Source organism: Phycisphaerae bacterium, from assembly GCA_017999985.1.
Classification (GTDB): Bacteria; Planctomycetota; Phycisphaerae; order UBA1845; family Fen-1342; genus JAGNKU01.
The window spans coordinates 1-57,671 of sequence record JAGNKU010000014.1; the positions used below are offsets into that span (position 1 = coordinate 1).

General features: G+C 66.4%; 39 protein-coding genes (1 of these 39 running past the window's edge). 14 read left to right on the top strand and 25 right to left on the bottom strand.

From position 1 onward, the window contains the following. Positions 1-218: 218 nt before the first annotated feature. The gene (locus KA383_16375; protein ID MBP7747693.1) at positions 219-851 is read left to right on the top strand and encodes a HEAT repeat domain-containing protein; all 633 of its coding nucleotides are present in this window, start codon (positions 219-221) and stop codon (positions 849-851) included. Between the two features lie 180 nt (positions 852-1,031). Here KA383_16375 and KA383_16380 read toward each other — a convergent pair whose 3' ends face one another. Continuing rightward, positions 1,032-1,562 (bottom strand): DUF4136 domain-containing protein, encoded by a 531-nt coding sequence (locus KA383_16380; GenBank protein ID MBP7747694.1) that lies wholly within the window; start codon positions 1,560-1,562, stop codon positions 1,032-1,034. A gap of 184 nt (positions 1,563-1,746) precedes the next feature. Here KA383_16380 and KA383_16385 point away from each other — a divergent pair, with 184 nt between their 5' ends. The 3 genes from KA383_16385 (at position 1,747) to KA383_16395 (ending at position 5,840) form a co-directional block, all read left to right on the top strand. After that, positions 1,747-2,961: an MltA domain-containing protein gene (locus KA383_16385; GenBank protein ID MBP7747695.1), complete on the top strand. Its 1,215-nt coding sequence runs from the start codon at positions 1,747-1,749 to the stop codon at positions 2,959-2,961. A gap of 259 nt (positions 2,962-3,220) precedes the next feature. Continuing rightward, positions 3,221-4,909: a sigma-70 family RNA polymerase sigma factor gene (locus tag KA383_16390; protein MBP7747696.1), complete on the top strand. Its 1,689-nt coding sequence runs from the start codon at positions 3,221-3,223 to the stop codon at positions 4,907-4,909. A gap of 355 nt (positions 4,910-5,264) precedes the next feature. After that, on the top strand, positions 5,265-5,840 hold the full coding sequence (locus tag KA383_16395; GenBank protein MBP7747697.1) for a hypothetical protein: 576 nt from the start codon (positions 5,265-5,267) through the stop codon (positions 5,838-5,840). Between the two features lie 75 nt (positions 5,841-5,915). Here the strand turns inward: KA383_16395 and KA383_16400 are convergent, their stop codons facing one another. Continuing rightward, positions 5,916-6,455 (bottom strand): O-acetyl-ADP-ribose deacetylase, encoded by a 540-nt coding sequence (locus KA383_16400; protein ID MBP7747698.1) that lies wholly within the window; start codon positions 6,453-6,455, stop codon positions 5,916-5,918. A 111-nt stretch (positions 6,456-6,566) separates the two neighbouring features. On the opposite strand from KA383_16400, the gene polA reads away from it, so the two are divergent. After that, positions 6,567-9,335 carry a DNA polymerase I gene (polA, locus tag KA383_16405; protein ID MBP7747699.1) on the top strand — a complete coding sequence of 923 codons (2,769 nt, stop codon included), beginning with the start codon at positions 6,567-6,569 and terminating at the stop codon, positions 9,333-9,335. Between the two features lie 245 nt (positions 9,336-9,580). Here polA and KA383_16410 read toward each other — a convergent pair whose 3' ends face one another. The 9 genes from KA383_16410 to KA383_16450 all read right to left on the bottom strand — a co-directional run bounded on the left by KA383_16410 (position 9,581) and on the right by KA383_16450 (position 21,176). Next, positions 9,581-10,051, bottom strand: coding sequence for a RidA family protein (locus tag KA383_16410; GenBank protein ID MBP7747700.1), 471 nt, complete (start codon positions 10,049-10,051; stop codon positions 9,581-9,583). Further along, positions 10,035-10,910 (bottom strand): segregation/condensation protein A, encoded by an 876-nt coding sequence (locus KA383_16415; GenBank protein ID MBP7747701.1) that lies wholly within the window; start codon positions 10,908-10,910, stop codon positions 10,035-10,037. Before KA383_16415 ends, KA383_16410 begins: the two co-directional genes overlap by 17 nt. A 26-nt stretch (positions 10,911-10,936) precedes the next feature. Continuing rightward, positions 10,937-11,911: a tryptophan--tRNA ligase gene (gene trpS, locus KA383_16420; protein MBP7747702.1), complete on the bottom strand. Its 975-nt coding sequence runs from the start codon at positions 11,909-11,911 to the stop codon at positions 10,937-10,939. 271 nt (positions 11,912-12,182) lie between these two features. Further along, complete coding sequence (locus KA383_16425) at positions 12,183-15,335, bottom strand: hypothetical protein (protein ID MBP7747703.1); 3,153 nt, start codon at positions 15,333-15,335, stop codon at positions 12,183-12,185. A gap of 30 nt (positions 15,336-15,365) precedes the next feature. Beyond that, positions 15,366-16,274 (bottom strand): carbohydrate ABC transporter permease, encoded by a 909-nt coding sequence (locus KA383_16430; protein MBP7747704.1) that lies wholly within the window; start codon positions 16,272-16,274, stop codon positions 15,366-15,368. Next, positions 16,271-17,173: a sugar ABC transporter permease gene (locus KA383_16435; protein MBP7747705.1), complete on the bottom strand. Its 903-nt coding sequence runs from the start codon at positions 17,171-17,173 to the stop codon at positions 16,271-16,273. The genes KA383_16430 and KA383_16435 overlap by 4 nt, the downstream gene beginning before the upstream one ends. Beyond that, complete coding sequence (locus KA383_16440; protein ID MBP7747706.1) at positions 17,170-18,678, bottom strand: extracellular solute-binding protein; 1,509 nt, start codon at positions 18,676-18,678, stop codon at positions 17,170-17,172. The genes KA383_16435 and KA383_16440 overlap by 4 nt, the downstream gene beginning before the upstream one ends. Positions 18,679-18,694: 16 nt before the next feature. Further along, on the bottom strand, positions 18,695-20,173 hold the full coding sequence (locus KA383_16445; protein MBP7747707.1) for a hypothetical protein: 1,479 nt from the start codon (positions 20,171-20,173) through the stop codon (positions 18,695-18,697). Positions 20,174-20,207: 34 nt separating this feature from the next. Continuing rightward, a complete protein-coding gene (locus KA383_16450) occupies positions 20,208-21,176 on the bottom strand; it encodes a glycosyl hydrolase family 17 (protein ID MBP7747708.1) in 969 nt (322 codons plus the stop codon). A gap of 542 nt (positions 21,177-21,718) precedes the next feature. Between KA383_16450 and KA383_16455 the strand changes: the two genes are divergently transcribed. The 5 genes from KA383_16455 (at position 21,719) to KA383_16475 (ending at position 30,426) form a co-directional block, all read left to right on the top strand. Then, entirely contained in the window at positions 21,719-22,780 is a 1,062-nt protein-coding gene (locus KA383_16455; protein MBP7747709.1) for a LacI family DNA-binding transcriptional regulator, read from the top strand. A 23-nt stretch (positions 22,781-22,803) separates the two neighbouring features. Then, positions 22,804-23,895: a prepilin-type N-terminal cleavage/methylation domain-containing protein gene (locus tag KA383_16460; GenBank protein ID MBP7747710.1), complete on the top strand. Its 1,092-nt coding sequence runs from the start codon at positions 22,804-22,806 to the stop codon at positions 23,893-23,895. Positions 23,896-24,008: 113 nt separating this feature from the next. Beyond that, positions 24,009-24,638: a hypothetical protein gene (locus KA383_16465; protein MBP7747711.1), complete on the top strand. Its 630-nt coding sequence runs from the start codon at positions 24,009-24,011 to the stop codon at positions 24,636-24,638. Positions 24,639-24,765: 127 nt separating this feature from the next. Next, the gene (locus tag KA383_16470; GenBank protein MBP7747712.1) at positions 24,766-27,024 is read left to right on the top strand and encodes a family 16 glycosylhydrolase; all 2,259 of its coding nucleotides are present in this window, start codon (positions 24,766-24,768) and stop codon (positions 27,022-27,024) included. 96 nt (positions 27,025-27,120) lie between these two features. Then, the gene (locus tag KA383_16475) at positions 27,121-30,426 is read left to right on the top strand and encodes a hypothetical protein (protein ID MBP7747713.1); all 3,306 of its coding nucleotides are present in this window, start codon (positions 27,121-27,123) and stop codon (positions 30,424-30,426) included. Between the two features lie 96 nt (positions 30,427-30,522). Here the strand turns inward: KA383_16475 and KA383_16480 are convergent, their stop codons facing one another. The 4 genes from KA383_16480 to KA383_16495 all read right to left on the bottom strand — a co-directional run bounded on the left by KA383_16480 (position 30,523) and on the right by KA383_16495 (position 38,387). Beyond that, positions 30,523-33,813 carry a DEAD/DEAH box helicase gene (locus KA383_16480; GenBank protein ID MBP7747714.1) on the bottom strand — a complete coding sequence of 1,097 codons (3,291 nt, stop codon included), beginning with the start codon at positions 33,811-33,813 and terminating at the stop codon, positions 30,523-30,525. Positions 33,814-34,026: 213 nt separating this feature from the next. Beyond that, positions 34,027-35,421, bottom strand: a complete 1,395-nt coding sequence (locus KA383_16485; GenBank protein MBP7747715.1) for a hypothetical protein — start codon at positions 35,419-35,421, stop codon at positions 34,027-34,029. Between the two features lie 123 nt (positions 35,422-35,544). Beyond that, a complete protein-coding gene (locus KA383_16490; protein MBP7747716.1) occupies positions 35,545-36,207 on the bottom strand; it encodes a PEP-CTERM sorting domain-containing protein in 663 nt (220 codons plus the stop codon). A gap of 86 nt (positions 36,208-36,293) precedes the next feature. Continuing rightward, complete coding sequence (locus tag KA383_16495; GenBank protein MBP7747717.1) at positions 36,294-38,387, bottom strand: family 16 glycosylhydrolase; 2,094 nt, start codon at positions 38,385-38,387, stop codon at positions 36,294-36,296. A 407-nt stretch (positions 38,388-38,794) separates the two neighbouring features. Here KA383_16495 and KA383_16500 point away from each other — a divergent pair, with 407 nt between their 5' ends. Next, on the top strand, positions 38,795-39,343 hold the full coding sequence (locus tag KA383_16500) for a hypothetical protein (protein ID MBP7747718.1): 549 nt from the start codon (positions 38,795-38,797) through the stop codon (positions 39,341-39,343). A gap of 66 nt (positions 39,344-39,409) precedes the next feature. Here KA383_16500 and KA383_16505 read toward each other — a convergent pair whose 3' ends face one another. The 3 genes from KA383_16505 to KA383_16515 form a co-directional block, all read right to left on the bottom strand. Next, the gene (locus KA383_16505; protein ID MBP7747719.1) at positions 39,410-41,641 is read right to left on the bottom strand and encodes a hypothetical protein; all 2,232 of its coding nucleotides are present in this window, start codon (positions 41,639-41,641) and stop codon (positions 39,410-39,412) included. A 200-nt stretch (positions 41,642-41,841) separates the two neighbouring features. Next, positions 41,842-42,333, bottom strand: coding sequence for a hypothetical protein (locus KA383_16510; GenBank protein ID MBP7747720.1), 492 nt, complete (start codon positions 42,331-42,333; stop codon positions 41,842-41,844). A 648-nt stretch (positions 42,334-42,981) separates the two neighbouring features. Further along, a complete protein-coding gene (locus KA383_16515; protein ID MBP7747721.1) occupies positions 42,982-46,608 on the bottom strand; it encodes a PD40 domain-containing protein in 3,627 nt (1,208 codons plus the stop codon). A gap of 221 nt (positions 46,609-46,829) precedes the next feature. On the opposite strand from KA383_16515, the gene KA383_16520 reads away from it, so the two are divergent. After that, on the top strand, positions 46,830-48,779 hold the full coding sequence (locus KA383_16520; protein ID MBP7747722.1) for an ABC-F family ATP-binding cassette domain-containing protein: 1,950 nt from the start codon (positions 46,830-46,832) through the stop codon (positions 48,777-48,779). 6 nt (positions 48,780-48,785) lie between these two features. Here the strand turns inward: KA383_16520 and KA383_16525 are convergent, their stop codons facing one another. From KA383_16525 to KA383_16545, 5 genes are all read right to left on the bottom strand, one after another. After that, positions 48,786-49,481 carry a class I SAM-dependent methyltransferase gene (locus tag KA383_16525; GenBank protein ID MBP7747723.1) on the bottom strand — a complete coding sequence of 232 codons (696 nt, stop codon included), beginning with the start codon at positions 49,479-49,481 and terminating at the stop codon, positions 48,786-48,788. Between the two features lie 102 nt (positions 49,482-49,583). Continuing rightward, positions 49,584-50,594, bottom strand: a complete 1,011-nt coding sequence (locus KA383_16530; GenBank protein MBP7747724.1) for a TIGR00266 family protein — start codon at positions 50,592-50,594, stop codon at positions 49,584-49,586. A 64-nt stretch (positions 50,595-50,658) separates the two neighbouring features. Beyond that, positions 50,659-51,201 (bottom strand): hypothetical protein, encoded by a 543-nt coding sequence (locus KA383_16535; GenBank protein MBP7747725.1) that lies wholly within the window; start codon positions 51,199-51,201, stop codon positions 50,659-50,661. A 128-nt stretch (positions 51,202-51,329) separates the two neighbouring features. After that, positions 51,330-52,130: a hypothetical protein gene (locus KA383_16540; protein ID MBP7747726.1), complete on the bottom strand. Its 801-nt coding sequence runs from the start codon at positions 52,128-52,130 to the stop codon at positions 51,330-51,332. A 342-nt stretch (positions 52,131-52,472) separates the two neighbouring features. After that, a complete protein-coding gene (locus tag KA383_16545; GenBank protein MBP7747727.1) occupies positions 52,473-55,070 on the bottom strand; it encodes a hypothetical protein in 2,598 nt (865 codons plus the stop codon). Between the two features lie 183 nt (positions 55,071-55,253). Here KA383_16545 and KA383_16550 point away from each other — a divergent pair, with 183 nt between their 5' ends. Together KA383_16550 and KA383_16555 are read left to right on the top strand one after the other, a co-directional pair. Continuing rightward, positions 55,254-55,886: an HNH endonuclease gene (locus KA383_16550; protein ID MBP7747728.1), complete on the top strand. Its 633-nt coding sequence runs from the start codon at positions 55,254-55,256 to the stop codon at positions 55,884-55,886. Positions 55,887-55,976: 90 nt separating this feature from the next. After that, on the top strand, positions 55,977-56,315 hold the full coding sequence (locus tag KA383_16555; GenBank protein ID MBP7747729.1) for an STAS domain-containing protein: 339 nt from the start codon (positions 55,977-55,979) through the stop codon (positions 56,313-56,315). A 156-nt stretch (positions 56,316-56,471) separates the two neighbouring features. Here the strand turns inward: KA383_16555 and KA383_16560 are convergent, their stop codons facing one another. Continuing rightward, positions 56,472-57,419 carry a PHP domain-containing protein gene (locus tag KA383_16560; protein MBP7747730.1) on the bottom strand — a complete coding sequence of 316 codons (948 nt, stop codon included), beginning with the start codon at positions 57,417-57,419 and terminating at the stop codon, positions 56,472-56,474. A gap of 115 nt (positions 57,420-57,534) precedes the next feature. Continuing rightward, a protein-coding gene (locus KA383_16565) for an isoleucine--tRNA ligase (protein MBP7747731.1) crosses the window boundary here: on the bottom strand, positions 57,535-57,671 show its 3' portion. Its footprint extends 3,346 nt past the window's final position; 137 of the gene's 3,483 nt are visible here — the last part of the coding sequence; the start codon falls outside the window, past its right edge — the gene reads right to left on this strand; its stop codon occupies positions 57,535-57,537.

Sequence of the window (57,671 nt, forward strand, 5' to 3'; positions counted from 1 at the left end):
ACCCATGCGGGAGATAATGCGCAGGCCTGAGGCAAAGCGCAAATTAAGATCGTGTTAAACCCGCGTGTGTTTTTCGCATGCCCTAGCAAGTCGAGTGCCGAACAGAATTGATGGTGTCCCCAGATTCGGAGACCGATCACCCACAACATCCTGGTTCTCTTTGACGATGAGCTTTTCTACAGAGCAAGAATGTCCCCATTAATCGCGGACCCGGAATGATGATCGAGGCACGTGCGATGGACGCCAATGTGAAGTTGTTGTGCGAGGAATTTGAGTTCTGGGCCTCGGCATATCAGCGCCGAGGAAGTGAGTACTATGAGAACGGCTGGGAGACCGATTTCCCCGGATACCGCGAACTGATGCATCTCGGGCAGGAAGCGATGAACCCGTGGACCATGACGAGCGCGACGCTCGCGTGCCTGGAGACATGTTGGGCGATCTCCAATGAGTGCACCGAGATGCTGGACTACGCGCAAGAGCATCTTGACGAGTGTTGGAAGACTCTGGTCGCACTCTCACAATCGCAGTTGTCAGATGTGCGCTGGCAGGTGTACATGGCCATGGAACACGCTGGGCCACGTGCCGAACCGTATCTGCGGCGCGGGCTGGAGGACTTGAACGATCGCTGTCGGCAGTACGCCCTGCTTGCGCTGGCCAACTGTAATCCGGCTGACGCGCGGGCGATCGCGGAGCGTTTCTTGAAAGACGCGGATCCTTACATGCGACAAGCGACTATCCGAATGGTCCTGGCGACTGGGGATTCCGAGTTTGTGGCCCAGGTCCGGCAGGTGCTCCTGCAAGACCCCGTGGAGCACGTGCGTAATGACGCGCGGCGCCGCTTGCCGGAGTGATTGGAACTGGCAGCCTGTGATCGCAGGCTGAGAGGCACAGCCACCAAGTCACGGTAACGATGTGTCCGCCGGTGGAGGTCGGGCCGGGGCGGGTCGTCCTGGCGACGGTCACGCACTACAGCAGCTTCGTGCTGCGGCTGTGCGTGGCGGCTGGCCGCGCACTGGCGTGCGGGGTTGTGATTACCGGGGTGACTTGCCGGCGTCGGCGAAACGCTTCAGAATCAGGCGCACTGCCTGCGACAACCGCGCCTTCCGTACGGCGGGATCGAGCGATGGGTCGAGCTTGGCCTCCGCGTAGCCGCGCCAGATGTGTTTACCCGTCGCCGGGTCGAGCACGTCGATGACCAGGGCTCCCTCGGAGTGCACCGGCGCGAAGCTCGACTCGCGCATGCCGCCGCGGGTTCTTTCAGTCACGGCGTAATCCACTGCGATGTCCGGCTTCCCATCGGTCAGCTGCTTGTAGCCCTTGCGGCCGAGCTCTTCGCCGATCAGTTGCCGGACGAGCGCATCGTGCTCCGCCGATAGGACCTTTTCGTACCGCAGCCCCATCTTGGCTTCGGGCGCCCAGGTCCATGTCTCGCCCATGCCATCGAACCGAATGCCCGGGCCATACGCGGACTCGATCCGCATCGGAGCACAGCCCAGCAGCGACAGCGGCAGCAGCAACAGACCGGCGGTAGCACACAACCGGCAGGACGTTCGTGCGTTCATCCGACATCTCCCACATGACGCCGCCCGACTCCGCCGCCGGGCCCTTCGGCGACATTGTAACGCAGCGGGCGCGGTCCGCATCCGGCACCAGTATTCACAAGCCGTTGTAATTCCGTGGACCGCATGTCAGAATCCGCGCTTCGCGTGGTCTGCCCTGATCGCGGCTGTGTGGAAGGAGCCGAGCATGTTGCGCGTTGCCCTCATTGTCGGTCTGGTTGTCGTCACCGTGGGTCTGTGGGGTTGCCCGCCGCCAGAGCAACTGCCGCCGTACACGCCCCCGGAGGGCAAGGACTACGGCAAGCCGCTGCCGCCCGGGGCGCTCGCGCTGCGCAAGATTTCCCCCAAGGATTACCCGGATTTCGGCCTGGCCTTCGACAACCGCGCCGGGCTGGAAGAGGCCATCCGCCACAGCCTCAGCTACCTCGCCAAACCGTCGAGCCACAAGTATTTCCCCTACGGCGAGATAACGCACGCACGGGCGGTGGCTTCGCTCGAACGGTTTCTCGAAATCCTGCCACGCGTGAACTCGCCGGCGGAATTGAACAAAGCCGTGCGTGACAACTTCGAGGTCTACCAGTCAGTCGGTTGCGACGACCGGGGGACGGTGTACTTCACCGGCTACTACACCCCCATCTTCGAAGGGCGCCGGCAGCGGGAGGGGGCATTCCGCTATCCGCTCTACTCATTGCCGCCGGACTTGGTGAAGGACGAGGAGGGGCAGGCGCTCGGGCAGCGCCGGCCTGATGGCGGGATGAACCCGACCTATCCGACGCGGCGCCAGATCGAGGAAGGCCGGCTGCTGGACGGCCTGGAGATTGCGTACCTGAAGTCGCCCTTCGAGGCGTACGTCGTGACGGTGCAGGGTTCAGCGAAGCTGCGGCTGGGCGACGGCTCGATGTACGAGCTCGGCTACGCCGGCAACAACGGACATGCCTACACGCCGATTGCGCTGGCGATGGTCAACGACGGCGTTATCAGACGTAACGAAATCTCGCTGCAGACGATGCTGCGTTACTTCGAGCGACACCCTGAGCAGGCATACAAGTATTGCTGGCGGAATGACCGCTACGTGTTCTTCAAGGAAGCGCCTGGCGGCCCGTTCGGGAGCATCGGTGTGCCCGTTACGCCGTTCCGCAGCCTCGCGACCGACAAGCAGATCTTTCCGCGGGCGTGCCTGGCATTCGTAAAATCGAAGCTGCCCATGGTTTACAATGAGAAGGTCGTTCAGGCACCGTTCTCCGCGTTTGCCTGCGACCAAGACACCGGCGGGGCGATTCGGGCGGCGGGGCGGTCTGACATCTTCATGGGGGTGGGGCCGTCGGCGGAGGCGATCGCCGGGCGAACCGGGTCGGAGGGCGCTTTGTACTACATCTTCGTTCGTGAGGGCGCACGACCGTAACAGCGCACGATTCCGGAGGAAAAAAGTTGACGCGGCCAACTTTCCGATAGAGAATACAGTCGTACATAGCAGCGGTCCCGACCGGTATTCGGTGCGGGGCCGGTAGCTGAGAAGTAGCGAGAACAACAGAAAAAGCAACTACGGTCGGTCGAACGATCATTCGTTCGAAACAATCCTTATCCATCCGCCTCATCACGACCGAACGGAGCTGCGGGCTTCCAGTCTTTGCCCGCATTTGTGCCCCGGATGAGGTGTGCCGATGGATCGCTTCCGCCTCTCTTCTATTGCATCGCTCTGTGAGCAGCTCAAGCGCGGCCCGAATCGTCTCTGCCTGCGCCAACTGCTCGGGATCGAATTCCTGCTCTCGCTGATTGAGGCGCACAAGCAGTACCCCTTCGAATTCGTCTGCAACGCCATCACCGGCTTTCGGCCGACCCACGAAGGCGATGGTCACGGCCGCTTGCTGGATGGCGAACTCTTGATCACCGACCTGGTCCTGCTGGCGGAAGACCTGAGCGAGAACGCCCGGCTTCCGCTGAATGCCTGGATCGAGCCGGTATACACAGTGGCGGACTTGGCGGAGCGGTTCGACGTCAGCACGAAGACGATCTTCCGCTGGCGTCGTCGGGGACTGGCGGGCTGGAAACTGCGGGGGACGGACGAACGCATGCGACTCCTATTTGCCGATCGATGCGTGCGGCGATTCGTGGCGCAGAACGCGGACCTGGTGACGCGCGGGAGCAACTTCTCCCAGCTCACCCGGCCGGAGCGCGAAGGGATCGTCGCTCGGGCGGCGGAACTCGTGGCTGGCGGCGGCCGGACGGTCAACGCCGTAGCGCGGCAGATCGCCGCGGAGTCCGGTCGGGCGGTCGAGACCATCCGCCTGATTCTGAAACATTACGACGAAGCCCACCCCAACGCGGGCGTGTTCAACCGCTCGCCGCTGCAGGTGGAGGTGGACGATCAACGTCTGGCGGTCTGGGAAGCGTACGTCGATGGCGAGACCGTCGAAGCGCTGGCACGGCGTTTCGGCAAGACGGTCGCGTGGATCTACCGCACGATCACCCAGATGCGCGCCCGGGAAATGCGGGCCCGGAGAATCGAATACGTAGGGAGCCCGGAATTCGATGCGCCGGATGCCGACGAAGCGATTCTCAGTTCGGCGCTTTCCGGCCCGCTTCAACAGGAGCTCGCGGTGTCGCCGCGGCGTGTGCCCGCCGGGTTGCCCCCGTATCTGGCGCAGCTCTTCCGCATCCCGCTGCTGACGCGCGAGGGTGAGTTCGTGCTGTTCCGCCAGATGAACTACCTGCGGCACAAGGCGCAGATGGCGCTCGATGCGCTGGATCCTGACCATGTGCGGCCGGCGCAGCTCGACGAAATCGAAGCGCTGCTCGACGAGGCCGCCCGGATCAAGGGGCGCATCGTCCAAGCCAACCTGCGGCTGGTGGTCAGCATCGCCAAGCGCCACTTGGCGCCCGGCCAGGACCTCTTCGAGCTGATCAGCGACGGCAACGTCTCACTGATGCGCGCGGTGGACAAGTTCGACTACGCGCGCGGCTTCAAGTTCAGCACGTACGCGTCGTGGGCGGTCATGAAGAACTTCGCCCGCTCGATCCCGGAGCAGCGCCGGCACGGCGAGCGCTACCAGACCGGCTGGGACACGTACCTGGATGCGATCGGCACGGCGCCGCGCGAGGACAGCGACAACGAGGAAGTGCTCGCGCTGCGTGGGACCGTCGAGCGCATGCTGGCCACGCTCGACGCGCGCGAACGTAGCATCCTGCGGCAGCGCTATGGCCTGGACGACGCCGGTGAACCACAGACGCTGGAGCAGATCGGCCGGCGGTTCGGGGTTTCGAAGGAACGGATTCGCCAGCTCGAGGCGCGGGCCATGACGAAGTTGCGCGGCGGTTTCGAGGCGGATGTGCAGCGGCTGCTGGGCGCCTGACGAGCCAATCGGTCCTCTTCTCTCACGACAGACCCCGCCGGGAGCGGCAGCTCCGGCGGGGTGCTTTTTTGGGGGCATTCGGGCGTTGGTGGCGGGGCAAACCGGCGCGCCGACAACCGAGAGATGTTCTTGCACGGTCCGATAATATAAAGCTTTCGCACCCGTGGAATGGCGATGTACTTCTGGGGACCGCTAATTCTTTGCGAATTCGCCGGTTCTTGACGCTTTAGAGTGGAAATCCGGGGGTTATCCGGGCCTAGAAGTGAATGCGGAGGTCTGTTTCCAGTTCGCGTGCGTAGTTCGAGGTGCGCGGCTCGAACCCCGTCGGTTGACTGCGACCATGAGGAGGCGCGGAATGCAAGCGCGAAGAGTGTTGACGGGCGCCGGGCTGATTGCCTTGGCGTTCGTGGTGGGATCCGCAGCTGCGGACGATATTCGTCCGCCGTACTGGGCTGGCCAGGTCGCCACGTCGCTCGCATCGTGGGAGTCCCTGACAACGGATCCGACGCCGCTGCTCGAAAAGTTGCGCGATCCGGTCAACAGCGCGCTGGTTCTGGCTGGGGCGATCAGTTCGGATGTGGTCTGGCAGCATGAAGGCGCCGGCTATCGCGGCGCGTCGTCATTTGCGGCCGGATTCGACGTGCGCGCCGAGCAGCCGGGGCACCGCAACGTGTGGGTTCAGCTTGCGTGGATGGTCGATCAGACCGCCGCGCGTCCGATGGCGGGGAATGCTGGGCCAAGCGTGAAGACGACGGCAGCCTCGGAGAGCATCCTCGCACCGACGAACCCGGAGGCGCCGTTCGGAGACGCATGGTTCCATCAGCCGCGTGTTGAGCCGGCACCGGCGCAGGAGCTGGTGCGGGCTCACGGCAACATCATGGGCGGCGGGCTGGTAAACGCCGGGTCGGTGATGCTGGTACGGGGGCGGTAGCCCGGAACAGTCGATAGTTCACCCACGGGACGGCGGGTTGCGGCTCGCCGTCCCGTTTTCGTTGCGCGGCCGGCGTCATGTTGACCGGATGCGGGCGCGCAGTGCCGTGGCGGTCGCGTGGTCGGCCGAGCCGAAGAACACAAATACCACGCGCTCGATATTCGGGTGGCGCGCCAGGAACTCGGCGGTCGTGCGCAGGGCGATCTCCGTCGCCGCCTCGAACGGGTAGCCGTAGATGCCGGTGCTGATGGCTGGGAACGCGACGGTCCGCAGGCCGTTTTCGCACGCCACTTCGAGCGAGCGGCGATAGCAGGAGGCCAGCAACTCTGGCTCGCCGCGCCGGCCGCCGCCGTAGACGGGACCGACGGTGTGGATGATGTAGCGCGCGGGGAGGTTGAACCCGGGCGTGATCTTGGCATCGCCGGTGTCACAGCCACCAAGCTGGCGGCAGGCGGCCTGAAGCTGGGCCGCGCCGGCCGCGCGGTGGATGGCGCCGTCGACGCCGCCGCCGCCGGCCAGGGCGCGGTTGGCCGCGTTGACGATGGCGTCGACGGCCAGCCTGGTGATGTCACCCTGCTGCAGTTCGATGCGTGACCAGACGTCGGTGGTGGACATGAGTGGCTCCTCGCGGTATTCGCGCGTATTGTCGCATGGCGCTCGGTCGGCGGCAAAAGGAACCGCGAAGCGGCGATTTCGGCGCGGCGGGCGGGCCAGTACCATGGGGGCATGCCGAAGACGCTCTACATCATCGATGGCCACGCGCAGATCTACCGCGCGTATTTCGCACCGTTCCGCACGCTGAACGCGCCGAGCGGCGAGCCGACGCGCGCGACGCACGTCTTCTGCCAGATGCTGCTGAATATGCTGCGCGACCGCCGGCCGGATTATCTCGTGATGGTGCTCGACGCGGACGAGCGCAAGCTGCTGCGGCGGCAGATCTACCCGAACTACAAGGCCCACCGCGACCCGCCGCCCGAGGACCTCGCCCCGCAGGAAGACCGCATCATCAGCGTGCTGGCGGCCGCCGGCGTGCCCATGTTGCGGCGCGAGGGATTCGAGGCGGACGACATCATTGCCACGCTCGTCAAGCGACTCGCCAGCCAGGAACTCGACATCTTCGTGGTGTCGCGCGACAAGGATCTCGATCAACTCCTGCGTGACGGCGTGTCGCTGTATGACCCGATGAAGGACGAGGTCATCACCGCGGACGGGCTTTTCGAGCTGAAAGGCTGGCGGCCGGAGCAGGCCGTCGAGGCCCAGATTCTCACCGGTGACAGCGTGGACAACGTCCCCGGCGTGCCCGGCATCGGGCCCAAGACCGCGGCCAAGTTGCTACAGCAATACGCGACGGCGGCGGGCGTCGTCGCGCATGCGGATGAATTGACGCCCAAGCAGCGGGAGAACGTGCTGGCGTTCGCGCCGCACATGGACCTGACGCGCGAGCTCGTGACCCTTCGTACGGATGTGCCCATCGATTTTGACCTCGCCGCCGCGGAGTGCGCCCGTTTTGACTGGCGGCGTGTCCGACCGATTCTTGCCGAGCTGGGTCTGCGGCGCCTGCTGGAGCAACTGCCCGATGATGCGCTGGACGGCGAGCCGGCGCCGTCCCCGGATGCGTCCGTGCCGGCCGCGGCGCGGACGCCGGCCGTGGCTGGCGCGCCCCTCTCCGCCGCCGCGCTGCGCGAACCCGCGGGTGGCGACTACCGCCTGATTGAAACGCCGGAGAAGCTGGCGGAGTTCGCGGCCAAGCTGGCGCGGCAACCGGAATTCGCCCTGGACACCGAGACGACCAGCGTGAGCCCGATCGATGCCGAACTGGTGGGCCTGTCGTTCGCGTGGCAGGTGGGCGTCGGCTACTACATTCCTGTGCAGTGCGTCTATGGGCGGACACTGCCGCTCGACCTGGTGCGGGCGAAACTGGCGCCGATCCTCGCGGATGCGACGAAACGCAAGGTAGGCCAGAACCTGAAATACGATCTCAACGTCCTGCGCAACGCGGGGCTGCCCGTCGCCGGTCCGCTGTTCGATACGATGATTGCGGCATTCGTGATCGACCCTGCCCGCAACGCGTACAACCTCGACAGCCTCGCGCGCGGTTTGTTCGGCTACACGAAGATTCCGACGACCGACCTGATCGGCAAGGGCAAGCAGCAACTCCGCATGGACCAGGTCCCGGTCGAGCAGATCGCCGAATACGCGGCCGAGGACGCGGACTATACCTGGCGCCTGCGGCTGCTGTTCGAGCCGCAGATCGCCCCGTTGGGCATGGAGCGCCTGTTCTACGAGACGGAGATGCCGCTCGTCAGCGTGCTGACCGACATGGAGCACCATGGCATCCGCATCGATACCGACCTGCTGCGCGAACTCAGCCGCACGCTGGCGGCCCGTGCCGCCACCATTGTGAACGAGGTGCATCGCCTCGCCGGCACGCCGTTTAATCTCGATTCGCCGAAGCAGCTCGCCGAAGTCCTGTTCGACAAGCTCGGCTACCGCGTGGTGCGGAAGACCAAGACGACGCGTTCGACGGACGCCGAGACGCTCGAGATCCTGCACCAGGAGACGAACCAGCCGATCTTCGCGCTGCTGCTGGAGTACCGCGAGATCCAGAAGCTGCGCGGGACGTACGTGGACGCGCTGCCGGCGGAGCTGAGTCGGCGGACCGGCCGCGTCCACACGAGCTACCACCAGACCGGCACCGTGACCGGCCGGCTGTCGAGCAGTGAGCCGAACCTGCAGAACATCCCCGTCCGGACGGAGGCCGGCCGGCAGATTCGGCGGGCGTTCGTGCCGCGGAGCGCGGACGAGCTGCTGGTCGTGGCCGATTATTCACAGATCGAGCTGCGGGTGCTCGCGCATTTCTGCGAGGACGAAGCGCTCATGGGAGCGTTCGTGGCCGATCAGGACATTCACGCGTTCGTGGCGGCGGAGATTAACGGGGTGCCGCTGGCGGAGGTGACGAAGGAGATGCGCGGCCGGGCGAAGGCCGTGAACTTCGGTATCATCTACGGGCAGACGGCGTTCGGGCTTGCACAGGCGACGGGGATGAGCCGCACCGAAGCGCAGGCCTTCATCGACGCGTACTTCACGCGCTACCCACGTATTCGCGAGTTCATCGACCGCTGCATCGCCGACGCGAAGCGCGATGGGTACGTGCAGACGATCCTGGGCCGGCGGCGACCGATCGAGAATCTCACGTCGAGCAACGCGAGCGTCCGCGCCCAGGCCGAGCGCTTCGCGGTGAACACAGTCATTCAGGGCTCGGCCGCCGACCTGATCAAGATCGCGATGATCGAGCTGCACCGGCGGATCGCGTGCGAGTCGTTGCCGCTGCGCATGCTGCTGCAGGTGCACGATGAGCTGGTCTGCGAAGCCCCGCGCGCGGCCGCCCCGGCGATGACGGCGGTCATGCGCGCGGTGATGGGTGGGGCGATGAAGCTGCGCGTGCCGCTGAAGGTCGACGTGGCGACGGGGGAAAACTGGCTGGAGGCGAAGTGACGGAGGGGCGGGATCGAGGGATCAAGGGAATGAGGGTGCGGGGGAAAGGGAACAGGGGATGGGGAACAGGGAACGGCTGCCGCGGAGCGCGGTACGGCCGCTCTTGGCGCGTAGGGTGCGCCGTTTGTCGGTCCTGCGGGACAACTCAGGCCGAACGAGGCGTCTCTGTGAATCTCTGTGTCCTCGGCGCCTCTGAGGTGATCTGTTGCGGCGCCCCCTTATCAGCCTATCTCGTTATCACCTTATCACTCGCCGATGGCGAAGGTGATGTCCACCTCGACCGTCGAGTTGAGCGGCAGTTCCGCGACGCCGACCGCGGCGCGGGCGTGCCGGCCGGCGTCACCGAAAACCTCGACCAGGAAATCGCTCGCGCCGTTGGCGACCTTGTGCTGGTCCGTGAAGCCGGCATTCGACGCGACGTACACCGCCACCTTCAGCACGCGCGTGATCTGGTCCAGCCCGCCGGCCACTTCCGCCGCCGCGGCGAGCGCGTTCAGCGTGCACACGCGGGCCGCCGCCTGGGCGTCCTCGAGCGTGCGTCCGTCGGGGCCGCCGACCTTTCCGGCGTAGGCGAGCTGGCCGGCGCGCATGGGAATCTGGCCGCTCAGCGTGATGGTGTGGCCGTAACGCAGGGCGGGCACATAGGCGCCGACCGGCTTGGTGACGGGGGGCAGGGTCAGCCCCAGGGCTTGCAGGCGTTCACTCGGTTTGCTCATCAGTGATCTCCGGCTCGGGCTCGTCCACGAGCTGCAATCGGGGCGCGTTTGTGGGCTGCCGCGCGGAATCATCCGCGAGCGGCGGCGCGAGTTCGTCGCCGGAAAACGCGGGTTCGTCCGCGGCCTCCGGTTCGGGTTCATCCACGGGCTGGATCAGGAAGATGTAGATTGTGCCGAACACGGCTTCCTGCTCGGCACGGATGCGGTGCGAACGAATCAGCTCCAGCATGGCCAGGAAGCGGCCGACGACCTGCAGGCGGTCCGGCTGGCCGTCGAACAGTGTCTCGAACGTCGACGGGCCTTCGCGCTCCAGAATGCTGAGGACTTCGGCGATATGCAGCTCGATCGGGACTTCGTCGTAGCGCACTGAGTGCAGGCCGGGGCCGCGACCAATCGCCGCCATGACCTTGCCGAATGCGGAGAGCAGGTCCCAGACCTGCACTTCCTCGAGCTGCACGCCCTCGAGCTCCTTGGGCAGATCGCACGGCCGGCGCACGTAGCGCTGCGCGCGGTTGTCGGCGGAGGTGCCCAGCGCGCGGGCCGCGTCCTTGAAGCGCTTGTATTCCAGCAATTGCCGGACGAGCGGGGCGCGCGGGTCGGTGCTGTCGTCGAGATCCTCGATGGGCGGCGTCGGCAGCAGCGAACGCGACTTCAGCTCGACGAGCGTCGCCGCCATGACGAGGAATTCGCCGACGGCATCGGGGTCGAGCTGTTCGAGCAGGTGCACGTGCGCGAGGTACTGGTCAGTGAGACTGGCGATGGGGATGTCGAGAATGTCCACCTCGTCCCGGCGGATAAGAAACAGCAGCAGATCGAGCGGGCCGCTGAAGACGTCGAGCTGTACGCGGTAGTCGGACAAAACGCTCTCACTCGTCGCCGGTGGGGCTACAGGGTCGCCGCCCGGACGATGCCGCACGCGTCGCGGACTTCGGCCATGACCTCCTCGGCCACGGCCCGCGCCCGCCGGGCGCCGCCGCGCAGTATATCCTCGACGTCATCGGGGCGGGCGAGCCACTGCGCGCGGATTTCGCGGCGGCTGCCGAAGCGTTCCTCGTAGAGCTCGACGAGCCGCTTCTTGGCCTCGCCGTAACCCATGCCGCCGGCGCGGTAACGCTGCTCCCACTGGGCGAGTTCGGCAGGCTCGGCGAGGAGTTTCAGCAGGGCGAAGACGTTGCAGGTCTCGGGGTGCTTGGGCTGTTCGACCGGGGTGCTGTCGGTCTTGATGGCCATGATCTTCTTCTTCATGGCCTTGGCCTCGCCGAAGAGCTCGATGATGTTGCCGTAGCTCTTGCTCATCTTCTGGCCGTCGATGCCGGGGACGATGGCGGTCTCGTTGAGGCGCGGTTCGGGGCGCTTGAAGACGGGGCGGAACGTCTGGTTGAAGTAGCCGGCCATGTCCTGCGTGAACTCGATGTGCTGCAACTGGTCGCGGCCGACCGGGACGATGTCGCTGCGGTAGATGAGAATATCGGCGGCCATGAGCAGCGGGTAGCAGTACACGCCCATGTTGGGGACAATGCCCTTGGCGACGTGGTCCTTGTAGGTCGTGGCGCGGTCGAGCAGGCCCTTGCCCGTGACGGTGCCGAGAATCCAGGCGAGCTCGGTGACTTCGGGCACGTCGCTCTGGCGGAAGAGGTTGATGCGGTTGGGATCGAGCCCCATCGTCAGGTAGTCGATGGCGACGTTGCGGGTGAGCTGGCGCAGGTGCTCGGCGTCGTGGACCGTCGTGAGCGAGTGATAGTTGGCGATGAAGTAGAAGCCCTCGTGCTCCAGCTGAAGCTCGATGTGCTGCTTCATCGCCCCGAAGTAGTTGCCGAGGTGCAGCTCTCCGGTCGGCTTGATTCCCGACAGTGCGCGCATCCCAACCTCCAGTGCGTCGGCCCCGCCGCCGCCACGTGCAGGCACGGCCAAGTTACGGGGCAGTAGACCACGAGTGCGGCGGGGATACAAGGGTGGAACGGTGGCGGGGGGCGCAAACGGTGCGCCGCGACTAAGTTCAGCGCACGGGACGGCGCGGCTGCAGCTGGCCGGCGAGTCGGGCGGCCCGGGGCGCTTCCGCGTGGTGCGCGCGCTAACTATTGACGGATGCGCGGCTTGCAGCGGGGTGTGCCGGGCAAGAGGTAGCCAGGCCTCACGCAAGCCATACGTCGAGGCGCGTGTAGTCGCGGTTGCGGAGGCGCTGGGCGCGGTCGCCCGTGAGGCGCGGGGCCTCGATCGGATCGCTGTTGTCCAGTTGGTAGCGTACGGGGTGGACTGCGTTTGGTCCGTACGTGTCGCGGCGCGCGGGGTTGTGATACACGAGCAGGACGGACCCGAGCAGGGTACACGCGAAGTGTCCCTCGGGGAGCTCGGTGTTCTGGCCGCGCCAGGTGATCGTGCGGCGAGCGGGGGCGAACCAGGCGCCGGGGAGTGCCGGTCGCAGAGTGAACCACAATTCGTTGGCGTCGAGCGTGAACGGGCTGGGACCGATCGTGAGCAACCGCCAGATGTGTATGAACTCAGCCGAGGAGCCGCTGAGGCGCGCGATGAAGCCGCGGCCGCGCGTGGCGGGGTCGGGGTTGGCGGAGGAGGCGATGAAGGAGCTGTTTTCCAGCACGCTGCGGCCATAGCGCTGCGGGTCGAGGAACGGGACGAGCATCGTGCGGGCGTCCTCGAAGAACTCCGCGTAGAGGCCGCGGCGAAGCAGCTCCAACAGGTACTTGTACGACATGTGCAGCCAGATCGACTCGTTCTCGAACCAGCCGCGCGTGAAGGTCCGCGCGCGGCCGATATCGGGCGGGCAGGCGTCGAGACACTCGTTGAGCTTGTACATGCCAAGGTCGGCGTCAAAGAGCGCGCTCCGGCGGACGGCGTGCCACACCGCGCGGGCGCGGGCGGGGTCGTCGATGATCCGCAGCCAGTGGACCTGACCTTCGAGGAACAACGGCAGCGGCTGAGCCGCGAAGTTGGTCGGCATGGACTTCGAGTCGTCCGTTGTCGTCGGCTTGTTGGCGTAGTACGTGTGGATCAGGCCGGTCTGCGGGTCAACGGAGAGCGACAACGCGCGTCGGGCGCGGGCTTCGACGCCGGCGAGCAGCAGCTTGAGCTGCGCGCCAGAGACCATTCCGGCATCCGCCGTCGTACGGTGCGCGATGCGGGCGCGGAATTGCTCGCGGAGCTTCGCGGCGTGCGACCAATCGAAGTCCGCGGACAAATCCGGGACGATGGCGGCGATGAGATCGGAGACTTCGATGGGCAAAGCCGTGTCCGGCGGGTCCGGGAGGGCGGCGCGCAGCCAGGACGCGAGGCGTGCCAACTCGGCCAGCTCGCAGGTCGATGAGCCGAACAGCCCGGGCAGGCCGTTCAGCGAGTCGTTCCAACCCGGGCGGCCGGCCTCCATTTCCAGGCCACGGCCATTCGGTCCGAGCGAGATGGCCTTGATCGCGAGCAGCGCGCAGAGCTTGCCGAAGACGGTGACGGGCGCGAGCGGCGGCTGCGGCACGGGGCCGTCGGCAACGGCGCCAAGCTGCAGCGGACCATTCCGGCGGCGCACGAATTTGTCGGCGCGCGGGCGAACGAAAGCGCCGTCTTCGAACCAGCCGATGTCGGCCGTCTCCGTTAGCATGGATGGGACGCGGTCGGGATAGATGTCAGCGAACGCCTCGAGCAGATCGACGATGTAAGTCCAGTGGTCGATCCAGTAGCCGCCTTCGTGGCCGTGGGCGACGAGGCGGCAGTCGCACTGCGCGAGGATGCGTTCGAGCCAGGCCTGGCGGTCCGGCATCACGACGGCGTGGCGATCGGCCCACGCGAGCAATTGGCCGGGCTGAAACGGGTGCTGCACGAGCGACTTCAATTCGGCCTCAGCCGCGGCGTCGGTCGTAGGGCACTCCAGGTCCGCGGGGTCGCCATCCGGCGGCAGCTCCCAGCGGTAGCCCTCAATGGCGAGCGGGTTGTAGCCGTCGGGCTGGAGCAGGTTGACAAACGTGCGAATCTCGAGGTCGCCGATCTCGGGAAAGAACCAGACGTCGCAGCGGCGGTTCTGACAGATATCGCGGTAGTTGCCCGCGCCGCTGGAAAGCGGGTGCGGGGGGAGGATGAAGTAGTTGTAGTCGCGCTCCAGGTCGCCGTGCCGGCGGGCGTAGAGATGCAGCAACGCCGGTCCGTTGCGCGTCGGCAGTACCCGCGGGACGCCGCCGCGGAGGACGTTGTCGAGCCAGTTCTGGCGCGTGTAGGCGTCGAGCAGCGGCAGGCTCGAAAAAGTGGCGGTGGGTTCGACGACGGACGTGACGAGGTCGCGGCTGGCAGCGCGAGCGGCGTCGAAGTCCGCGGCTTGGGTGAACTGCGGCAGGAAGCGCGCCAGAGCGTCTTCGCTCGGTGCGAAGCCGATGAGGGCGATCCACTCGATGGACTCGCCCGGCGCGAGGCGCGCCTCAATCGGGGCAAGCGCGCAAGGCAATCGGTTTTCCCAGAGTTGGGCGGAGCGGTCGAGACGCTCCGTGGCGATGAAGCGGCGCGGCGTAATGAGATCCTGCCCGCCGCCGAAGATCACGTGCGGATCAACGAAGGCCTCGATGGGCTTGAGCGTGCTGTCCGTGACGAGCCACGCGGCGTAGAAATGGCCGTGCGTCACGGGGGTGACTTCGGCCTCATCGTGTGCGACGACCTTGGCCGCGTAGAAGGGCACGTGGTCGCAGGCGAGGCGGACGGCGGCGTAGGCTTCGTGGATGTGCCGCAACTGCTTCATACCCAGGTCGGTGAAGCCGGCGGGCAGAATCAATGGCAGGCCGTCGAGCAATTCAAGCTGGCGAGCCTGGCGCGCGCGGTTCGTGACGCGCACACGCCGGACGAGCGCTCCAAGCGGTTGATTCACTGGTGAGAAATAGGCGACCTCAAAGTCGAGGCCGCCGGGCGCGCCGGTCTCGGTGAGCGTGAGGGCATCGGGCTCGATGGCCATGGCACGTTGGCCCTGCGCACCGCCCACGGGGTCGAGCGCGAATGGTTCGTAGTATTGGCCGTCGATCTTGCAGAACGTGCGAAAGCCCTGGACGCCGACGAGCTGGTAAGCCCAGGTCGCGGGCAGGAACTCGACGATGGCCTGGTCCTTGTTGTGGACGCCAAAAGAGACGATGGCCTGGGCCCGGTTGACGTACATGCACCAGAGCGGGACGCCGGCGGGGCCGGCGACGCCGGGGAGGAAGCTGGAGAAGGCCGGTCCGCGGTCATAGCCGCGGATGAGGTAGCGGCCGTCGGCGTCGAGCACGTGGGACGGCGGGGCAGTTGGGGGGCAGTCCAGTCGCTTCACGGGTGTCTTGTCCTGATGCGCCACCGCCGCCTAGCCCTTCATTCCGGTGGTCGCGATGCCTTCGATGAACGTGCGCTGGCTGATGAGGAAGAGGATCAGCAGCGGCGCGGTGACGAGCGTACAGGCGGCCATGAGCAGGTTCCAGGGGGTGCCGCCGTGCTGGGCCTGGTAAAACTGCAGGCCGAGCGCGAGGGTGAACAGGTCCTGGTGGTTGAGGTAGATCAGCGGGCCGATGAAATCATTCCAGACGTACATGGAGTGGAACAGCGCGACGACGGCCAGCGCCGGTTTCGAAAGCGGCACGATGATCCGCCAGAAGATGCCCCAGTGGCCGAGGCCATCGAGGCGCGCCGCTTCGGAAAGGTCATTGGGAATCTGCGCGAAGAACTGCCGCAGCAGGAAGATGTTGAACGCGTTGCCGAAGATTGCGGGCACCCACAGCGGCTGCAAGGTGCCGATCCAGCCCAAGTACTTGAATACGAAATACGTCGGGATCATGATGGCCGGGAAGGGCACCATCATCGTTGCCAGCATGATCGCGAAAACCACGCCGCGGCCGCGCCACGAGATCTTGGCAAAGCCGTAGGCGCAGAGTGCGCTGGACAGCACCATGCCGCCGACGCTCAGCAGCGCGACGATCAGGGTGTTCCGCAGGTAGAGGATGAAGTGCACGTTCTCGCTGGTGAGTACGCCCTCGTAGCCCGTCCGTTCGACACCGGACGGCTCGACGATCTTCTCCCGGCCGGCGTAGTAGTTCTCGTACAAGTACTGCGGGATCCGGGACGGCTCTTTCGGCAACAGCGAGAAATCCGCCGTTGTCACTTCCTCCTGCGGCTTGAGGCTCGACGCGACCATCCATGCAATCGGGGCGACGAACACCGTCGAAACAAGCGCGAGCACGAGCAGGGCCGACATGCGTCCGAGGCGGGATTCCCTCATCGCAACCCTCCGCGGTAATGGACCAGGTTGCGGCTGAGGCGGAACGCCAGGGCCGTCAGCAGCAGGATGATGCCGAGCTGTATCCAGCTCAACAGGCACGCGTAGCCGAAACGTTGATGCAGAAACGCCACGTCGTAGAGATACATCGTGTAGAAATACGCGTTCTGCCCCGGGCCGCCGTTGGGAATCATGATGTAGGGCACGGCGAACACCTGCCAGACAAAAATGATGCCGAGCACCACGTTGAAGAAGATCGCCGGCGAGATCATCGGCAAGGTCACGTGACACAGTCGCTGCACGGGGCCCGCCCCGTCAACGTGCGCGGCTTCGTAGAGCGAGCGCGGCACGTCCTGCAGGCCCGCGAGGTAGATGACCACCGCGTTGCCGACGCTCCAGAAACTCAGCAGGATCATGCTGGGCATCGTCCAACGCGCGTCGCTCAGCCAGTTCGGTCCCGTGATCCCAATCCAGCCCAACGCGGTGTTGACCAGTCCGAAGCGGGAGTTGTACATCCACATCCAGACGATCGCGACCGCCACCAGCGGAACGACCGTCGGTACGAAGATCAAGGCGCGCCACAGCGTACGGCCGGGCACGCGCACATTGAGCAGTACCGCCAACAAGAGCGCGATGAGCGTTCCCGCCGGGAGGGCGACGGCGGCGTAAAGCGCGGTGTTCTTCAGTGCCTGCCAGAACAACTGATCGCTCAGCAAGGCCCGCACGTTTTCCCAGCCCGTGAAGACCGGCCGGCGCAAGCCGTTGAACTCGCAGAAGCTCAGATAGCCGGAAAGTACGATCGGCAGCAGCAGGAACAGCGCGAAGCCGATCAGCCACGGGCTGATCCAGGCCAGCCCGGTCAGCTCGGCGCGAAATGTGCAGCCGCGCGACCGGAGGCTCATGGATAGCTCTCCCCATAGCGCGCCAGGCCCTTGCGTGCCAGTTCGCTGAGTTGCGCGAGCCGTTTCTGACATTGCTCCAGCCGGGCGCGCGGCTCGACGCGCCCGCTCCAGATGTCGGCGTAGGCAGCTTCGAAATTGCCGCGCAGCGCGGTCCAGTTTGGCAGTGCGGGATCGGTATAGGCTCGCGGGCCGCGCGCCGCCTGGTCGTGGACCTCGACTGCTGGATTGGGATGCGTCGCGCTGAATTCCCGCGATGGCTCGACCAGCGGGCAATTCTTATAGTGGTTCCAGCAGATCCACTCGATCGGCCGCAACGGTGGCATCGGGTGTCGGACCGGGCCGGTCTCGGTTTCTTCCACGTAATATTCATATCCACGCTGCGGCTCGGATTTCCCGGACGGCACTTGCACCGGCGGGCTGGTGTAGAGCCAGGCGACGAAGGCCCAGGCCTCGTCCGCGTGCCGCGCGCCCGCCGGAATGACGAGCACGTCCTGCCCGCAATAGCCGACCGGCTCGCCGTCGATGGTCGGGAACGGAGCGGCGCCTAGATCAATGTCGGGGCCGTACTGGCGGACCATGTTCGCAAACCATGGACCTTGCTGCATCATCGCCAGCTTGCCGATCATGAACGGATTGTCGGGCGAGTTGAAGTTCGCGAAGCTGGATTCGAAGCTTTGGAGCTGCTCGAAGCCATACTCGCGGGCGAAATCCTGCACCCACTGGTACGCCCGAATGAAATGCGGGCCATCCACCTGGAACGAACCGCCCGGACCGTCGTGAAACGTACCGCCGAACCACAACGTCCACGTATTCCAGTACCAGCCCAGCGGCCAAGGCGCCCCAGGGACAAAACCCATCAGCTCGATGTTGCCCTTGGCGTCGCGGCGATGGAGGACGCGGCAATAGCCCTCGAGCTCCGCGATCGTCCGCGGGGCGCGTTCGGCGCTGTAACCCGCGGCCGCCAGCGGCTCGGCAAACTCGGCGAAGAGATCCTTGTTGTAATACAGCGCGAGTGACCAGGGCGTCAGCGGAATCGCGTAGAGGTGCTCATGATAGCGGCAGGCATTGTAATACACTGGCAGGATCGTCTGGGCGTTAATGCCGGCTTCCGCGGCGCGCTCGTCCAACGCTTGCAGTGCGCCCCCGACGGCGAAGCCGGGCACGCGGTCGGGCCAGAGGCCGGCGAGATCGGGCGGATCACCTCCCCCGGCCGCGACCAGCGTCTTGATTTCGATCTGGGTTGTGGCGATGTAGTCGACGTAGATGCCTTTCTCGACTCCGACGGTGTCGTTGAAGACGCCGCAGAGCCGGCGCATCGCTTCGCCTTCGAAGTCGGTCCACTTCTCCCAGTAGGTGACGACGGTGCGGTTCGGCGGGATCGGCCGGCTGGTGCGGGGGCCGAAGGCGACGAGGCCGAGGGCGGGAATGACGAGCACGGCGCCGATGACCAGCTTCACGAGTCGCGTGTGCCAGGGTGTGCGGGTCGGGTCCATCGTTCTCGTCAAGATCGATCGTTGTGGGTCATTCAAAACGGATGTCGTCGAGGTAGACGACCGCGCCGTGCGGGTTCAGGTCCCAGTTTGCATCCCAGCCGAAGCCGCCGATGATGTGTCGGAGGTCGGCGCCGCGCACGTCGAGCTCGTAGGCACGCCACGTTTCGTCGAGCCGACAGAGCTTGCTGCGCGGGTAGGCGAGTGAATCGCCATACGGGCCGTCGATGCCGCCGACGGTGAATTTCACGCGGCAGGGACTGTCGGCGCGGGCCCAGAAGACCAGGCGGCGATAGCCGGTGAGGTTGTAGCCGCCGTCGGCGTAGCGCGCTTCACGGCCCCAGTTCTGATCCGGGTGCAACCAGCGGAGCGACGCCCAGCGGCAGGGTGGGCCGTAGTTGCACGTGTGCGGGCCGCGGCCCTTGTTCTCATAGACGATGCGGATGCAGGTGCGGCCGGTGTGCGGGTTGGTGGTCCACTGTTCGTCGATCTGTACGTCGCCGCAGTCGCCGTCGAGGCCGCTTGGTGAGTAGTGGTTCTCGGCGTCGGCGCAATCGCGATAGATGTGGAAGGGTGCGCTGCGCGTGGAGGTCGGGGCGCGCGACGTGGGCGAGTCCGCCGCAGGCGCTGTGTCCGGCGCGGCGGGTGGAAATGGCTGGCGGGCCAGCACCTTGGGTTGGCGGTCGGCGTCGAATAGCCCCCAGTGCGGCTCGAATGGACGCCAGGTTTTCCAGGGTTGATCGAAGCCTTCGAAATACGCGAAGAACACGGGCGCGCGGGCGAGTTGGGTGTAGTACTCGGCCTGGTGTTCCGCGCTGAGCTGGCCGGCTGGATCACGCGCGGTTGGCAGGCCGACTTCCTTGAACCAGATGAAGCGGCCGCTGCGGGCGAGGTCGTCGTAGGCGCCGCGTGTCCACCGGAGCGCGGACGCGGGTTCGTGGCGGCCGTGGAAGAACGGATGCGCGTTGGGGAAGACCCAGTCGCCGAGCTGAAGGATCTCGTCGTCGAGGTAGTCGTCGATCTCCTCGGTCGTTGTCACGGGCTTGCCGGTCGCAGAGCGCATCTCGTTGAGCGCGGTACGCAGTTCCGCGAGTGTGTAACGCCGGCCGATACCTTCGTTGCCGACGCAGAGGCCGAGCACGAGCGGATGACGCGCGGCCGTCTTGGCATTCGCGATTTCCTCGGCGAGCCTGAAATCCCAGACACCGACGATGACGCCGCGAAAACCGGCGGCCGCCGCTTGCGAAACGGTCTCGCGGCCCTGTACGCCGGCGGAACCATAGGTGATGAGGCCGGTGAAGCCGGCTTTGCGCAGGGTGTCAAGGTCGGCGCGGATGCTCTCGGCGGTCGGTTGCTGGAGCAGGTCCGGATTGACGCCGGTGGGGGTGTAGCAGACCCAGACGAGCTGGCGTACCTGGGCTTGCCACTCGGCGGAGACGCCGGGCGGGGCGGAGGAAGCGGTGACTGACGCGAACATGGTCGCGCTCAGAATTGCCATGATCGACGTCATGCGGAGCGCCTGGTCGTGACTGGCCCGTTGCACGTCATTGCAGGGCGGCCTTGGGTGTGCGATCGGCCCGGTAGAGGCCCCAGTGCTTTTCGACATCGTCGGGGTGCTCACCGCCTTTCCACGGCTCGTCGAAGGCCTCGAAATAGAAGCTCGGGATGCGCTCCTGCGTCGTCCATGCGCGGAATTGCTCGTAGAAGACGCGCTGTTCCTGTTCGCCGGGCGTGCCCTGGATCAAGGTGGCCTGGTCGCCGGCGGTGTGCTTGCAGGTGGCCCAGCCGGCTTCGCCGAGGACGAGCGGGACGCCCGGGTGCTGCGCGGCGACGGCGGCGTACTGCTCTTGGGTGAACGCGAGCGCGCGGTCGAGTGTTTGGCCGTTCCACATGGCGTAGGCGTGAAGAGTGATGAAGTCGATCTCGTCGGCGATACGCTGGCTCTCCGGCGTCAGCCAGAAGCGGAAGTCGTCGGCGGTGGTGATGGGGACTCCGGTACTGGCGCGGGCCTGTCGCAGGTAGCCGATCAGCACGTCCGCGGCGACCTTGTGCGCAGACCAGAAGACCTGTGTCTCGTTGCCGACGCTGATCGCGCACACGATGTCGGGGAAACGCGTGGCCAGGTCGATCGCCGCCTGCAACTCAGCCTGGTTGGCCTCCACGGCTGCGGGCGTGTCTTCGGGTTCGATCCAGGCACCGACCATCAGACGCAGGTCGGGGTGCTCCTGGTGCATGAGCTCAGCAACGGTTTGAGCGGAGCCGCGGGCGCCGTACATGCGCAGCAGGCGCCAGTGGGCGGCCATGAGGCGCAGGTCTTCGGCGAGTTGCGCGCGTGTGGGCTGCACGCCCGCCGGATGCTGGCCAGCGCGATAAGGCCCGTAGGCGATGCCGGCCCCGGACCAGGCGGTGTGCGGAGGCAAGCGCAAGGGGCGCCGCGCGACGGTCGGCGGGTCGGAGGACGCAGCACACGAGGCGAACAGCAACAGGCAGAGCGTCGCCCAAGGAGTCTTCATGGGCTGCTCCGTCCGGCGGCTGCCATGTCGTTGGCGCGCGTCCCAGTATCTGGTGTCTGTAAGTGTAGTGTTGCCGACGGCATAGTCTGGTGTTACGCAAGGGACGGCAATGACGTCACGTGGGACAACACGGTCTTCTTTGCATTCTACGGGTGCATTGTGGAAAGTGCAATGCGCTTGAGAAGCGGCCGCGGAAACGATATGCGCGAGCGGCCAGCGCGCCGTCGTGGCGAGGCAGGTGGATCGGCGCTACGCCGGGTGGCGCGTCGGGCGGGCCGCTAGCGAGCGGGATCGAGAAGGTGTGCGGGGAAGCCAGCAGCGGGTTATGAAACAGTTTCAGGGCCGCTGCGGAGCGGTGGGGGCAAGGTGGCGGCCCTTGGCAGTCTTTCTCTAAGTATTTATGGGACATTATGTTGAGACTACTGAGACTTTTTCGTTGACATCGGGGGGCGTGTGGCGTAATCTGAAGTCTGAAAAAGTTGCAGGAACACTTGCAGAAAGAGTTGCAGACACATTTGCAGGCCCGTTGCAGTGGAGTGCGTATGCCGTCCATTCGCAAGATTGCCGAGCAGGCGGGGGTTTCGATCAGCACGGTCTCGCGGGCGCTGAACAACGAGGGGTTGGTCAGTCCCGAGACACGCAAGCTGATTCTCTCGATCGCGAACCGGAATGGCTATGTAGCCAAAATGGGGCGCCGCATCACTACGAACGTGGCTCTGGCATTTACGCAGGAAATCACCGTGGCACATGCATTTGACTCCGCGGTGCTGGCTGGGGTGATGCGCGGGCTCGATGAGGGGCGCTTCAATCTGGTCTTGCTCAACATGCAGCGCGACAAGGAGGTGGGCGAGAACTACACGCAGTTCTTCATGCGCAAGGGCGTGCGCGGTGTCCTGCTGCGCACAACGCTGGATTCGCGCATGGTCTGCCAGGCCATCGCGGACGAGGGCTTCCCGCACGTCGTCATCAGCGAGCGGATCAGTACGCCGCGCGTGAACTACGTCGACTGCGATTCGAAGGCGGACACGATTCGGGCGATGAACTACCTGGTGTCGCTCGGCCACCGCCGGATCGCGTTCGCGCTGCATACGGTGCCGGACCAGGATCACGCAGACCGGCTGGAGGGTTATCGCGAGGGGCTGGCACGGAACGAGCTGCCCTTCGACGAAAACCTGGTGCTGCGGCATCGCAACGGGCTGGCCGGGGGCGAGACGGTGATGGAGGTCGCGATGAGCATGCGGCCGCGGCCGACGGCGATCTTCTTCGCGGACCCGCTGCTGGCGATCGGGGCGGTGAACAAGGCCCATATGCTGGGTGTGCGGATCCCCCAGGACATGTCGATCGTGGGGTTCGACGACACGAACATCCGGCACAGCGTGTATCCGCCGTTGACGGCCGTCTGTCAGGACGCGACCACGCTGGGGTTTGAGGCGGCCTTGTGGCTGACGCGCGTGCTGACGGGGGCGGTCCGGGGCAACTTGCGGAAGACGATCGCGACGTCGTTTGAGGTGAACCAGTCCACCGGCCCGGCGCCGACGGACGTGGCGGAGCCGGTAGCGTTGAGCGGCCGGCGGACACGGGCAGCGGCGCGGCCTGCGCCATAGAAGTGAGAACAGCGATGCGAATGATGCGACAGGGTGCTGGTCAGCCAGGCGCGGGGCGCGCGACAGGCCGCGCGCGGGCGGCGTTTACGTTGATCGAACTGCTCGTGGTGGTGGCGATCATCGCGCTGCTCATCTCGATCCTGCTGCCGGCGCTGGGCGGAGCGCGCAACCAGGCGCGCCTGGTCAAGTGCCTGGCAAACCTGCGCGCGACCGGCGAGGCGGCCATGGTGGTCGTGGCAGAGAACGGGCGTTTCCCGCTCGCGACCGACGAGATCGGGATCGCGGCGGCGGACCCGGGGCGCACGCGCTACGCATACTCCGAAGGGGAATTGCTGGCCTGGCCGGTCGCCGTGGCGCGCGGCGCGAGCATCCGCTACGGCACCAACTGGGACTGGGGCGTGCGGGCCACGTCGTACGCGGACGCGCTGGCGAGCCGCGATCGGATGGCGATCGACCTGCCGATGGTCACCTGTCCGGCGGACATGGTCGGGATTGCCACGCCGTACTACCCCGGCAACTGGAACGGCAGCGACGGGTTGAAGGGCGCCGGGGATCCGGCCCATCCGCGGCCGAGCGCGGCGAACATGTCGTACTGGGGGCGGCTGAGCTATGGGATCAACGAGGACGTGACCGGGGCGGAGGTGTGGTGGAGCAACGGTCCGGCCTGCTGGCGTGCCGGCAAGCTGCCGAGCGGCGACTGCGTGGATTGCTGGGGCGAATTTGGTTACCCGCCCATGCACCCATGCGGCAACGCGGACTACGGCAAGCGGCTGCGCGGGAATCTGGACAAAGTGTACCGGCCGGGCGACGTGGGGCTGCTCTTCGAGTGCGGGCCGGATGTCGAGAACGTGGAAGCGTCGGGCCGGGCGAACCTGGTACTCAGTGCCGGGCAGAACAACGGTCCGTATTTGAGCGATTTTCTGAACTGGACGTGGGAAACCCACGCGCCGCGCATGCCGAGCGTGCGCCATCAGAAGTGGGTGTCGAACGTGCTGTTCACGGATATGCATGGGGCGACGATCCGGCCGGGGCCCATCAACCCCACGACCGGGATGCCCAAGAGCTTCACGCCGCAAGTGCGGGTGTCGCCGTACCCGCCGGCGGAGTGCCCATAGCGCAGCGCGCGGCGCGGGAGCGGTTCCCGGCCGCGAAGGAGGATAGGTGAAGCGCGTCTGGTCGGGCGTGCCGACGGTCACGCGGCTTCCGGAAGGGTAAGGAGGGCATCCTGATGATGCTCGTGAATTGGCGTGTGGTGACGGTGGTGACGCTGCTGGCGTTCGCGTCGGTCGCGTCGGCGAACCTGGTGACGAACCCGGGATTCGAGGACGTGAATCCGGAAGGCAAGCCGGTCGGCTGGGACAACTGGGGCCTGACGTGGAGTGTGGACGCCACGCACGCGCAGGTCACGCAGCCCCCGATCGAGGGCAGCCGGATGGAGTTCATCATGGGGCCCTTCTGGGGGTTCCCCTATGCGAACTCCGGCATCGTCCAGACGATCCCGGCGGGCGTCGGTGAGACATTCACGCTCAGCGCCTACAGCTACGCGACCTCGCTGATGCCGATGACCAACGGCGGGTTCGCGGTCGCCAAGATTGAGTTCTGGGACGCGACGCAGACGGTGATCGGCTTCAATGAAGTGATCATCGGCAACGAGAGCACGGTCCAGGACCAGTGGCAGCTCTACACGGTCAGCGCCGTGGCGCCGGCGGGCACCGTTGCCGTGCGGCCGGTGTTCATGTTCCTGCAGGCGAATGGGAATGACAGCACGGGCGCGGTCTACGTGGACGCGGTGAACTTCGTGCCGGAGCCGGCCAGCCTGCTGTTGCTGGCGGCGCTGGCGGTGCTGCGGCGGCGCTAGGCGCCTGACGCGGCTGGGAGATGGTCCTGGGACGCGGCCGGTCGGAGGTCGCTGCCCCACGCTGGGAAGTTCTGCATGGCCGCCGCCAGGCGGCCACAGGACGGCTGTTACCCGTACGGAACTGCCAATGCCGTCTGGCAGAGCGTTGAATCTGACGACTCTGGTGCGCGCCGCGGCCAGTTTGTGCGTGCTGGCCGCGGGTGCGTCCCGCGCGAGCGCGGCGTTGCTGAATCCCGGCTTCGAGCAGGGCAGCACGCTCATCTCGTGGAGCACATTCAACAACGTGAGCTCGAACGTCGCGGTCGCGACGACCACGCCGCACGGCGGCACCCGTGTCTGCAAGGTCTCCGGCGGGTACAACGGCAACCCGAACTGGTCGGGCCTGTACCAGAACCTGCCCGCGTTCGCGGGACAGATCTGGGAAGCGGGGGCGTGGGTGCGGCACAACACGGGCAACGCGCTGACGGGAACGGGCAACAGCCTGCGGATGAAGATCGAGTTCTATCGGGTCGCGGGCGGGCAGCATGGCGGCGCCGCTTTCCTGGACGAAACGGAGCTCGTGTCGCTGGACGGCAGCACGGTGCGGGACGTGTGGCTGCAACGGACCGTGCAGGCCGTGGCGCCGGCGGAGACGGTCGAGGCGCGGATCGCATTTGTGTTCATGCAGAGCGGCAACGCGCCGGGCGCGGCGCTGATCGACGATGTGACGTTTGCGACGGTCGCCGGCCCGCAGACGGACTGGACGCTGATCTGGCAGGATGAATTCGACGGATCCACTGTCGACACGACGAAATGGCGCGTGGAAAACCTGCATCTGAACAAGAACAACGAGCTCCAGTACTACGCCCCGGACGAGGTGTACATTCAAAGCGGCGAGCTGGTGCTGCGCAGCCGCCAGCGGTACTACTGCGGGTACGACGACGACGGTCATTGGGGCTGCTATAACTACACGTCGGGTTTGGTCGAGACGCGCGACCGCTTCGCGACGGGCTACGGACGGATCGAGGTGCGAGCGAAGCTGCCGTCAACGAAAGGGATCTGGCCGGCGCACTGGATGATGCCGGACGCCGGAGGCTGGCCGCCCGAGATCGACATCATGGAGCTGCTCGGCCACGAGCCGACACGCGTGTACATGAGCCACCATTGGGGGACGTGGCCGGACGTGCAGACGGACACGGGCAGCTATGTAGGGCCGGATTTCTCCCAGGATTATCACGTCTTCGCAGTGGAGTGGTTCCCGGACCGGCTGGACTGGTACGTGGATGATCTGCTCTGCTACCGCAGCACGATCGCCGTTCCACAGGAGCCGTTCTACATCATCCTGAACACGGCGGTGGGCGGGAACTGGCCGGGCAACCCGGACGGCACGACGGTCTTCCCGCAGCATCACCGCATCGATTATGTGCGGGTCTATGTGCCCGCGGACCCCGGGCAGGCGACGGTGGCGGTGGCCGATGGTACGTCTGCGAGCGCGACGGCCGATGGAAGCGTGGAGCCGGACGAGTACGTCGGGGCCGTGAACGGGATTAACGCGGGCCTGGGCGATCGGATCGGGGAGAATTCGGTTTTCCACATTGACTCGCGTGCTGACGGTCGGCTGAATCTGGCGTTCGAGGCGGCCAATGCGTGGCCGACGGATGGCGCGACCGGCGTCGTGGTGTATGTCGATTCGCGCGCGGGCGGCTGGGCGGCGACGGCGGATCTGCACGATGTCGGCACGCTGGCGCGGCGGCTGGTGTCCGGGCGGGGGTTGAATGGGGCGCGCGCGGACCTGTACTTCGCGCCGGGCTTCCGGCCGGACTACGCCATCTGCTTCGAGCCCAACCAGGTTTCGATCTTTGAGCTGCACGCGACGACGCACACGCTGGTGAACGGGGCGCTGCTGGGGGCGGAAATCGACCTGCTGGGCGGCGCGGATGTGCGATATCGCATCGACGATGGCGGCCAAGGTGGGCGAATACGCGAATTCGAGGCTCGGCTGGCACACTTTGCGGTGCCGCAGGGCGGGAGCTTCCGGCTCATCGCGACGCTGCTCAATGGCGACACGGCGTTCCGGGCGAACGAGTTCGTCGGCGTCGCGCCGGGCAATGCGTGGGACGGGTATTACAACCCGGGCCAGACGCCGGTGTTGCTGAAGACGGGTGATTTCCTGGAGTTCGAATCGGCGGCGCGCTACGGCGATGCCGACGGCGACGGGGATGTGGATGCCGCGGACATCGCGGTGTTTGTGGAGTGTCTCGGCGGCCCCGGGGCGATGCCGGCTCCGCCGGCGCCGCTCGACGCGGACAGTTGTCTGAACAGCTTCGACGTGGACAGCGATGGCGACAGTGATCTCGCGGACTATGCGGCCCTGCAGCCGGAAGCAGGCAGTCCGCCTGGAGATTGATCCAGCGTGGCCGGGATCGGATCGGCAGCGCAGCGAGAGTTGGGACAAGAACCGCCCGGCGGATTAGCGCGGGCAGGCAAGACAGGAGTGGTGAACATGGCAGCTCATCGGCACTGGGCAAGCTGGCTGGCGGTAGTCGCCGTGGCGGTGTGCAGCGCGTCCGTTTCGGCGGACGTCATCAACGAGAACTTCAACACGGTGACCGGTACGGGCGGCGGGCCGATCCTGGTCGGATCGGGCTTCAACTGGGTGAACAACTGGGACGACGGCATCACCGGCGAGTTTGGCTTTGCCGGCACGACCGGCTTCGCGCGGGTGGGAGCGGCGTCAGCGTACGGCGCCCCGAATGGCGGCGTGAACGGCACGGGTGCGGGCATCCTCGACGTGACGGGCCTGACATACAACATGGTCGAAGAACCGTTCGACATGGTCACCGGCACGGGCGGCGGCCTGTTCCTGGTGGGCGACGGCACGGCGAACAAGACGGGCTACACGACGAACTGGGATAACGGAATTTACGGCGAGGCGGCGTTTGCCGGCACAAGCGACGGGGCGGTGATCGGGGTCAACGGCGGTGCGGTCGCGCAGGGGGTGGTCGGCGGCGGGGTGAGCAGCGGCGGTGGTCAGATCAGCATGAGCAAGGTGACGGTCGGCGCGGGGCACTGGTATGCCGGCCTGCAGTGGGACCTGGGTGCGATCCCGGGCGCGGCGCCGCTGTACAACCCGAACTTCGACGAAGACGGGATGGCGTACTGGAACCCGTGGGGCAATGCGCTGGTGGTCCCGGACTATGACGTGCCGACGACGGCCCATTCCGGCACGCACCTGCTGAAGATGTGGGGCAACTTCACCGGCGGCTACAACAACTCGGGCAACTACCAGATTCTGCCGGCGCAGCCCGGGCAGGTCTGGCAACTCAGCGCGTTCACGCAGCACGTCTCGACGGATTCGCTCGTCGGGACGGAGAACCACGTGGACATGGCGATCGAGTTCTGGGACGCGACGAGCATGCTGGACTCGACGGTGACGACGATCCTGAACTCGGCGTCGGCGACCAACACCTGGCTGGCGGCCGGACCGATCCAGCTCACGGCCCCAGCGGGCACGACCAGCGTGCGCGTGGTGTTCCTGTTCGTGCAGGAGGATGGCGCGGACGCGGGGGCGGGCCTGGTGGACACGGTGACCTTCAAGATCATCGGCGGCCCGAGCGGTGTGGACCTGGCCGCGCACGCGCTGACCGCGAACGTCCGCGGGACGGCGAACACGGCGGACGGGCAGGTGCTCGGGCACTACCAGTTGCGGCTGGAAGACTCGGACGGTGATCGCCTGTACTTCTCGGGGATGGCGAACGGCAACTGGCAGAGCATCGGCGGCGCGTTGAATACGGCGACGGAGGCCAATGTCAACGGCGTGCCGGCGAGCGGCGTGTTTAATGTGCATTCGCCGTGGTTCCGCGTGGTCGTCGCGTTTGACGACGATATCACGCCACGCTGGGGCACGGGTGGGACGCTGGACGTGGACAACCTGCTGCTGACGAACAGCAACTCGGCCGGCAGCAACTGGTATGCGGGCCTGCACTGGAGCGATTTGCTGATCCCGGAGGCGGACCTCGGCACGCTGCGGCTGAATGCCGATGTGCTGGGCAACGTCCCGGGCGGCGCGTACCAGTTGCGGATCGAGGCCAAGGTCGACGTCAGCGCGGGGATCAACGAGGCGTTCTCTTCGGTGACGGGTGACTGCGGCGCCGGTGGCGACTGCGTCTTCCTCGATCCCAACGACGTCAGTGCCGGTACCACATACGGCTTCACCACCGACTGGGACAGCGGGATCAGCGGCGAAGGCGCGTACGGCGGTGTCTATGGCGGCACGACCGTCTGGACCGGCGGCGGCTTCTCGGCCCGGGGCCTGACGACGGGCGGCCAGACCGGCGCATGCGGCGAAATCCGCGTGGAGAACATCGTGCTGGGACCCACCGGCTCCGGCTGGTATGCCGGGCTGGACTGGAGCAACCAGGCGCTGGCCTCGACGGACCTCAGCCAGGTGATCCTCCAGGCGCACATCAAGGGCTCGACGGCGTCCGGTGGCACGCTCGGCAAGTATGAGCTGCGGATCGAAGACGCCGAGGGCGATCGCATGTACTGGCAGGTGACGGCGAACAACACCTGGCAACTCGTCGGCGGCGCGCTGAGCACCGCGACGGAAGGGCCGGCGCTGGATGGCGGCGGTGACGGCGTATTCGACCTGGATTCGTCGTCCTACGCGGTGGTCGTGTCGTTCATCGACGAGGCCACGTCCTGGCGCTGGGGCGGCGTGCTGCGCGTCGACAACCTGTTCCTGACGCCGGCGGTGACGCAGCAGGAACTGGGGCGCCTGACGTTCCATGAGACCGCCACCGGCAACTGGCAGACGGCCGGCGGGTTGCTGTCCGAGGCGGAATCCACCTTCCAGAACGTGGACGAGAATTTCAACACGGTCACCGGCACCGGCGGCGGCGAATTCTGGGCCTCGGGCGGCAGCGTGACCTTCGGCGGGCAGCCGTGGGATGACGGGATCGAAGGCGAAGAGACCTTCGCGGGCACCTGGGGCAGCGGTACGCTCGGCACGGAAAGCGCGTACGGGTGCACCAGTTGCGGCGTGGGTGGCACCGGTGCCGGCGTCGTGAGTGTGACGGGCGGCGCCGGCGGTGGCAGCGGCGGCTGGTGGGCCGGCCTGACCTGGCTGGTGACACCGCCGGACTGGAGCGACCTCAGCCAGGTATTCTGCACGGCAAAGATCAAGGCGAGCAAGCTGGCGCCGTTCATGCTGCGGGTCGAGGACACGACGTATGGTGCGGCGAACCCGGTGTGGCTCGGGTTTACGCATACGCCGACGACGCTCGGCTTTGAGACGGTGGGCGGTCCGCTGTCGCAGGCGGTGCTGGGTTGCCCGAGCGGTTCGTGCCCGCCGTTCAACTTCAACGCGAGCACGTACCACGTGACGCTGGTGATGTCCGGCAGCACGTGGGACACGGCCTGGGGCGGCGCGGGCAGCCTGACCATCGACGACCTGTTCTTCACGGGCATCGGGTTTTTTGACGCCGACTCGTACACCGTCACGCTCGCGTTCGACGACGAGGTGGCGACGTGGGGTGACGCCGGCCAGCTCAGGATCGACAACCTGGTGCTCGGTGCTGCGCCGACGAGTTGCGCGGGCGACCTCAACTGCGACGGCCAAGTGAGCTTCGCGGACATCAATGCGTTCGTGTTGTACCTGTCGAATTACCCGGTGTGGCAGACGACGTACGCCGGTTGCGAACCGTTGAACGGCGATATCAACGGCGACGGCACGTATCCGTCGTTCGGCGACATCAACGCGTTCGTGACGCTGCTGAGCACGAATCCGCTGCCGATTATGTGCCCGTAGCCGACGCGTCGGCTTCATGACGAAGTGCATCGCAGCCCGGTGGTTCCGGATGAAAGTCCGCAGCCGCCGGGCTGCGGGCGTTGTTTCGCGGCGCTGCTACGACAGCAGCAGGGCGAGGTCGTCCCGAGTCAGGTTGCGGACGAGGCTGTTGTCAGCGGTGATGAGGGCGGCGGCGAGTTCGCGCTTCTGCTCCTGGAGCTCAAGGATGTGGGACTCCACGGTGTCGCGGGCGATGAGCCGGTAAGCGACGACCTTCTTCGTCTGACCGATGCGATGTGTGCGGTCGATGGCCTGCGCCTCGACGGCTGGATTCCACCAGGGGTCGAGAATGAACACATAATCAGCGGCGGTCAGGTTCAGCCCGGTCCCGCCGGCCTTCAGGCTGATGAGGAACAGCGGGCAGGCAGGGTCGGATTGGAAGCGGTCCACGCAGACGGCCCGGCTGCGCGTCGCGCCGTCAAGGTACTCGTACGCCCAGCCGCGCCGATCCAGGACCTCACGGAGCAGGGCCAGCAGGCTTGTGAACTGCGAGAAAATCAGGGTCTTGTGCCCCTCGGCGATGAGTTCGGCGAGCATCGGCAGGAGGGCCTCCAGTTTCGCCGACTCGGCCGCTTTCCGCGCGGGATCCAGCAGCGCCGGGTGGCAGGCGACCTGCCGCAGGCGCAGGAGTGCCTCGAGCACGTGCATCGTATTGCGGGCGACGCCGGTCTTCTCGACGCGGGCCAGCAGCGCGGCGCGGTAGTGGTCGCGCAGCTCGTTGTAGTATTTGCGCTGCTGCGCGCCCAGCTCGCAGTCGATGGTTTGTTCGCTGCGTGGCGGGAGTTCCCGGGCGACCTGGTCCTTGGTGCGCCGCAGCAAGAACGGTCGCACAGCGCGCTGGAGCAGGGCCAGCATCTGCGGATCGCGCTCCACGCCACGCCGTATGCCAAGGGCGTCGCGGAAGGCGCGCGCGGTGCCGAGCATGCCGGGATTGAGAAACTCGAACAGCGACCAGAGATCGCCGAGGTCGTTCTCCACGGGGGTGCCGGTCATGACCAGGCGGTGGCGGGCGCGCAGGACGCGGGCGGCCTTGGCACTCAGAGAGTTGGGATTCTTGACGGCCTGGGCTTCGTCGAGGACGACGTAGTTGAATTCCACAGTGCTGAGAAACTCGATGTCGCGGCGCAACGTGCCGTAAGTGGAGAGCACGAGGTCGCAGTCGGGCAGGGCCTCCCGCCGGGTGTGGCGCACTAGGCCGGTGTAATCCAGGACGCGCAGGTCAGGGGCGAAGCGCTCGGCCTCGCGGGCCCAATTGAAGATCACTGAGCGCGGCGCGACGACCAGTGTCGGACCGGAATCGCCGGCGTGGCGCCGCGCGACGATCAGAGCCAGCAGTTGGATGGTCTTGCCCAGGCCCATGTCGTCGGCGAGGCAGCCGCCCCACTCGAACTCATGCAGGAATTGCAGCCAGCCGAGGCCCTCGCGCTGATAGGCGCGCAGCGTGCCGTTGAAGCCGGGGGGCTCCGGGTGGGCTTGGATCCCGGTGAAGCTCGGCAACCGCGCGCGGGCTGCGCTGAGCGCCGCGTCGCACTGGGCCTCGGGCAGCGCCGCGAGCAGGGCGTCGATCAGACCCAGCTGCGTCTTGGCGAAACGCACGCCCTCGCTGCGCACGTCCGCGAGTGCCAGCCAACGTTCGTGCCGGGCAAGCCAGTCTTCCGGCAGTACGCCGAGCGAGCCGTCGTCGAGGCGCACGAACTTCTCGCCGCGCCGGGCCGCGGCGAGCAGGGCCGGTAGCTCGGCGGTCTGCCCGTCGAAGTCGAGCTGGCCGTGCAGATCGAACCAGTCAATGCCGGAACTGATGCTCAACTGGAACTTGCCCGGGCGGCGGTAGCGGGCGGCGTTGCCAGTGACCTGCCAACCCTCGCCCACGAGCGTGATGACCAAGGCGGTGAGTCGTTTGCGCGGCACAAAGAGCCCGTAGTAGTCGTCCTGACGGCCGCCGAGGTCGAAGAAACGCTGCAAGTAGCGCTGTTCGGCATTGCTCTGGCGGCGGATGAGGCGTCGGCCGTCGGGGTCGGTGATCTGCCCGCCGCCATCGCCCGGCGCAGCCACCACGTTGTCGTAGCGGAAGCGGAGTTCGGCGGCGGCGGGCTCGCTCTGCCAGCGCTTCTGCCGCTCGTCGATCTGCAGGCGAAGCTCGGGCACAGGCGCGAGGTCATCGATCTGTGTGATGTTCCATTCTGGCGGCCACTCGATCGGCGGGACGGCGGGCAGGCGCGCCAGTTCGGCGAGAAGCGTGGGCAGTTCCGTCGACTTGAAGTGAATGGCGTCGCAGCGTGCCAGCTGCGAAAGCCAGGATTCGCAATGATGCGCGTGAGTGCGGGTGATGACCTGCCCGCGGATGAGCAGCGCGGGCTCGCCTGGAATGAGGCCGGTGAGCGAGTCCAAAGCGCACCGCTCCGTGCCGCGGCGCAGTTGCGGAGTCAGGCGGTACTTGTCGCGGCGGCTCGTGGAGACAAACGCCACGGCCAGCTCCCAGGGCTCGCCAGGTTCCCATGTGAGCGGGACCAGCTCGTTTGGTGCCGGTCCGCGGAGCCGCAGCCGATCCGAGCGCATCAGGAGCGGGAGCAATTCGTCGTAGAGCGCGGCCGGTATGCGCCACTGCGATTCACTGCCGTACGATGTGTACCGGTAGTTGTCGTAGAATGAGCCGTATGCGCCGGGCGTGCCGGCGCCGATCAGCATCAGGCAGATCGTGCGGTCGATCGGGCTGGGGATGCGCAGGATGTCGAGTGGCGTGAGTGTCAGTTTCTTGACGGCGCCGAGTTGGCCGGACTTGAGCCGCTGCTGCTGCGAGATGCTCAGGACGAGCGAACCCGCGGCCAGGCTGGCGGCCGGTTCAACCACATAGAGCGGTTCAAGGGGGGTCGGGTCGCGGAATGGAGCGGAGGGCACCAGACGGTCTGGACTGCCCAGCGCACGCAGCTCGCGGACCCAGTTGGGCGGGCGTTTCGGCTTGGGTGCAGCCGCGGCCGGCTGTGGTTGGCGGAAATCCGGTGGAACCAATCGCAGGCCGCGCACCTGGGCCGGTGTTGCAATATCGTTGCCCGGGTACGCCGCGGATTCGGCCTCGCCGGCATCCCACGTTTCCAGCCACCCGCCCTCGAGCAAATCCACCATGATGTGCTTCGGCAGCCGACCGAGGGCCGCGAAAGAGGGGTCGGCCTCGGTCGCGAGCAGCGTGGCCCAGATGTGTTTACAGGGTTCGCCGGACCCATCCACGTATGGGCAGTCGCAATCGACCAGCACCGACCCCGTTGAGCTCGACAAGTAGATTTCGAGCGTGACATTGTAGGTCTGGCCGCCGTGGACCTTGGCTGTGACCCGGCCGTCTGGCTGAACGCGCAAACGGCGAACGGCACCGCGCTGGAAGTACTCGAGGCCGCGTGCGCGTACGCGGGCGTCGAATGATGCTGTAATGCGTCGCGTCAGTTCGCCCATGCGGCAGCCTGCGAGACCCCGCGGCTCTTCCACAGCCTGCATGGTAATTGCCCGCCGAGACGGCGCCAAACGACGGCGCGTCGCGTGGTGGGCGCGGCAGCGGAGTCCGCGGGTTGGCGATTACCCCGGGAAGTTCGTCTGGAGTGCGGCGAGGTCGTGCACGTCGACGTCCGTGTCGCCCTCCGTGTCCGCGGCGGCGCAGTCGGGCGCGGCGGGCACGCTCGGCCCGGTCAGACAGTTGATCAGTACGGCGTAAGCGCTGGGAGCGTAGTGGAAGTCCGCGATCACGACTTCGGCGTCCTGACCGTCGAGCGGGCCGGCGGGGTTATTGAGCCAGAGGTTCATCCGCACGGTCTCGCCGTCCGGCACCGGAATATCGCCGCCGGTGTAGCACCAGCGCTGGATGACGTCTTCTTCTGCGGGGACGAGTGCGAAATCGCCGTAGTAGCTGGCGAAGCTGATGCGGTCGGGTTGCCAGTCGAACGTGTGCGTGGTGCGCTGGGTGGGGCCGACACAGTCCACCTCGAAGCGATAGAGATTGCCCGGCTGGTCCCACGGCTGAACGACGTACTGCGCATTGACCTTCGCGGGATCGCCCCAGCGACTGAACTCGACGTCGATTTCCTGGTCCTGCCCGGGCAACGCCGCAGCGGCGTACGTGTCCCAGGTGAACAGACCCAGCACGATCCGCGGGTCGAGCTCCGCGACGCACGTGTCGATCGTAAATACATACAAGCCGTAGCCGGGGGAATCGTGCCCGACCACCTCGCTGCATAGCCAGCGCCCATCACGGTGGGCGATGCGCAGGTGCAATCCCTCGGGCGCGACCCAGACGATCTCAGGATCAGCCGAGAAGTAGTTCCAACCGGGGCCGACGTGGGCGGCGTGCTTCACGCTCCACGCGCGGCCGGCGAACGCGAGCGTGCGGGCCGGGGCCAGCCGGAGGTTGTCGATGTAGAGCGTGCCGTGGTTGGCCGGCAGATCTTCGAACAGCACGGCGTAGATGTGGTCGAGATCGGTGTAGGCGTCGTTGTTCGAATCGCGCAGGTCGCCGACGTACATCGAGATCGTGGTCCACGTGTTCAGGGCGGTCGGGGCCGGCCAGCCTTCGGACCAGCCGAAGACGTCGTCCCAGATGCCGAGTACTTGTGGCAATGCGCCGGGTGACGCAACGTAGACGTCGGCGCGAATCTCGGCCACGCCGGCGACGATGCCCGGCAGATCAAAGGTGTGGCCATCAGACCAGTCGTGCCGCACTTCAACCTTGTCGTCTTCATTGGCCCACTGCAGCTTGAGCAGGCAGGTGCCGGCGGTCGCGGCGGGATCGGTGGTGCCGCACAGCGGCCAGGTGGGAGTGAGCCCGGCGTCGGGTGAGGTCACCACAAGATGACCGACGTCCGCCTGTTCATAGCTGGCGAGCAACGTGTCGGCCGGTGCGCGGGCCGGGAGCAACGCCGCAGCGGCGAGGACCGTGCGCCAAGCTGTGCGGGCGCGGCGCGCAAGCGCTTTGAGCATGGCGTGGCTCCCAACGTACACCTGCCATTATACGGCTGGCCGAGACAAACTCGGCGCGCAAACAGAAGGGGTGGCCACCGGCGCGGCCACCCCACTCGGTCATCAGTTACATTACTGCCGCGTCTAGCGCCGGCGAATGAATAGGCTCGCCAGGCCGAGCAGCAGCAGCGAAGCCGGTTCCGGTACCAGCGTGCCTTCGATCTGCACGTTGTCGATGAAGGCCTCGGAGGTCGAGCCGGCGAACGCGGCGGAGTTCACGACGATCTCCACGAACGCCGCGTACGCATCGTTGGGATACGCGCCGAAGGCGGGAACGGTCAGCGGCCCGCGCGTGAAGTTCTGGTACACGCCGCCGCTCCCGCTGACGATCGTCGCGAAGCCGGAGTCGGCCACGTAGCCGCCGACGGCGTTGAGAATCCCGATGCGGTAGATCATGACGCCGCCGGGACCGGGGTTGAAGAGCGCGTCAAAGGACAGGCTGACCGTGGAGCCGGGCGCCAGGGACGCGAGCCCGACGTTGGCGATGCTGTTCTGCGTGATCGCCGCGCTCGAGGCCGGGCCGCCCGCATAGATATGATGGGCCCACGCACCGAACTCGGGATTGGTGCTGTCACGCTCCGAGAGCGAACCGGCACCCGCGCCTTCGTTCCACATGTCCGAGTCGGTGGGGCCACCGGGGCCGGCCACCTCGAAACCGCCATTGCCGACGATCAGAGCCGCCGACGCCGGAACGACCGCGAACGCGAACAGGGCCGCAACACAAGTGAAGATACCGAAGCTGCGCATGACTCTCCTCCTGACCGGATATCCATGGTCTTGCGGGATGAGTGGCACAGAACCGTTCCGCGCCTTTGCCCGCCAATGGGTCACCTTCATCGGCCGCCGCTCAGCAGCAGCACAAACGGGTTGATGTCGTCAAAGCCGAACGTGCCGTTCGTGTTGATGTCGCCGGCGTCCAGGTCGCAATCCGGGTACGTGGCCTGCCACAGTGTCGGGTTGGTGAGCGCCAGCACGAACGGATTGATGTCGCCAAAGCTGATGACGCCGTCGCAGTTCAGGTCGCCGACCAGCAGCGTCTGCTCCGCGGCCCCGCCGTTGAGCAGGCACACGTCATCGATCTCGATGTTCGAGATCGGGCCGTTGGTGCCGAGCAGCTCGAAGATCTGGCTGACCTGCCGCAGGTCCACGCCGGTGAAATCGCTCATGGGAATCTCGACCACGTGCCACTGTCCGTCGCGGACGAAGCCGTAGGGGTCTTGCCCGTTGGCGAACGTGATCCACTTCTGCCCGATGTGCTCGACGTTCCCGCTCTTCATGCCGATCTTGAAGGTCACGGTGGACGTGGTCTTCAGGGCGAAGTGCAGGCGGCTCTGCGGATAGCGGAACGCGGTCAGGTTGTGCTTGATGCGCGGCATGAACGCGGCCCCGAACCAGTTGAGCCCGGGCGTGCTCTGCAGTGACAGGCAGGTCGTGCCCTCGTACGGGTGCGGCGTCATGGCCTGCAGCGTGTTTTCCCAGATCCAGAAATCCTCGTCGACGCCGAGCACCGCCTCGCCCGCGGTCTTGTGGGCGGCGGTCTCGGTGTAAATGCCATAGTTGCCGTACTCGGGCGTGGGCCGCGGGACGCTAGGCGACCAGTAGACGTTGTCGACGTCGATATCGAACGCGCCGGGCTGGCCAATGCCGCGCAGCATGAAGGCCTGGCCGATCGTGTTGAAGTCGATGTTGCCGAAACGGTTGAGCGGAATCAGGACCTCGTGCCACTGCCCGTCGCGCACCAGGCCGAACTGCTCGCCGCCATTGACGAGGTTGAGCCAGCTTTCGCCAGCCGCCGAACTCTTGATGCCGATGCCGAGCGTCATCGTGCCGGTGGTCTTCATGTGCAGGTGCAGGTAGCCGTCGGAGTAGTCGCGCATGTTGCGGTCGTTGCGGCAGAAGACGCCGAGGCCGAACCAGTCGCCGGGGGCGACGTGGAAGCGCCAGGCGCTGTCGCCTTCGTACGGCGGCGCGGCGGCGATCGTGACGTTGTGCCACGCAAAGAGGTCGCAGTCCACGTCGTACTGGAGCGCGTTCTCCACCGGCGTTGTCTCGGTGAAGACGCCGAAGTTGCCCGACTCCGCGGTGTCGTCGCCGTAATAGAGCTCGGTGTAGCCGTTGTCGTACAGCCGGACCCAGTCCACGCTGTACGGCGCGGGGAAGGGGGCCGTGATCTGCGCGGGGTCGAGGATCTCGACGAAGTTGATGCCACCGACCGCGAGATTCAGCAGGATGAACATCGGGCGATGAAACTCTTCGAGCGAGTTTGGCTCGATCGCAGTGATGTCCATTGCCCAGTACGGCACACCATCCAGCGACGCGGTAAGCATCTGCGGCGTCCAGCTCAGCCTGTACGTGTGGTAGTCCAGGTTGAGATCGACGGGCGGCGTGATGTTGTTGCCGTAGGAGGCGTAGGAGCCGTTGTAGTCCCAATGGGCGGCGGCGTACACGCGGCGGTTCACGACGCCGTCGAGGATGGCCTGATGATGACCCATCTCGAGGATGTCGATTTCGCCGCACGCCGGCCAGGTGTGCTGCCCGATGTTCTGCCCCAGCAGCCAGAAGGCGGGCCACAGGCCGTTCTGCAGGTTGGGGATCTTGATGCGGGCCTCGAGCGTGCCGTAGCGGAAGGCGAAACGGCCGTGCGTCTTGAGCCGCGCGGACGTGAACTGCTTGCCTTCGTACGGCTCGCGCAGGCCCTGGATGACGAGGTGGCCGTCCGCGACCCACACGTTCTCGGGTCGGGCGGTGTAGAACTGGAGCTCCTGGTTGCCGAAACCGCTGCCGCCGACGTCGTAGGTCCAGGTGTTCAGGTCCAGCGCGGTACCGTCGAACTCGTCGGACCAGACCGGCGTCTGCGCCTGGCACAGCACAGCCGTGGCCACGGCCAGCAGAACGAACGCTACGCAGCATGTCTTGTTGCGGTGCATCGCTTCACGCCTCCATCGTCTCGGGCTCAGCGCCGCGGGTGGTCCACGCAGCCCTTCGCTTCGCGAACCGCTCGTCGTCTTTGCGAATCGGCCGTCGTTCCGTTGGGGGCCTGGGCTGCGGGCGACGGCGCGAACCGCCGCGCGTGCAGCGGCGCAGAACAATCACGGGCAGAGCGGCGCGGCGCCTGCAACAGTTGCATGAACTGTTTCATCGCGCCCAGCATACCGATATTCGCTCGCGTGTGTCAACGCATTCCGCGTTTCGCGTCGCGGCGGACTCACCATTTTGCGGGCGCGTCGAGGGTCGAGTTGGGTGCACGACCGATAGAATGGCTGGCGGCGCTGGGTTGAGCGCCGCCCGCCGCTGGCGGGAGTTATCGGACAGCGCGGCATCGCGGAGGACCGTTGTGCGACACTGGCGATGGGTAGCGGGGCTGTGCGTGGCGGCGGGGTGGCTCTTGGGCGGTTGTCCCACGACGGGCACGCCCGGCGCTACGACAGACGACCCCAACGTGGTGGCGGAAGACCCGAACGAGACCACGTTCGCGGACTGCTACCTCGTGACGGATGGCGACGCGCGCGAGGCGGAAGTTCTCCGGCTGGTGAACATCGAGCGCGCCGCGGTGGGCGCGCCGGCGCTGGAGTGGAGCGCTGCGCTTGCGGCCCAGGCGGAAGAGGCGTGCTGCGCGATGATCCACTACGGGTATTTCGCGCACGAGAACCCGGTCACAGGTTCGACGCCGGACGATCGCTTTGTCGCGTCGGGGTTCGCGGGGACGACGTATGGCGAGAACATCGCGGCGGGGCAGACGACGCCGCAGCGCGTGGTCGAAGCGTGGATGGATAGTCCCGGGCATCGCGCGAACATGCTCGATGCGAACTTCACGCACCTGGGTGTCGCGGTGCGCCTGGGTGGGGCGTACAACATCTACTGGGTGCAGTTCTTCGGGGGGTAAGCGAGGACGCGGGGCCCTGTCGCACTGTGGCTGTGGCGGGCCAGTAATCGTGGCAGGCCAATGAAATCAGCGGGGCTGCGGTGGCGGACCGGTCGGCGGCTTCACGGGCGCGGGGGTGAAATCAACCGTGCCGCTCGCGCGGTCCACGCCGACGCTGAAGTTGCGGTCGGCCCAGTTCGGCGAATCGGGCGGATCGAGCCATTGTGAATCGTTCTTGAGATCGCCCCAGTACGTGTCGTCGCCGCCGATATCGAGGAAGAGGGCCAGCGAGGTTGTTTCCGCGAAATACGTCGATACGCCGTCGCGGGCGCGGAAGCCTTCCGCGTTCATCGCGAATCCGGGTTGAAGACCGGCTTTTTCCTTTTCGCGGCGGGCGACGTCCACCTCGTAGCGGTCGCGGCCGGCGAGGTCCATTACCATGGAGATACTGCGGTTGATCGAGTACGAGAGCCCGCTGCCGTCCACGTGATAGAGGTCGTCGCCGGCGATGTCGAGCAGCAGGCCGATGCTGAAGTCGTGAGCCCAGGCGAGGCTGCTGTGCGAGTTCTCCTCCGCCAGGTGCTGGTCGTTGCCGGCCTCGTCGATGCAGACGCCGATGCAGAAATGCGCACCCGTGCCCTGCGAGTAGACGCAGCCGTGGTACTGGTCGTCGCCGGCGCGATCGTGAAGGATGCCAATGCCGAACCAGTAGCCGGTGCCCATGGACCAGTTGCCGGCGGTGTAGGTGTCGCTGCCTTCACCGTCGAGGAGGGCGCCGAGGCCGCCGGCCCAGGAGTGGCCGTCGCTGCCGTCGCCGCGCCGGCCCATGCCGCAGCCTTGGACGTTGGAGACGCCGACGTCGAGGCCGGGCGAGTGGTACGAGGGGCGACCGGTGACGCTGTGCTTGCGCTCGGCGGTGTACGTGTCGTCGCCGCTGCGGTCCGCTAGCACGCCGACGCCGGCGACGCCACCGAGGCCCTGGCCGTCGCACTCGATGTTGTAGTGATCATGCCCGAACGTGTCGAAGAGCAGTCCGATGCCGAAGTAGCCGCAGCCCTGGGCGCTACACTTTGCGTGATAGACATCGTTGCCGTTCAGGTCCACAAGCAAGCCCATTCCGAATTGCCCGACCCCCTGCGCATAGCGTCCGCCGGCGTATACGTCATCGCCGCTCACGTCCATGAGGATACCCACGCCGCAGAGCCCGGCGCCCTGGCGCGGCGCATCCGGATAGTAGCGCTGGCGCGTCGAGGAGGCGATCGGTCCATATTCGTCGTCACCCATGACATCGAGCAGGACGCTGATGGAGTGCGTGGGTGATGTCGCAGCGACGGCGCCGACGTACTCGCAGTTGCCACCTAGGTCGACAATCAGCAGACTGTCGGTGCCGTCGATCTCGAAGCCCCCGGCAGGAAGCCATCCCACTGGACGGGTGTGGGGCGATGGCAAGCAGCCGCGCAAGCGAATCCAGCCCCAAGGCGTTTCCCAGTCGAAGGCAAAGTCGCCCAACTCCATGAGTGGTAGCGCCGTGAGCCGAATGCTTGCGAGGTCGAGCGCATCAACGGCTTTCTGGGCGGCGTACCACATGGATGCCTCGTCCCACGTGCGGGCGACGTCGTCGAACTCTGGGCAATAGTCGACCGCGTCGATCATTTCTTCGCCGATGTTGAATCGTGTGGCGACGACTTGGCGGTCGTGGGGATCGACTTTGCGGAAGGCCAGCTCGGCCCAGCGATGGGCTTCGATCAGGTTCAGGACAAGCTGGCCGAGGATCGGGCTCACTTCCGCGGGCACCGTCTTGACGGCTTCGCGCAGGTGGTCGGCGATGCGCGGGTAGGGCAGCTCCATGCCGAACGTGAAGCCCCGCGTGTCGCGGCGTTCGAGCTCGTAGATCTTCAGAATGGCCTCTTCGAGTGGGACCTCGGGGGCGATCGTATTGGCCGAGTAGCCGCGGAAACCGCCGAATTTGGGGTCGATACCCAGACGCTGCACGGCCTGGAACAGGCTGCCGCCGAGCGTGCGGTTGCCGGTGTTCGTCGCACTCTTGTTCAGCTCCGCTGGATCGAGCTTCGTCCACGCCGCCTCAGCGAGGCTGCGAGCGTAGGTGATGCTGTCGAGCGGTTCGGCGAAGAGGGCGTCAAACGCGCGCAGCTTGTACTCGGCGGTTGGCCAGCGCGGCCACCACGCCTTCGGCGTCCAGCCGAGATCATCACGCCGCAGGCCCACGAATGCGAGCGTCTCATCGAGGGCGTCGGGTGGTTGGGCCAGGGACGGCAGGCTGCCGAGCAGGGCGGCGAGCAAGGCCATGCGGATCGTCATCGGCGGTTCTCCCAGATGCCGGCTGCGCGGTGCGCGCGAAAAGCGCCAAGTGGAACGACGGCCGGCGTGGTGTACCCCTGCGTGGCAGCACCTGTCAACGCGGCGGCGAAACGCAGCGAGCCGGGCCCGCGTACGCGGACCCGGCTCGCATGAAGTCACACGACGATCTCCGCGGTATGCGGAGCGTCATTCAACGGACATCAGGCGGCGCGCTTGCAGCCCGCCTGCTTGCCGGGGCACTGGCCTTGGCACTTCTCGGCACACTTGGCCGGGCACTGGCCCTGGCACTTCTCGGCGCACTTGCCGGCGCACTGCTGCTGGCACTGGTCGCCGCACTTGCCCTGGCATTTGCCTTGGCACTGCCCGTCGCATTTGCCCTGGCACTTGCAGTTCTCACAGCACTGGCCCTGGCACTGCCCGCCGCACCCACAGGGGCATCCGTTGCTCTTGGCGGCGTTGGCGGCCGCGCCGGAGCAGCCCGGGGCGCACTTGCTGATGTCACGGCAGATGCAGCCATGCCCATCGGCACTGCGATCGCCGCAGATACACTTGTCGACGGTCGGCGCCGCGTCCTGCACGGCCACCGGTGTCGGCTGGTTGATGGGGCTGGACCCGAGCCACTGCGGCCCAAGCGCCAGCGCGGTGGCCACGCAGCCAACCGCGACCATTACCAATACAACGTTCTTGTTCATGAGACTCTCCTTCGAATTCGTATGAAGCGCATCGGTACTCGAAGAACCCACCGCGCGCGCTGCGCGCAGTGACGCCACGGAGAGTCAGCGCATCATTTCAACCAGACGGCCGTCTGAGCCAGGCGTGCATTGTGTGAGTCGGGCAACCCCGGCGGATCGTGCCCGGACCGCACCGCGAGGGTCCCGCACGTGGGCGCGGGCGCGACGTCGCGAATGATGTCCGGTGCGGGGGTGACACTCGCGGTCAGAGAGCGCTCCGGCGTAGGCGATGCTGGCGGACCAAGAGGCTCCTTGATCGGACGGCACTTGCACTCCGCGCAGTGGCGGCTCGGTGCGGGCTGCGCCGGTGCCTGCCGTCCGCAGCGCGACGCGCAGGCCGATTTCACAGCACAACAGCCCTTCGACGGGCCACGGGCCGGAGCGCAGACCGGCGTCCGGCCGGCGCGCGCAGCCTCAGGACGCATGCGGCATGCCGCCAGACAGCACGGCGTCAGCGTGTGCGTGAGGAGGCAAACGAGAGCAATCAGCTTCGGCACCATTGCTATAGAGTATATCGACCTCTGCGCCGTCGGGGCAACCAGATACGAAATCCCAGTGGATGCCACGGTCGCCGTTCGAGTTATCGGGCCTCGGCTCGCCCCTGACTGCCTACCGGTCCTTCTCCGGCACACCCATACCGCTGCGGTCCGGGTAAGGCGGACGCTTCGGCGGTACGTACGGGTTCCGGGCAATCTCGGTCTTCATCAGCTCGATCGCCTGGTCCAGTTGCGGGTCGCCGCCGTCCACCATCAAGGCCGGGTCGTCAATTACCTCGACATCCGGGTCCACGCCGTGGCCTTCGACGCCCCACGTGCCGTTTAGCTTGAAGAAGGCGAAGGTGGGGACGGTGACGACGGCGCCGTCGATGAGGCTCGGGTTGCCGCTGATGCCGACGAGACCGCCCCACGTGCGCATGCCGATCAGCTTTCCGAGCCGGGCCTGACGGAAATAGAACGGGAACGCGTCGCCGCCGGAGCCGGCCAAGCCGTTAATGAGCATGCACTTCGGGCCGGGGTGGGCGTCGTCGGGGCTGGGCCAGTCGCGGCCGTCACGGCGTGCCCAGTAATTCGTCATCGGGCGGTTGAGCAGCTCGATGAAGCGGTGAGGGAGTTGGCCGCCGCCGTTCCAGCGTTCGTCGATAATCAGGGCAGCCTTGCCGCGCTGGCCGTAGAACTGGCGGAACAGCTCGTTCTGGCCGTCGATGCCGGTGTCGGGCACATGGATGTAGCCGATCTGGTTGTTTGACTGCTGCGCCACGTAGGCCCGGTTCTTTTCGACCCAGGCACGGTAGCGCAGCTCCATGTCGCGGCCGCTGTCGATGAGCGTGACGAGCACGTCGCGCTGGCCGGTGTAGGTCGGGCCGGTTTCCTCGGATTTCTCGTCCTTGTCTTTGTCTTTTTCGTCGCCTTCCTTCTTCTCGCCGGTGGCAGGCGCGGTGGCGGGCTTGAGCTCGAGGACGGGCTTGTCGCTGACGGTGAGCGTCACGGTGCGGCCGGGCGGCAGGGCCTGGAACGCGGCCCAGGGGTCCTGCGTCACGTCGATGGGCACGCCGTTGAGCGCCAGCAGGTAGTCGCCCTCGCGCACGTTGATGCCCGGCTGGCTGAGCGGGCCGCGGGCGTCGAGGTCGAACACGCCGCCGTGGATGATCTTCTGGATCCGGTAGGCGCCGCCCTGCAGCTCGAAGTCGCAGCCGAGGAGACCGACGGGCACTTCGCGCGTGTCGTCGGGGCCGCCGCCCCAGTAATAGGCGTGGCCGACGTTCAGCTCGGCGATGAGCTCGCGGATGACATAGGTCACGTCGGCGCGCGACACGCAGTCGTCGATCATCTTGATGTAGTGGTCGCGCATCGCCGGCCAGTTCACGCCGTGCATGTTGGGGTCATAGAAGAAATCGCGTTGCAGGCGCCAGGCCTCGATGAAGAGCTGCCGCCACTCGGCGCGCGGGTCGATGAGCGCGCTCAGGCCGTCGAGCGGCAGCGTCTTTTCGAACTTCTGGTCCGCTGCCGCGTCGACGATGGCGAACGTGCCGTCCTTGGCGACCAGCAGCTTTTTGCCGTCGGCGGACAGGCTGAAGCCGCCAGAGCCGTCGAGGACCGTCTTCTCCTCCTTTTTCTCGTCGTGGATGTCGAAGAGCTTGATGGCCGGCGGTCCGTCGCGGCCGCGGCGGCCCTGGCGCACGTACAGGAGCTTGCCATCGGAGTTGACCGCGAGGTGAGTGAATGCACCCGGCGGGACCGGTAGCAGAACGGCGCGCAGCTCGAAGTCGTCAAGCTCGATCTTGAGCGGCTTCTTTTCGTCCTTTTTGTCGTCCTTCTTCTCGTCCGCCTTATCCGCCGGCTTGGACTCGGCCGCTGCCTGGTCCGCGGGTTTTTCGGCGGACTGCTCCTCATCTGCTTTCGGAGCCGCGTCGTCCTTGGGCTGCTCCTTGGGCTTGCTCTCGCCTTCCTTCTTCTCCTCTTTGTCCTTCTCTTTGTCCTTGGCGTCGTCCTTCCAGGTCTCTTCGTCGCTCTTCGGCGCCCAGGGCGAGCCGACCTCCGCGCGCAGCGGGACGACGACCAGCGTGTCGGTCGATGTGTAGACGAACGAGTTACCAATGTCCTCGTAGATCGGGTTCTCGAAGCGTCGGTTGCTCGCGAAGTACAGATAGTCGCCCTTGCGATCGAACGCCGGCCAACTGTCATTGAACATGCCGGTGGTCACCTGGTGCTTTTCGGCCGTCGGCACGTGATACAGCCAGATGGACATCTGCGTGATGTCGCCAGTGCGGGAATATGCGATCCAGTTGGAGTCGTGCGACCAGCTCGCTTGTGGCTGTGCGGCCCAGGGGTCCGTGTCGATGAGTTTCACCTCGCCGGCCGCGGTGGTCGGCTGCGTGCCGGCGTCCTTGTCCGCGTCGGCGTCCTTCTTCTCCGCTCCGATGTCGCTCGGCAACGTGTACAGGTACAGCGCGCCAGTCTTGTCCGTGAACAGTATGTGCTTGGAATCCGGCGACCACGTCGTGTAGATGCGATAGGCGTTGCCATCATGCGTCAGTTGGCGCGCCTCACCCTGGCCGTCGGATTGCCGGAGGTAGAGCTCGTACTCGCCGGTGGCGTCGGAGAAGTACACAATCCAACGACCGTCGGGGCTCCAGCTCGGCGAGCGCTCGGCGACGCCGCTGGTGCGCGTGAGGTTGCGCGGCGAGCCTTTCTCGGCCGGCACGGTCCAGATGTCGCCGCGGGCCTCGAAGACGGCGCGCTTGCCGGTGGCGGAGATGTCGCTGCTGGCGATGAAGCCCCGCACGTCCGTGTGCTGCGGCCGGATTGCCGGCAGGTCGCCGGGGACCATGACATCGATGCTGCGGCTGCGGCCGGTCTTGAGATCAAGCAGGTAGAGCTTGGCGCCGTTCTGGAAGACGATCTCGCCATCGCCGGTGGGGCCGGGGCCGATCGCGGGCCACTTCACGTCGAAGTCCTTGAAGTCTGTGACCGCCGCGCGCTGGCCGCTCTTGGTGTCATAGACCCAGATATTCATGCGGTGCGTGGGGCCGTCATCGGAGAGATAGTAGATCTTCTCGCCATGCCACATGGGCTGGCTGTCGGTGCCCGCCCAGTCGGTGATCTTCTTCGACGTGTGGTCGCGGAGATTGAAAAGCCAGATGTCGGTTGCCATGCCACCCATGTAGCGCTTCCACGTCGAGAAATCGACCGTGTGCGGCGTGTATGCGAGCCAGGTGCCATCGGGGCTGATGGAGCCGAGCGCGCCGTAGGGCACCGGCAGCTTCTCAGGCATCCCTCCCGTAACCGCGACGGTCAGGAGGTCTTGCTGGCGCGCCAGGCCGCCGTAGCCGGAGGCGAAGAACAACAGGCGCTGGCCATCCGGGGTCCAGTCGCAGAGGATTTCGCCCGTGGGGTGATGGGTGACACACACGGGCACGCCGCCCTCGAGCGGAATGGTATACAAATCCTGGTTGCCGCCGTAGTTCGCGGCAAAGGCCACGCTTCTGCCATCCGGGCTGAAGCGCGGGAACGCAGCGCCGACGCCGGGGCTGGTCAGCGGCGTGGCCAGGCCGCCGTCGCGCGGTACGAGCCACAAACCACCTCGGTACGAGAAGACGATTTGAGTGACGCTGACGTCGGGGTAGCGCATCATCCCCGCGTGGGGGCGTCGATCGGCCCGGGCCGCGGGCGACGTGGCAAGCGTCGTCAACAGGACAGCCGTGAACGAAATCAGAAACACGCGCGACGTACGTGGCATGGGGAGTCCTCTCATGGTGTCGGGGGTGCTGCAGCGCATGCGGGGTCACCGGCATAAAGGCAGCCGAGCCTCCCGAGGCGTCGGCCGATGATAATAGACTGCGTCAACCACGCGCGGGCGTCAATCGCCCTGACAAGTTCCGACGTTCGCACGCGGCTGCCAGCGCCCCCGTCGGACGCTTGGGGATCGGGCCGCCGGCATGCTAAACTGACCCGATGGGCGTGATCCGGCTACAGAACGTCGCCAAGCAATTCGGGGCGCGGGTCGTCCTCGAAGACGTGACACTGGACCTGCACTCCAACCAGATCGCGGCGCTGGTGGGCGCCAACGGGGTCGGCAAGACCACGCTCTTCCGGCTGATCGCCGGCCAGTTTCCGCCGGACAGCGGGACGGTTACGGTCTCCAAGGGGCTGGAGGTGGGCTATCTGCCGCAGGAGCCGGACATCGCGGCGGGGGCGACGCTGCGGGACGCGGTGGCCGAAGCCTTTGCGGACCTGGTCGAGCTGGAACGCAAGCTGCAGCGCCTGTCCGAGCAGATCGCCGCCGAGCACGACGCCCCGCACCTGCACGACCTGATGGCCCAGTATGACCGCCTGCGGGCACGGTTCGAGGCGGCCGGCGGGTACACCTTCGAGACACGGCTCAACGAGGTGCTGGGCGGGCTGGGCTTCACCGTCGCGGATTACGACCTGCCGGTCACGGCGCTGTCCGGCGGGCAGAAGTGCCGAGCGGCGCTGGCGAAGCTACTGTTGCAGGAGCGGCAGTTCCTTTTGCTCGACGAGCCGACCAATCACCTGGACATCGACGCCGTGCGGTGGCTGGAGAAGTTCCTGGCCGGGCATCACGGCGGGGCGGTGATCGTCTCGCACGACCGGTACCTGCTGGACCGGCTGGCGGAGCGGACGATCGAGTGCGTCGGGCGCGGCGTGCGTTCGTATCCAGGCAACTACACGAATTTCGTGCAGGCCCGCGAGGTCCGGCGGCTGACGCAGCAGCGCGAGTACGAGAAAGACCGCGAGTTCATCGCCAAGGAGCAGGAGTTCATCGCGCGGCATCTCGCCGGACAGCGCACGAAGGAGGCCCAGGGACGCCGGACGCGGTTGGAACGCCGGATCAAGGCCGGCGAGTTCACGCTCGAGCGCCCGGATGAGCAGCAGTTGGTGAAGCTGGAGTTCTCGGGTGCGAAGCCAGCCAAGGGAGGGGCGACGAAGCGCGTCAAGGAGCTCATCCGCCTGGAGGGCCTGCGCAAGCAGTACGGCGACAAGCTGCTGTTTGCCGACCTCGACCTGACGGTGTACACGGGGCAGCGGCTGGGCATCACGGGGCCGAACGGGACGGGCAAGACGACGCTGCTGCGGATCATTCTGGGCCAGGTGGCGCCCGACGCGGGCAGCGTGTACGTTGCGCCGGCGGAGCGGATTGGCTATTTCGCGCAGGACTCGGAGGAACTTGACCCGGACAAGACGATCGTGGACGAGATCTGTGCGGTGCGGCCGGATTTCCTGGAACGCGACGCGCGGCACTACGCTGGGCGGTTTTTGTTCACGGACGAGGACCCGTTCAAGAAGGTGCGGCAGCTTTCAGGCGGGGAGCAGTCGCGCGTGCGGTTCATGAAGCTGATGCTCGCGGCGCCCGAAGTGCTGATTCTCGACGAGCCGACGAACCACCTGGACATTCCGTCGCGCGAGGCGCTGGAGGCGGCACTGCTGGAGTTCCCCGGGACGATCATCACCGTGAGCCACGACCGCTACTTCCTGGACCGGATCGCCGAGCGGCTGCTCGTGATGCGGCTGGAGGAGGTGAAGCTCTACAGCGGCAATTACTCGTACTATATCGCGCAAATCGAGTCGGCGCGGGCAGCGGAGGAGGCGGCGCGCGAGGCCGAGCGTGCGGTGGCACGGGAGAAGGCGGAACGGGCCCGCGGGCGTGGTAAGCGCCGGAATGCGGACGGCACGGAGGTGCGCTCGCCGTACGCGAAGCTGAGGGTGGAAGAGCTGGAGGCGCTCATCACCGAGCGCGAGCAGCGCCTGGCGAAGCTGCAGGAGCGTTTCGGCGATCCGCAGGTCTACCGCGACCCGGCGGCGATCACGCAGTTGCGGGCAGAGTATGACATGCTGCGAGAAGAACTCACCGCAGCCGAGGAAGCTTGGCTTGAGAAGATGGACAAGTAGCTCGGCTCACCGCACGGCCACGTTCACCAGCAGCGGCGCCAGCACGCCCATTTTGCGCTGGCGGAGCGTCGCGAAGCCGGCGGCGGTGATCATGTCGCGCGTCTCGCTCCAGCTCGCGTGATGCACGTTCGTTTCCACGTGGGACACGGCCACGTCAAAGACGACCCAGCCCACGACGTTATCCCGGAAGCCGTCCACCAGCAGCAGCAGGCCACCCGGACGCAGGACGCGCCGGAACTCGCGGATAACCGCCGGCTGGTGCGGGTAGTGGTGGAAGGAATTACAGCAGGTCAGCACGTCGAACGTCTCGTCGTTGAACGGCAGCCGCTCGGCGTCGCCCTGGACGGCGTGCAGCTTGGCGGCGTGCGGCACGGCACCGACTTTGTCCGCGAGGTGGCGGACCATCTCGGCCGAATAATCGAGGCCGATGAGCTGGGCCGCGTTGGGCTGCTCAGACAGGAGCGTGATTAGCGTGCCCGTGCCACAGCCGACGTCGAGCAGCCGATAGGGCCCTGACGCACGGGTACTCTGCCAGCGCGCGATTTCTTCGTAGCACGCCCGCACCGCCGGGAAGAAGACCAGCTCGTTCAGCCACGACCGGTCATAGCTCAGCGCCCAGCGGTCGAAGTGGGCGCGGGCCGCACGGCGGATCGTCGCGTGGCGTTCGGAATGCAGCGGCTCGGCCGATGGGGTGCGGGTCATGACGGATGTACCACTCCTGGGGCGCACGTCGCCGGCCTGCAGGCTCACCAGGGGGAGATGTTCGAGTATCTTGCCCCTCGCTGCAAGACGACGGACCGCAGCCTAATTGCCGTCGAGGATCTTGCCCAACCCGCCGAGAATGCTGCCTTCGCCGGTCTGCTTACCGGCCACGCCGCCGGTGGCGTGGATGCGGTCGGCGAGGCGCACGAACGGGAGCGATTGGAGCCAGATGTCGCCGGGGCCGGTGAGCGTCGCGAAGAACAGGCCCTCGCCGCCGAAGAGCGTGTTCTTCAGGCCGCCGACGAACTTGATGTCGTAAGTCACGGACGGCTGAAACGCGACGATGCAGCCGGTGTCGACGCGCAGGGTCTCGCCAGGCTGCAGGCGGCGCTGGTGCAGGGTGCCGCCGGCGTGGACGAAGGCCAGCCCGTCGCCGGTCAGGCGCTGGAGGATGAAGCCTTCACCGCCGAAGAGCCCGGCGCCGAGGCGCTTGGTGAAGGCGACGCCGATGCTGACACCACGGGCGGCGCAGAGGAACGAGTTCTTCTGGCAGAGCAGTTCGCCGCCGAGTTGCCCGAGATCCATCGGGACGATCTTCCCGGGGTAGGGGGCCGCGAACGCCACCTGCTGCTTGTTCGAGCCGCCGTTCTTGAACGTGGTCATGAACAGTGATTCGCCCGTCAGGACGCGTTTGCCGGCGGCGAAGACCTTGCCGAGCAGGCCCTGGTCCTGGGCGCTGGGGTCGCCGAACACGGTCTCCATCCGGATGGCGGACGTCATGTACATCATGGCGCCCGCGTCGGCGATGACCGTCTCACCGGGGTCCAGCTCCACCTCCACGAACTGCATGTCGTCGCCGGTGATCTTGTAGTCGATTACGTCGCTGCGGCGGCCGGTGGGGACGGGGGGCCGAACGGCGGTGATGTCCGGTGCCGGGCCGCGCAGGCCCGCGATGTGCCGGGCGGCGGTCCACGAGCTGAGTCCGGGGCCGTAGACGAGCGTGTCACCGCCCTGCAGGCTGGGCAGCCGGCTGAGCAGGACCTCCTGGGTGAGCGGCCCAACGGCCTGCCCGTTTTCCGCGTAGAACCATTCAGCCTGGGACATATCGGTCATCTCAGGTGCCGTCCCGGCGGCGGGAGTGGCCCAATCATGTTGCGCGGCACCGGGTCCAGGGAGATTAGCGAGGCTCCTCAGGCGCGTCGGACATTGGCTCCAGCTCCACCATGTCGGCCTCCGGCGGCAACGGCTTGAACTCAGCCGGCGGCGGCGTGGCGGGTTCCATGTGCGTCAGGGTTGAGGGTGCCGGAGACGGCGAGATGTACGTCGTGCGCGGCGACGTGTAGGTGGGGGTCGGCTCGGTGTAGTACGTTGGCTCGCGGACCGACCGTGCGCGGCGGATGATCTGGTTGCTGCCCACGTCGTTCGTGCGGATCGAGAGGTAATCGGGGATGCTGATCGTGTTGTTCTTGCCCCAGAACTCGATGCGGTAGATCGTCACGTTGTCTTCGACGGTGATCGTGTTGTCATTGCCGATGATCGACAGCTTCAGGATCCGCGACCCGGGCAGGATGGTGAGGCTGTTGCCGTGGCCCGTAATGCCCACGTCCCCGAAATACTGCTCGCTGCGCTGGCTGGCCTGACCAACGATGGGATTTGATGCACAACCCGTACCCGCCACGAGCAACCCAGCCGACAAGGCGACGATTAGTAGTGTTCTCATGCCCATATCCTCGCTTCCGTGCCTGTGTTTCCCTTGTGTTCGGCCGCGCCAAACAATGCTGGCCACGAGGCCCGCGCAGTGTACCCCGGCGCGCCGCCGCAAGCCAGTCCGCCAAGGCCCGCCGCCCGTCACTTGGCCGACGAGCCGGCCACCGACGTGTCCGCCTCATCCTGCAACTGCCGGAGTGCCCGGCGCCGCAACTGGGTCAACGGACGGGCCAGCGCGCGGTGCAGGCGGATCCAGATGCTCAGACGCTCGACAGCCTGGCGTTCGCCCGGCGTCAGCAGGTCGGGCCTGAGACGGCGCTTGTGTTTCACGCAGTGGTAATAGTCGCCATGCTGAAATCGTGCCAGCAGCCAGCGGACCGGACGGCAGCGCCGCCAGCCCACCGGCGGCAGATACAGTGAAATCTGGAAGTCGATGAGGTACGGCCGGCCGTCATCGCCGACGAGGATGTTCTGCCGCTTGTTCAGGTCCACGTAGGCGATGTGCCGCGCGTGCAGCGTACGCACGAGCGTGAACAGCTCGTCGAAGAACGTGTCGGACACGGCTTCGCGGCGGCCAAGTGGATGGCCGGGCACAAACGCGTGCATGAAGCCCGTTTCGCCCACGGGGCCGACCAGGGCGGGCACGCCAGCCAGATCCGCGGTGGCGCGATACAGTTGAATTTCCCGCCGGGCGAGGAATCTGCCCGCCCAAAGCAGGGACAGCCCGAAGCAGTCGGTCACGCGATTCATCTTCAGCACGGCGAGGCCGTGCGGTCCGCGATAGAGGCCCGTGGCGGCGAAGAAGTCGTGCTTGAACGTTTCCACGAGCGTGTAGTCCTGACCGGCACAGCGGGCGGTGGGCGGAAGCTGGCCGGTGGGCAGCGCGTACAGCCAAGGGTGACGCAGCCGGGGTTTGCGCATTGTCCGCGGGGGAGTGGTCACGGTGGGCGATTATAACGGCGACCGTGAATCGTGCCGGCGCGATGGCCGGTCGCTCCGGACTCCAGCGCGGTCGTGTCGTGGCAGCGCGAGTGATGGGGTGACACGCGGGTGGGGGAGAATCGGCGAAGTCCAAATATAAGGCGTGCGGCACCCTGTGGGTATTGGCGCGGTCTAAGGGTGCCGCAGCGAGTGGAAGCAAGTTGTTAACCGGAAGGAACTTGTGTCGCCTTGACGGTTTCCCGTCTAGTCTGGCGGTTCCTCCGCATCATTAGTATATCGCCGGCTGTGTGACTTTCAACCGTCTTGGCGCGCAAATCTCGGAAAACTCAACACTTTCTCGCCTCACGGACGCGTCGGCACGTCCGATAGCTCGGTGCGCAGCTCCCGGGCGAGACCGCTCCAGCGGGATTCCGGGAACGCTGCCAGAAACTCATCCAGTCGCAGTCGCGCGTCAGCCCGCGCCGCCGCTCCGTAACCGCCGTAAAGCAGCAACGCCGCCTCGACGAGCGGGAGTTCATTCGGCAACTGCCTGCGGGAGTGCAACAAGCGCAACGCCGCGAGCGCGCGGTCGAACTCGCGTGCCTTGGGCACGGGCTCGCCGGCGGCCGAACGCTTGACCCACTCCACCGCGGTTGTCATATCCCCATCACGAAGGCTGACCAGCATGGAGGCGAGGCAGGCCAGCGGGTTCTGCGGGTCTGCTGACAGCAGGTCGCGCGCGGCTTCTGCAGTCATCGCGTCGCCGGCCAATGCCAGCGCCCAGACGAAATAGGACCGGAACTCGCGGCGGTCGGGGGCGCGCTCGAGGGCGTCGCTCCACGCCGGCACGGCGTCCTGCGGGCGACCGGACTGCAGACAGACTTCGTGATAGCCGCGGAGCGCCGTGTAATTAGTTGGGTCGTCGCGAATCAGGGCGTCATAGACCTTGGTGGCCTGGTCCCAGTGATGGCTGCGCAGGTGATATTCGGCCAGGATCAGGCCGGCTTGGGCGTTCGTGGGATCTGCGTGAAGGACTTCGCTGATGAGCTGGTATCCGACTGCCCCCTCGCCGTAGCGGATCTGGCACAGGGCCATGCCCATCTTGGCCAGCGGTGGTGGATTGCCGGCCTCGAAGGCGCGGGCAAATTTCGCGCAGGCCTCCGAGTCGCGCTCGAGCGTGAACAGCAACAGCGCGCCGTAATCGGTGAAGTGCGCGCTGCGCAGGACTGGATCGTCCGGCAGGTGTGCTTCGCACCGCCGATAGGCGTCTTCGGCGTCCGTGTACTGGTCCAGCGCCTGGTATGCATGGGCAAGGTGTCGCCACGTGTCGAACGTGTCCGGCGCCAGTTGCCTGGCCAGTTCGGCCTGCGCCAATCCCTGGGCGGCAGCCCCGGCCCGGAGGAACGCCTCGGCAAGTCGGCCGTGGAGAGCGGCTCGGGCGCGGTCGTCGCTGAACTGCGCGGCGAGGTGCTCTGAATCGGCCAACGCGGCCAACGTCTCGCGTGTCAGGGCTCGGAAGTGCGCGGCTTGGCTTTGACCCTGCGGAATACGTGCCAGCTCATCCGCGGGCAGGGGGTGACTTTGTGCGGCTTCGTATGTGGCGGCCAGCGCTTCGAGGGCCCGCGGGTCGTTCGGGTGCGTATCCGCCAGGTGCCGCGCACGCCGGACGCTGCTGCGTGCCGTTGCACACCGAGGAATGTCCAGGAAGACGAACAGGCCCGCCAGCCCGACGACGATGAGATGCGTCACGGGCGACGCGCGCAGCAGGCCGCGGGGTGTCAGTGATGCGAGCCAAGACAGCAGTACCGCCCCGAGGACCAGCGCGCCCCCCATGAGCGGCAGGTACAGGTCACGGTCAGCGGGCGCGCTGCCGTGCCAGGCCGACAGCCCGACCGCTGGCAGCAACGTGGCCCAGACCCATGCCCAGCCGAGCAACACAGGCCGCAGCGGCGGTCTGCGCCAGGCCAGAGTCGTGTGCACGGCACTGGCGAGCAGCAGCAGCAATCCGCCCCAGACACGCGGGTCGTTCCAGGTGACACCCGGATCGGGCAGCACGGCAAACGGCTGGTCGATGGGCAGGCAGCCCATCCGGAAGTACGCCCAGATCGCTACCGCGCCACGCGAAAAGGCGGCTGCGCCAAGGCCGGCCGCGTCGCCCTCGACGCTGCCCCACGTGCTTAGCTTCGCGAAGGCGACACACAGGGCGGTGATGATGTACAAGCGCGGTGTGACCAATGCGCGGCGCCATCCGTGCGTGGTCAGCTCCAGCACGATCGCGAGCAGAATCCAGCCGACGATGGGTTTCGAGAGCATCGCGAGCAGGAGCGCTGCGGTCGACACCGCGAAATAGAGCGAACGCCTTAGCTCAAGCGCGCGAACGTGCAGGCCGAGCGCAAGCAGTGCGAAGCCGCCGGAGAGCAGCCCCGCCCGCTCGAGATCGCCGGCCCAGGTGCCGACGAGTGCGGGGTGCAGGGCCCATAGCAGCGCCAAACCCCACGTCAGCAGCGTGGCGGCAACGGCCGCGCTGCTGCCACGCCGCAGCAGGAGCGTCAGGACCCACCAGAGCAGCAGGGCATTCGCGGCGTGCAAGAGCAAGTCGGTCCGGCGAAAGCTGACGGGGTCGCCGCGGCTGAATTCCCACTCCACGGCGTACGTGAGCGGTGCGACGGGCGCGAACAGACCACGGGGAACGCGCCGGCAGATCGAGGCGAGGCGGTCCGGGAGAGTGGTTCCCCCGCGTCCTGGGCCAGCGGCGTTGGGATTCACGTCCGGGTCACGCAGGACGCGCTGTACGTGGGCGTCGCATTGCCAGGGATTGCCCAGGTGCGACAGGCCGGTCACGATGACCGCGACAACCAGGATCGCGCCGTGCAGCGCAATAACCCAGTGCGCAACGCCGCCGGTCCCGACAGCGGGCCCCAGCGATACGCCGGCCGGCGGTGGAGCCGGGTCAGAAGTCATAGGTGTGTGTTATCGCCGCTGGCCCGCCGCGCGGCAAGCACGGCGTGGCAAGCGGCCGAGCGCGGTGGCGGTGGAGCCGCTGGAAGCGGACTTACGCATTATTAAACTTGCTCCACCGATCTAGAACCCCTACAATTGGCGCGCGGTATAATGAGAACCGCAACGGGTAGTTGCGGGAGGTGAATGATGATCGCCGCCGAGTCGGCCCTGTCGGCAAACGTGCTCCTGCTCAATCGGCTGTACATGGCCGTGCGGGTGGTGAGTGCGCGCCGCGCGCTGACGCTGCTGTATCGCGAACTGGCGGAGGTCGTCTCGGTCGATGACGGCCAGTATCTCGCGTACGACTTCAACGACTGGGTGGAGGTCAGCCAGGCCAAGCGCCAGTTCGAGCCGGAGCGCTACGACTGGGTGCGGACGGTGCGCTTCCAGATCGCCGTCCCAAAGATCATCCGCCTGCTCGGCTACGACAAGCTGCCGGCGGTGGGCGTCAAGCTCAACCGCCGGAACCTGTTCGCGCGCGATCAGAACCGCTGCCAGTATTGCGGGAAGCGGTATGCGACCACGGAGTTGAGTTTGGATCACGTCATTCCGCGGTCGCAGGGCGGCGACAACTCGTGGGAAAACATTGTCTGTGCCTGCATCCACTGCAACGTGAAGAAGGGCGGCCGCACGCCACAGCAGGCGCACATGACGCTCATCAACCACCCGGTGAAGCCGAAGCGCTCGCCGGTCCTGACCATCAAGCTCTCGGACTCGAAGTACGCGAGCTGGAAGCAATTCCTCGATTTTGCCTACTGGAACGTGGAGCTGAAGTAACCCGGGTTGACGACCGGGCGGACGGGCCGTATCGTCACCGGCCCAGTGGCAGGGAAGCTGTGTCGTGGAGCCCGTATTGGGGTTGCAGGCATGTCCGTCCAACAGTGGTCCGAGACCGTCGTGCTGGGTGAGTTGGGGGATGATCCGCAGTTCACGGATGACCTGGCGGCGATCGTCGACCAGTGCACGCGCGACCCGCGCCAGGACGTGCTCATCAATCTGAACGCGGTCAACTACCTGAACTCGTCCAACATCGCCCAACTGCTGAAGCTGCGGAAACTGGTGATGATCACCAACCAGCGCCGCCTGAAGCTGGCCGGTGTGAACACGCAAGTCTGGGGCGTGTTCCTGGTCACCGGGCTCGACCGCATCTTCGAGTTCGTGGACGACGTGCCTAGCGGGTTGGCCAGCCTGCAGATGGGGGACTGAGCCGGGGGACTGCCTCATTGAGAGTGACTGACCGCAGAGGTGGTACGGGCGTCCCGCCCGTCGCGGGAGCGGGCAAGATGTCGGTACCATCCAGCTTGGATTGATTTTGAGGCACTGCGCCAGCGTCCGGTGGGGGCTGTGCCTCGCAACCGCCGCTTACGCCGGCAGGGCCCGGGCAAACCCGCGGATCAGAAGATCCTGGTGCTTGTGATACCCCAGGCACACCAGCGGATAAAGCGTCTTGCCGGCCTGCTGGACCGTGCGACAGACGAACCGTTCCCAGCGACTGGTGGCCTCGGCCATGCGGCGTTCGACATTCTTCTGGAGCACGACCCACACGTCTTCGCGCAACTTCTCCGGGGTGCCGAACCCGCCGCAACAGGCGACCTGGCCGGCGCGGATGTTTCGCAGCGCTTCGGCCACGGTGGTGCCCTCGGTCAGCGTGTAGGTGGTCCCGACGCGGTCGGTATGCGTATCGCTGCCGGCGACGAGGACCTTGTTATGGTCGCGGGTGGCGTGCCAAGCGAAGGCGTTGTGCGCGTAGCTGCGCGTGCCGTTGAGCCCCTCGAAAACGTCGAACAGCTCGAGCATGGCTTCGATCTGCCAGGAGGTCAGGACGCGGTGCTGCGACGTCCACGTCATGTGGTTGAGGACGTAGAGCTTGTCGATCTGGCGGAGATACGGGATCAGGTCGTAGATGTTGCCGCGGAGGCGCTGGATTTCGCGGTGCTGGGCCTCGTTGTGATCGAAGACGTTGATGTGGACTACCGTGCCGTCCTCGGGGAAGCGGGCGGAAACCTCTTCGCCGAAGATGAAGTCCGCGCGGGGACCGAGGCGATCCACCAGGGCGAGGCAGCCGTCGATGGAGTCGTGATCGGTGATCGTCACGTAGTCCATCCCGCGGGCCTTCGCGCGGCGATAGAGATCCTCCGGCTCGCACAGGGGGTGGTAGACGAGGCCGGGCAACCAGCGCAGGGTCTCGTACGAAAACGTCGAGTGGCAGTGCAGGTCGATCCGCACGCCCGGACGTTGGTCAAAACACACGCGCTGCCCGCTTTCACGGCGGGCAGTGTATTCGAGAAGGGGCGTCAGCAAGTCACTCATCTATTGCAGCTCCAATGCCGGTACGGATGGGCATTGTGGGGAGGGATTGTAAGCGTTTCGTGCTCCGGGCGTAAAGAATCCCTTCGGTATGTCGTGCCGCGTTGGATGTCCGCCGCTAGGCCGGCACGATGCCGAGCGTGACCTCGTGGCCTTCGATCCGCGCCGTCTGGGTCTCCGTGCCGGCGGGCGGTGCGGAGTGGTGGATTATAGCGGCGAGGCACTCGTTCTGGATGGTATTCGCATAGCGGGCCG

Coding starts and splice junctions, on each gene's coding strand:
- KA383_16375 (MBP7747693.1), top strand. CDS start 219: ATGATCGAGGCACGTGCGATGGACGCCAATGTGAAGTTGTTGTGCGAG.
- KA383_16380 (MBP7747694.1), bottom strand. CDS start 1,562: ATGAACGCACGAACGTCCTGCCGGTTGTGTGCTACCGCCGGTCTGTTG.
- KA383_16385 (MBP7747695.1), top strand. CDS start 1,747: ATGTTGCGCGTTGCCCTCATTGTCGGTCTGGTTGTCGTCACCGTGGGT.
- KA383_16390 (MBP7747696.1), top strand. CDS start 3,221: ATGGATCGCTTCCGCCTCTCTTCTATTGCATCGCTCTGTGAGCAGCTC.
- KA383_16395 (MBP7747697.1), top strand. CDS start 5,265: ATGCAAGCGCGAAGAGTGTTGACGGGCGCCGGGCTGATTGCCTTGGCG.
- KA383_16400 (MBP7747698.1), bottom strand. CDS start 6,455: ATGTCCACCACCGACGTCTGGTCACGCATCGAACTGCAGCAGGGTGAC.
- polA (MBP7747699.1), top strand. CDS start 6,567: ATGCCGAAGACGCTCTACATCATCGATGGCCACGCGCAGATCTACCGC.
- KA383_16410 (MBP7747700.1), bottom strand. CDS start 10,051: ATGAGCAAACCGAGTGAACGCCTGCAAGCCCTGGGGCTGACCCTGCCC.
- trpS (MBP7747702.1), bottom strand. CDS start 11,911: ATGCGCGCACTGTCGGGAATCAAGCCGACCGGAGAGCTGCACCTCGGC.
- KA383_16430 (MBP7747704.1), bottom strand. CDS start 16,274: ATGAGGGAATCCCGCCTCGGACGCATGTCGGCCCTGCTCGTGCTCGCG.
- KA383_16435 (MBP7747705.1), bottom strand. CDS start 17,173: ATGAGCCTCCGGTCGCGCGGCTGCACATTTCGCGCCGAGCTGACCGGG.
- KA383_16445 (MBP7747707.1), bottom strand. CDS start 20,173: ATGACGTCGATCATGGCAATTCTGAGCGCGACCATGTTCGCGTCAGTC.
- KA383_16450 (MBP7747708.1), bottom strand. CDS start 21,176: ATGAAGACTCCTTGGGCGACGCTCTGCCTGTTGCTGTTCGCCTCGTGT.
- KA383_16455 (MBP7747709.1), top strand. CDS start 21,719: ATGCCGTCCATTCGCAAGATTGCCGAGCAGGCGGGGGTTTCGATCAGC.
- KA383_16460 (MBP7747710.1), top strand. CDS start 22,804: ATGCGACAGGGTGCTGGTCAGCCAGGCGCGGGGCGCGCGACAGGCCGC.
- KA383_16465 (MBP7747711.1), top strand. CDS start 24,009: ATGATGCTCGTGAATTGGCGTGTGGTGACGGTGGTGACGCTGCTGGCG.
- KA383_16470 (MBP7747712.1), top strand. CDS start 24,766: ATGCCGTCTGGCAGAGCGTTGAATCTGACGACTCTGGTGCGCGCCGCG.
- KA383_16475 (MBP7747713.1), top strand. CDS start 27,121: ATGGCAGCTCATCGGCACTGGGCAAGCTGGCTGGCGGTAGTCGCCGTG.
- KA383_16485 (MBP7747715.1), bottom strand. CDS start 35,421: ATGCTCAAAGCGCTTGCGCGCCGCGCCCGCACAGCTTGGCGCACGGTC.
- KA383_16490 (MBP7747716.1), bottom strand. CDS start 36,207: ATGCGCAGCTTCGGTATCTTCACTTGTGTTGCGGCCCTGTTCGCGTTC.
- KA383_16495 (MBP7747717.1), bottom strand. CDS start 38,387: ATGCACCGCAACAAGACATGCTGCGTAGCGTTCGTTCTGCTGGCCGTG.
- KA383_16505 (MBP7747719.1), bottom strand. CDS start 41,641: ATGACGATCCGCATGGCCTTGCTCGCCGCCCTGCTCGGCAGCCTGCCG.
- KA383_16510 (MBP7747720.1), bottom strand. CDS start 42,333: ATGAACAAGAACGTTGTATTGGTAATGGTCGCGGTTGGCTGCGTGGCC.
- KA383_16515 (MBP7747721.1), bottom strand. CDS start 46,608: ATGCCACGTACGTCGCGCGTGTTTCTGATTTCGTTCACGGCTGTCCTG.
- KA383_16525 (MBP7747723.1), bottom strand. CDS start 49,481: ATGACCCGCACCCCATCGGCCGAGCCGCTGCATTCCGAACGCCACGCG.
- KA383_16530 (MBP7747724.1), bottom strand. CDS start 50,594: ATGACCGATATGTCCCAGGCTGAATGGTTCTACGCGGAAAACGGGCAG.
- KA383_16535 (MBP7747725.1), bottom strand. CDS start 51,201: ATGAGAACACTACTAATCGTCGCCTTGTCGGCTGGGTTGCTCGTGGCG.
- KA383_16545 (MBP7747727.1), bottom strand. CDS start 55,070: ATGACTTCTGACCCGGCTCCACCGCCGGCCGGCGTATCGCTGGGGCCC.
- KA383_16550 (MBP7747728.1), top strand. CDS start 55,254: ATGATGATCGCCGCCGAGTCGGCCCTGTCGGCAAACGTGCTCCTGCTC.
- KA383_16555 (MBP7747729.1), top strand. CDS start 55,977: ATGTCCGTCCAACAGTGGTCCGAGACCGTCGTGCTGGGTGAGTTGGGG.
- KA383_16560 (MBP7747730.1), bottom strand. CDS start 57,419: ATGAGTGACTTGCTGACGCCCCTTCTCGAATACACTGCCCGCCGTGAA.